A 57,671-nucleotide genomic window follows, 5' to 3' on the forward strand; every position below is an offset into this window, starting at 1 on the left:
TACTCGTTAATCCACCTCAGAACTCCGTTAATGAGTCTTTGATACTCATGAATCCACCTCAGAACTCCGTTGATGAGTCTTTGATACTCGTTAATTAAAGCTAGGACTTACGCAAAAAGTGCTAAAAAGCTTAATTTATCGAACTGCCAAGAACGCCAAGAATCGTAGAATTTGCGTAAGTCCTAAAAGCTATGAACTTCACTGTTTTAACTCCTGCCTCATGCCCCATCCCCAATGCCCAATGCCCAATACTTCGACTAGCGAGCGTACAAGTGCTCTATGCCCCAATTCCATTTGTATCAATATCAAATTTGCTAGCGATCGCTCCTATTATTTCTTGCTCAACTGGTGTAATCTGATTGTCAAGCTGGGCAATTTTGTCACACTGAGCTAGCAACGGTATAGCAAAATCACGATTCAGCTGATTGAGCAGTACATTTAAAGGCTTGGGCGATTTAATATTTCGGGCAATGGCATCTAAGGAGTTAGAAGTCAGGTTTAGAATTCGTAACTCTGGCAAAATTTCTTCCCAAGTCTTCTCTGGATGACTAGCGAGGATCATGTGAACTAAAATTTGATCCATAACTGCTTCTTGAGCGATCGCAGTTTCTAAATACTTTTCACTCTCTGCTTTTAATGTTGCTAGTGTCTGTGGCGATGAGAGCGAAGTTGATTGATCTAGCTTGGCTTCGTAAAATCGACAAGCAGCATACCCCAATGAATAGATCATCGTCGCATTTGAACTAGCTCCAACTACTGCACCCGCCAAGGGTATATTTCGCAGCAAGCCTAATCCCGCAGCTTTTAAAAGACGCTCTCCACCCAAAGCCAAACCAAAAATTGCCAAAACTTCACCTTTACGGGCAGGATCTTTTAAATCCAACCCGTAGACAGATGCAATTTGATAAAGCATTTCTGATTGTAATTTTGTTGTTGCTGTTAAATCAATTGCCAACAATGCAACTGCGATTCCTGGCAAAAAACTAGTTGCTAATCCCACTGTCCCTGCTTGAGTTGCTTTTTCTACCATAATTCTGTGAGCAATCTGGCTGGGTAATTCATTGGGATACTTTTGTTTAAGCTTGTTTACCGCAACTTCTGCTTTTTCCAAATCAACAAGGTTAGTATCACTAATAAGCCAATTTAGATTTAATACTCCAGATAGTTTTCTAATCAGCCAATTTTCGCTCAGGCTATTCACAACCTGGCCGCTACTTTGAGTTGTTTGCTCAATAAACTTATGTGTTTCTTTCGCTGTCGCTTCTCCCACCTCTACTGCTGTATCTAAAACTGCTTTGCCAGTCTCAGCAACAGTTTTAATAAAAAACTCTACTATAGACGGTTCATTTTCTACTGATGATTGAGCCTGAATTTTTACTTCTGAAGTTTCTCTGGGTGAATTAACTAATTTATTCACCTCTATTTCTTGGGATTTGTCTGTCATAGCTTGACACCATCTTGTAAAGCCTCTCTCTTTTGGTTTTAGCGAAATATGAGCGGCTCTACATCCCTCTATAAACGTAAATATCAGTTTAAGATTAACTATTTTCTTGTCTAAACAACTGTCTTAATCCATCAATAATAGGAACATACTGCTCTGGGGTGAGTGTTCCCAAATACGCCAAAACTCGATTTATATCTAATCCGCGCGTTTGATCTAGTAAGACAATGGAAGACAGAGACAAAGCACCAGCATCAGCTAACAAACACGGATATAAGCTAGGATTATTGAACACCCAAGAGCTACTCTGGGTAGTTAAAAGTGCAATCATTAGCATTGGATAGCAGACTTATCCCAAGGTATACCGACTACTACAGCAGGTCGAGTTCCTTGCCGTTCGCGTCCTCTAAAAGTACTAGTAGGCAAACTTACTATAACTACGTCGCCACATTCAAGCAAATCAGGTTGGAGCATTCTTGCCACCAACAACTTTTAGCCCAACTCCAGGGATATATTCTACTGGCTTACCTTTTGGCTGTCCTTGGGAACCCCAATCATAAGAGTCATCTGGAAATAAATTTCCTTTGCTTTGATTAATTTCGTCATTTAATAATAGCTACTATTGATGTTTTTCTTATAAAGGAAGATTGGCAATGGCATCTAGAAGTGATTCAAAAGAAATTTGCAGTTTGATAAATGTTTTGGTTATAGTGGGTTTTGAGTTTGCTGAATTAATTTCTACCCTATCCTCTCCCCTGTAGCCCCCTACCTATATCAGCATTACTTTCTAAAAAGTTGTTAACCTTAAGAATTTCATAGAGATTAATATTTTCCTCTAGCAAGCAAGCATGTCCACAATTGGGCAATACTACAATTTTGCTATTTGGTAAGATATTCGCTATCCGCTTCACTTCAGTTACAGAAGGTAAAAGGCGATCGCTACCACCAGCAATCAGTAAAACTGGTTGAGTTAAGCGACCTAACTGCTTGTTATCAATATCAAATTCTCGCAGCAAAGACAACCGCCAATGAACGGTTTCTAGCGGCACAGTACGCATAGTTTTCAGCAGTTCATGGCGATCGCTCCGAGAAATGCGTGGCAAAGATGCTAGAAATGGCAACAATCCCAGTGCGCCAACATCATACAACTCTGATGGCACTAAATAAGTAAGTTGAGATGCCCAATTCAACCAAGGACGAAGACGAAAGGACGAAGCTGGGTTAATTAAGATAATTCGCTTAAATAAATAGGGTGCTTGGATCGCTACTTTCATTGCCAAGCAACCACCAAAGGACTCACCACACAAGTAAACTGGCCTCTGAGAGCTTTTTTCTAATTCGGCGTCGATCAAGTCCAATACACTCTTAGCTAGCACATCCCAAGTGTTAAGGTCTTTGCGTGGAATCGCCAAACAACGAACATCAAAGCCAGCTTCTAATCCTGCGGTTTGCGATCGTAATAGTTGACCAGTTCCATCCATTCCTGGCAAATATACCAATAGGGGATACTCTGGCTTTACTCGTTTAGGAGTCAGGAAACAAGGGTTTAGCTCAACTTCTCTTATAGTCATTGGTCACTTGTACGCTCGCTAGTCGAAGTATTGGTCATTGGTCATTAGTCAATGGTATAAAACTTTTGGGCTGCTGATTATTGCTATTACGAGCTTCGGTACTTTTGAGCAAAAACAAAAAAGGTTTGGGAACAAGCTACTGAAAGTCGTGCAGACAATCCAAAATTCAAAATCGAATAGCTCTAATAGCAACCTTGACGCAGTAAATTGCTAATTTCGCCCTGACAGTGTTCTGTCAGTTCAGCCACAACAGTTCTGGCTTGCTTGCCGTGATATTTTTTTTGATGTTGGGGTGTAATCCAATAAGGGCGACCGATTAACACTGCAACTCGACGATAAAGTACCAGAGGATGCCAACCAGCTTGGTTAAATAAAGGTTCTGAAGGGTCAAATAGACTCAAAAGCCTTAAGGGGAATCCAGAAGTGTTTACTTCTTCTAAAGAGGCGATCGCGATCGGCAAAATTGCTAAATCCTGCACATCAGCTCGCAATGCTAAATGGGCAAATCCCCGTTGAAACTCACCTACCTGATTTGGCTGAGTAAATTTCACCATTGGTGCAGTGCCTTCTGGAAATACTCCCACCATCTGCTTAGACTGCAATAGCAATTGCGACTGCGAAAAAAAGCTTTGTTGGCGGTTTTGAGTTTCCTGCAAAGGAAAACACCCCAATTGATCGGTGACAATCTCCCGCATTACTGGCACTTGTCCCATGTAGTGATGGCAAGCAAAGCGGATCGGACTCGATAACGCCGCCATTAAAATCAGTGCATCCATAAAGCTGCGGTGATTGCTGACTACCAAAACGCTGGCATCCTGGGGAATGCGATCCTCGTAATAACGAAACATTTGGGTTGAAAGCGCCGCCACCAAAGCGCGAGAAATCTCTAGGGGGCTATTTCGACTCATATTTGATCAATATATTTTTCCGGTAAATATGGTATTTTGCTTAATTTAATTTTTACATTTCTTTACGAGTGCCATGACCGTCTTAAGATAGAAATATCTAATCCACAAAACCAGATAGATTTTTTAGATTATGGATTATGTATTCTCGATCACAATAATTTCTAATATAAGGTATCCAAAAAGATTATGGTTAATTTCGTTCTTGTAAGCAAAAATGAGTTGAATTGATGCATATTATAAAACAATTTTTGAACTGAGAAGTTTGCTACTATATAAGAGATTATTGGAAAAAATATAAATTTTGTTGTATAATAATCGCTTGGTTTTTCCGATAAAAGTAAAACGTTTTATAAGTTAATTTTAATTTTGCATGAATCTAGTGAATAAAACAAAAAAGACATTTGCATTAACAACACCCCTATATTATGTAAACGATGTGCCCCATATAGGCAGTGCTTATACGACGATCGCAGCAGATGTAGTAGCGCGATTTCAAAGGCTGTTGGGGCATCAGGTATTACTAATTACAGGTACAGATGAACATGGGCAAAAAATTCAGCGATCGGCAGAAAGTTTAGGCAAAGCTCCACAAGAGTTTTGCGATGAAATTGTCCCTAGTTTCGTTAATTTGTGGCAATTACTGGATATTCAATATGATCGCTTTAGTCGAACTAGCGCACCTGGTCATGAAGCGATCGTCAAAGAATTCTTTGATCGAGTTTGGAAATCTGGTGATATCTACCAGGGACAACAACAAGGTTGGTACTGCGTATCCTGCGAAGAATTCAAAGAAGAACGGGATCTTCTAGAAGGACACCGTTGCCCAATTCATATTAACAAAGAAGTGGAGTGGCGAGACGAGCAAAACTATTTTTTTCGCTTATCTAAATATCAAATCAAGCTGACAGAATTTTATCAATCTAGACCGGATTTTATTCAACCAGAAAGTCGGCGTAACGAAGTCCTTAGCTTCGTAAATCAAGGGCTGCAAGACTTTTCCATTTCGCGGGTAAATCTAGATTGGGGCTTTCCTGTACCAGTTGATCCCAAACACACCCTTTATGTGTGGTTTGACGCGCTATTAGGTTACGTAACTGCATTACTAGAACCAGATGCAGAACCGACTTTAGCAAATGCCTTAGAAACATGGTGGCCGATTAACCTGCACCTAATTGGTAAGGATATTTTGCGCTTCCATGCAGTTTACTGGCCAGCAATGCTGTTGTCGGCTGGCTTAACTTTGCCAGATCGAGTATTTGGACATGGTTTTTTGACCAAAGATGGTCAAAAGATGGGCAAAAGTCTGGGTAATACCCTTGATCCTGTGGCGTTAGTTCAACGCTATGGTAGTGATGCCGTTCGTTATTACTTCCTTAAGGAAATCGAATTTGGCAGAGATGGAGATTTTAATGAAGTAAGGTTCATTAATGTTCTGAATGCAGATTTGGCAAATGATTTAGGTAATTTGCTTAATCGCACCTTGAACATGGTGAAGAAATACTGCGCCCAGAATAATGTCCCATCAATCGGCAATGAAGGAATTTCTGACGAAAATCCATTGAAAACAATTGGTTTACGCTTAGGGGAGCATGTAAGACGAGCATATCAGGAGCTAGCTTTCAGTGAAGCCTGTGAGGCCATACTTTCACTGGTGCAAGCCAGTAATAAGTTTATTGATGAACAGGCTCCTTGGTCATTATATAAACAGGGACAGCAGGAGTCGGTGGAAAAAGTTCTGTATACAGTTCTAGAATCAGTTAGACTAGCAGCTTATCTGCTTTCCCCAATTATTCCGAAGATCAGTAGTGATATTTATCAGCAACTGGGCTTTGAAATAAACTTTAACGAGCAAATACAAAGTTCAATTACCGCTCCTTTTGCCACCCATGCAACATGGGGGATACTATCTAGTAAACACCAGTTGGGTACACCCCAACCGATTTTTAAGCGAATAGAACCCCCGAAAAACGATTAATCCTTATCAAACTCTGATTTTGTTCAATTTCTTAATTTTCTCAAAACATTTATCGGGGCTGAACTTAAATTAGTCCTGGAAGATTATCATAAGCCTCTGCAAATAGGACCTAAAAGTTAATAATTTGTATCAAAAATAACAGGGATAATAATTGAGGTATCACAATGATGTTGAATAATTTTGAAACCGATTCAATATTTACGCCAGAACAAGTTTTGGAGAATCGGGGTCGAGTCGCTATATTTATTGATGGCTCAAATCTATTTTACGCTGCACTGCAACTAGGGATTGAAATCGATTACACGAAACTGTTGTGTCGATTAACTGGAGGTTCTAGACTACTACGGTCTTTTTTCTACACTGGTGTAGACCGGACAAACGAGAAACAACAAGGATTTCTGCTGTGGATGCGTCGCAATGGCTATCGAGTCATTGCTAAGGATTTAGTCCAGCTACCAGATGGCTCTAAAAAAGCTAACCTGGATGTAGAAATAGCAGTCGATATGATGGCGCTAGTAGATTCTTATGATACCGCAGTTTTAGTTAGCGGTGATGGGGATTTGGCTTATGCGGTAAATTCAGTCAGCTATCGTGGCGTGCGGGTAGAAGTAGTGAGCTTGCGTTCGATGACCAGCGACAGCTTAATTAATGTTAGCGATCGCTACATTGATTTAGAAGCCATCAAAGAAGATATTCAAAAAACCCCTCGCCAAAGCTATCCATACCGACCCTTATCTGGTATCGGTTTTTTGGAAGACCCCAGAACTAGTGATGGACATATAGAAATCCAAGAATAATGGCGTATCAATTTCATCAAAGGGGGAGACAGTGCGAGAGAAAAATTAAAAATTTCTCCTCTACTCCTCCTTTTCTTCTTTTACCTTTAATTTTTTTCTTAATATTTGGTTTAGTAAGCTGTGGGGGTAAATCTCCCATAGCTTCTCAACAAAATACTGCGGCTTCATCTAACCAAGATAGCAATTTAACTTTCTTTGATGTCACCTTAGAGCAGGCAGATGAAGTAGGACGGCCGATTTGGAAAGTTAGGGCTAAACAAGCAAAATACACTAAAGAAAAACAAATTGGTCAAGCTGAAAGTCCTTATGGTGAACTATATCAAGATGGCAAAGTAGTTTATAAAATCAAAGCAGATGTTGCAGATATTGAACAAAATGGGAAGCAGTTATTTCTGAAAGGTAAGATATTTGCAATAGATCCTAATAATGGAATTGTCTTGCAAGGTAATGAATTAGAATGGCGTCCCAAAGAAGATTTGTTGATTGTCCGTAAGCAGATTAACGGTAGTCATAAACAACTACAAGCTGTGGCGCAGGAAGCACGAGTCAAAACCCGCGAACAGCGCATGGAATTTTCTGGAGGGGTAATAGCAAATTCCACTGATCCCCAGTTACAAGTAAGAACCGAGCATTTAATCTGGAATATTAAACAAGAAAAACTGATTGGCGATCGCCCTTTACAAATCGACCGTTACAAAGATAATAAAATTAGCGATCGCGGCAAGGGAAATTCTGCCGAAGTCAACTTAAAAACCAAAATTGCCACTATTCAACAAAATGCTCAATTAGATTTACTAGACCCACCAGTGCAAATACTTAGTAACTCTATGACCTGGAACATGAACGCAGAAACTGTCATTACAAATTCCCCCGTGCGGATGTTTCAGCGTGTCGAAAATCTTACCGTCACCGCCAATCAAGGTGAAATGAAAATATCGCAAAAAACGGTTTATTTAACAGGTAACGTCAACGCCATTGGTCAGCGTCGCCAGTCTTTGAAATCTAATACATTAACTTGGTATTTAGACAATAAGTTAGTTGAAGCTCAGGGAAATGTAGTTTATCGACAAGTTGACCCACAATTAACTTTTACAGGTGAAACAGCTGTTGGTAATCTGCAAACAGAAAATATTGTTGTCAAAGGCGGCACTTCTAGCGGTAGGGTAGTAACAGAAATTATTCCCCAAGAAAGAGCCAATCGTCAGCAGTAGAGTTAAGGAAGTGGGGAGTGGGGAGTAGGGAGACCAGGGGAGATGAGAGAGTGAGCAGGGGAGATGAGAGAGTGAGCAGGGGAGACAAGGGGACAATGGGACAAGAGGTGAGAACTTGCAACAAGCTTTCCCTTTGTCCTCTTTCCAATACCCAATGTCCAATACTTCTCTTCTTGGGCTGCGCCCTAAGCGTAGCTATGCCGCAGGCTTTACGGCTAACAAGAGGACAAGCTCAGTACAAGTGCCCAATGCCCCATTCCCCACTCGCTACAAGCACTAGGCTAGGATCTTAGTACTACAAGTCTTCTGATAACCCATGAATGGATCAAACCAATTAGACAAGGAATCCCTACCAATAGCTCAACAAGCAGAACATTCCCACCATTACGATACAGACCACGAGCATACAAACCATACTCATGAGGCTGGAGAGTCAGCTCATCCTCACGTCCATAGCGAAGAGTCATTACGGCGAATTACCAATCGATTATCGCGGATAGAAGGACATGTTCGTGGTATTAAAACAATGGTGCAGCAAAATAGTCCTTGTCCTGATGTTCTACTGCAAATTGCCGCAGTGCGAGGCGCATTAGATAAGGTAGCGCGAATTGTTTTGGATGAACATTTAACTGAGTGTATTGCTAGAGCTGCACAAGAGGGTAATATTGACGTTGAAATTAAACAGTTAAAAGCTGCTTTAGATCGATTTTTACCTTAATAATTAGAAAAGTAAAAATTAACTAGCACCACAAAACATTTTTTAGAGATGCAAGATTTGGTGTATTGACTCAGGCAAAGGGTTCTTTATGCTAAAATAAATACAGGTGTATTACGTGTATTAGAAAGGAGACGTTTTAGCATTACCTATCTTGCCAAGGATCGAAAAGGCGATACCTACCGCAGCAAGCTATGCGTAGTTATCAAATTTCTATTTTAGCGAAGTTATTGCTTAAGCATAATGTACGAAAAATAAGAATAAAAAAAGCTATCAATCAAATTTTGCTGGGGCTTGCTTTCAAATTTGTTCCATTGATTAGCCTGGGATTATCTAATGAATATTTAAATATTTATAAAAATATAAAAATTTTTCTAAAAATGATGCAATTGTTCCTTATTATGCCAACGATGCTAAAATATTTGAAACTAATTAACTTTCTTTTGTATTATCAATATCTGCGGACATTATGCTTTTTTCCACTGTTGCTGAAAAATTATATTAACTAAGACTTTAGATATCTTCTTTAAAAATGACTTGAAATATAATTTAAACTATTATTTAAATCTTAATATAAACAAACCTCTAATTCTTTTTTTACACGGGTTCATGGGAAATATTAATGAATTCGATGAAGCTATAAAAGTACTAACTGAAGATTTTTCTTATCTTACCCTTGATTTACCTGGACATGGTAAAACCCAAGTTTTAGGAAGTGATGAATACTATAAAATACAACCCACTGCTCAAGCAGTAATCAACTTATTAGATAAATTAAAAATAGGTAAATGCTACTTAATTGGTTATTCAATGGGCGGAAGATTGGCTTTATATCTAACTCTACATTTTCCAGAACGTTTTATTAAAGTTGCATTAGAATCAGCTTCCCCAGGTTTAGCAACAGAAGCAGAACGATTAGAACGACTTAGACGTGATGCTCAAATAGCTAGAAAATTAAGCAGAAATATTATTCAAACTGATTTTGCTGCTTTTCTTTCAAATTGGTACAATCAACCCATTTTTGGTCATATAAAAAATCATCCAGAATACGATCGTATGATAGAAAGTAGGTTGCAGAATAATCCCAATGAATTAGATAAATCATTGCGCTTCATGGGAACTGGATACCAACCTTCTTTGTGGGAAAAGCTACAAGAGAATAAAATTACTCTGCTCTTACTAGTGGGTGAATATGATAAAAAATTTATATCTATTAATACAAAAATGGCTCAAGTTTGTAAATTTATCCAACTAAAAATAATTAGTAATGCTGGACATAATATTCACTTTGAAAATCCCTTGGCATTTGTAGAAAATATTAAAGATTTCTTCTAGGCAACAAGTTAAAAATTAGGATAACCTCACTGCTTCTTTGGCAAGTTCTTTACTGCCTTGCTAGAAGGAGTTGGGGATGGTGTTAAATTCGGGGCTGTTGATTGATTTGCTGCGGTCAATTCTTCTTGCAGCATTTTGTAATAAATTTTAGGCAAAGAGCTACTGACAGAATTAGTTTCTATACCATATCCTAGACTTGTCCAGGTTGGAGAAAGCCGCCGCAAAACATCATTTAACTTTCCCTGACGCAACAGTTGAGAAAGATTAGTTCCCCAAACTTTAGAATCATTTAACCAACGGTAAACGACTATATCTTGATATTCTGCTTCAAAACTATAAGTAGTCCAAAACATCATCTGCATGGGTTTTGGATGATAACGGGAAGCTAAACGATACCAAGTAACGTTAATAATTTGATATCTGCCAGCAGCAGTGGAACAATTACCTGTATTGGGACCTGTGACAATTAGGACGCATATCTCAGGATGTCGGCTAAGGTCGTTGACTTGCTGTCCACCATACAACAGCGAATAGGGACGATTACCACTTGCTTCACTCGCCGAGATGGTTCGCATTAAAGCGCGGATATAGGGGTCGCCCTTTTTCATGACCAAAGGCGGCTGTTGAACTGCAAAGATGGGATCAGAAGGCGATCGCAAGTCTCCAATATACCATTGCAACAAATACACAAAGCCGAGAAGCGCGGCTATTGGCCCAATCAGTTTTTCAACACCTTTGAATTCAAAGCCTTTCAGAATCCGACTCCTTCAAATTTTTTCTCTTTGCAAACAACATTGATTGACGCGCTCATTCTGGTAAAGTTCACTCCAATAGAGGCTGACTGTTTGTAAGGGCACAGCATTGCTGTGCCCAAAACGCGTGTTGTATCCAAGCAAGACACGCCTATAAGAGTTTTAACTCTTAACTCCCTACTGGTTGATTACGCGACGTTAGCAAATAATTCCCCAAAAGTTTTGGAAGTAGCTTCAGGTTTGGCTACAATCTCGACAATTTTATTGCGTGCATCTGCTTCAAACAGCGCCTCAACAGCAACTTGGGCGACTTTTTGCCTGGGTATACTACCGTCGAAAAGTGTATTAGCACTCTGCATCACTATCGCGTCGGAGTTATCTTCATTCTTCAACCCACCAGGCCGCACAATCGTATAGGTAAGACCACTTTTCTGGATATACTCTTCAGCTTGCTTTTTCCACACTAAAATCAGCCAAAACAAGTTCAGTGGATGGAATAACCGTGAAGTACACAAAGAAGAAATAAAGACGAAATGCTCAATTCCCTTTGCCTTAGCAGTTTCTACTAAATTTTTAGTCCCCTCAAAATCTACTTTATAGGGGCCAGTGGGGTCAAAACTAGGTTTTGCACCAGTTGCAACCAACAAAACTGTGCTATCTCCCAACGCAGCAGTTAAACTTTCTGGTTGTAATACGTCGCCTACCACTAATTCGGCTTCAAGAGAGAGAATACCTCTAGCTTTCTCTATATCCCGCACCAAAGCCCGGACGGGAATATTCCGCGCTATCAACTCTTGCACAATCCGGCGACCTGTTTCACCCGTTGCCCCTGCTACAAATGCTTTCATGAGAAATGTTATCCTGGGAAACTATTGTGTGCTTGTTCAGTTCTTTATTTTAGTAATTCTATGGACTTGATGGTAGATTAATGAGGTTTCGGTAAAAATGGGATATTAGTGTGAAATGACCCAGGTATGTGGGGAATTATTAATATAGACGAACGCTAAAATATACATTAATGCATTTATGCTTTCAAGAAAAAGCGAATATAAATCTTGGGAAATAACAGAAGCAGTTTTACCTGTAGCTTCCAGCCCAGAAGCAGTAGAGGACATATTAACAGAAGTAAATGTAGCGACGGTTACAAAATTTTTCGGACGTTACCAAGATTTTATGGAAATGCCTGCCCCAGCAGATAAGGTTGCTGAGTATCTTAATAATCACGCTTCATGGTTTTCGCGTTGCGCTGAACCCATGAAGGTGCAATCACTTGGGAAAAATGGCTATGCTCTAGTAATTGGTCGTTTTGGTGCTTTTGGTTATGATGTAGAACCTAAAATTGGTTTGGAATTGTTGCCTCCAGATGAGGGTATTTACCGCATACGTACAATCCCCATTCCTGATTACCATCCGCCTGGTTATGACGTAGACTATCGGGCATCTCTACAGTTAATAGAAAACAATACTTTCTGTAGCATTGGTGAGATTACCAGAGTTGAATGGGAATTGGATTTAATAGTTGATCTGCACTTTCCCAAGTTTATTCAGCGATTACCCAAGTCTATAATTCAATCTACAGGCGATCGCTTACTTAACCAAATTGTCCGCCAAGTCTCTCGCCGCTTAACTCGCAAAGTTCAGCAAGATTTTCATAAATCTTTGGAAATACCCTTTCCTGCTAATTCTAAGCAAAAGTAGTGATTAAACAGTTATTTGTTGTCATTTGTCACTAATTTTTGACAAATGACAAACTACTACTTAATCTATGCTTGAGTCAGAATTCTTTGGAAAATTTGCACCCCAGTAACAGCCTGCCAAGCAAAAAGTCCTAAAAGGATAAAATTCAACAAAATGTGAGTTGCACGCGCCCAATTTGCCCCTTTCTGCATGTAAGGAGATAAAGCAGCAGAAAATGCAATCAAACTCATCATACCCAGCCCTGCTAGTAGGTGAGATCCGAAAAATAACTTACCATGATTGATGTAAGTGACAATCATAGCACCGATCGCACCTGCCACCATCAAAGCTAAGAGTATAGACCCCATTTGGTAGTGTCTGACGTTATATCTACCTTTAATCAGTTCTTTCTTTTCTTCTCCCTTAGCATTTCTGGTATGCTGTACTTGCAGCCCCAAGTAAGCAGCATAAATTGAGAGCGCTAATAGCGCCCACATGAGTACTGGATGAATAAAGTTCAGCCAATATTTAATTGATGGAGTAAGTTGCAGACTCATTGTGTTCTCCCCTATTTATTAAATCTTCATAAAAATTAGCATAACTCTAGTTTCTGTGCCTAAAGTTGCACAGAGTAAAAGAGAATAAGAAAAATTCTGCTTTCTCATTTCCCTTACTATTTTGCTTCACCCTCTTGCCAAAGTGGATAAACAATCTCAGACTAAATTTTGAGGGTAGACGAACAAAACCCCCTGGTGGGATCTCATCCATGACTGAAAACGACGATACTTTGCTGGTACAAGCAGCTAAAAACGGGGATATTAAGCATCTGAGTGCGCTACTGGCTGCTGGTGCGAGGGTAAACGCGTGCGATCGCCAAGGCACGACGGCATTAATGTTTGCTGCCAATTTAGGCTACACAGAAATTGTCCGATCACTACTAGATGCTGGGGCAAATATCAACTTGCCTAGAAAACTCTATGGTTTGACGGCTTTGATGTTGGCAGCTAGTGCCAAACAGCTTGATATTTTGCAGCTTTTACTATCCAAAGGTGCTGATGTCAATGCCACTAATGAAGATGGTAGCACAGCTTTAATGGCAGCTGTAGTTAAAGGTTATGTCGATGTCGTGCGAGTCTTATTGGCTGCTGGTGCAAAGGTGAATATCGCAGATAAAGATGATGATACTGCGTTGAAACTAGCCGTTAAGCAGGGACAAATACAAGTTTTACAAGCAATTGTGCAAACTGGTGTCGATGTCAATATCCGAGATGAGGAGGGTGAGACACTATTAACATTAGCAGCAGATTTTGGACATCTGGAGGTTGTGGAAGCACTGCTAGCGGCGGGGGCTGATGTGAATGTGAGAAACGCCGATGGTGCAACAGCCCTATCGGCAGCTGCTGCGGCTGGACACAGTGCGATCGCAGCAGCTTTACTAGATCAAGGCGTTGAAATTAATCTTCAAGACCAAGATGGTGAAACAGCCCTACACCTTGCTGTTGTGGAAGGCTACATTGATGTTGTAGAAGTGTTACTTAACGGAGGTGCAAATGTCCAAATTAGGAACCACCTTGGTGATACGCCACTACTTGTAGCAGCATTGCAGGGACACAGCCATATTGTCGAAACATTATTGCATTCTGGGGCAGATATTACTGAGAAAAACCTCGGTGAAGTACCTTTGACGCTGGCTGCATCACAAGGACACACCCAAACAGTGAAAGTTTTGCTAGAGTATGGTGCTGATGCCAACACTCGGGGTGATGATGGCAAAACTGCTTTGATTAAGGCAACCGAACGCAAGCACACAGAGATAATACATTTGTTGCTAGCAAAGGGGGCAGATGTGAATTCTCAAGACTCAGCGAAGGCAACAGCATTGATATGGGCTGCCTCAACAGGTTACAGCGAAATTGTGCAGTTATTACTGCAAGCTGGGGCAGATGTGAATTTAAAAAACCGGGGTGGTTATACTGCTTTAATGATTGCAGAATTTAATGGTTACAAAAATGTGGTGCGGAGTCTGCAAAAAGCTGGGGCGCAAGAATAGCCATGTCAATTCTCTAACTATAGCAGTTCCCATTCAGATGCTGTACAACTTACATTACAAGGTGTTGGGGCACGGCAGCGCCCATTGGTGTCAACTTAATGAGCTAAAGCCCAAATTTGTTAGGTGTAAACGTTAATCTGTCGATGGCGCTTACGCCTGATTTTGACTAATTCAAACAGCTTTTGAAGTTCCACTACTTGCTTAAAAATTTGTGTAAATAATTAAATTGCAATACAGTTCAGTCAACGCTAAAAACCTTAGATAATTTTAGGGTTTAAAGTTGAGGGGAGATAGTAATGAAAATATTTGTTTTTCAATTCCTTCTATTGGCAGCACTGGTACATGTTGTTGTCGCCGACCTGGGTTTTCTTATGAGAGCTGTAATAGTAATTCGTTCTCTTCTTTTAATTATTTTTATTGATGATTTTGATAAATAATTATATTAGCTATTATCAATAGTTTTTCTTAAAGTAAAATTACCAATTTTAAATACGTGTAAAAGATATTACTCATGGAAAAGATTAATGCCATACCAGAAATAGTGGGTGAAACAACAGATGCAGAAATTTGGCTAATTCGAGCAGGGCTAAGATTTTCAGACTTAGGTAACGATGCTGCAAGTATTGCAATTCGTAAGCAATGGCGGGAGTACCAAGCCGCAGTGCAAAGATGCTGTGCAACTTTACACCAACCACCTTCACGTATTCAACTAAGCGGCGAGTATGCCAAGCTGAGAATACCTGGTGCGGCATCAACCAATTGTGCTGTAATATCAAGCCCAGGTGATTACTTGTAATAAAATCTATGAATGTAGGTTGGGTTGTAGCAAGATCCCCATAGGGGTACGGTAGTGAAACCCAATCTACATATATTATAAGTTTTGAAGCGGACATGATATAAAGCTGTCGAGTCGTACCAAATTCTTAGACTGAGCAAAAGATAGAAAATCTTAATAATCCTGTTGGACGCCGCCTACCACTGGCTTAACTTCAGAAAATGGATCAGTGCCGCCACCCCAATTAAAATCACTAATTCGGATGCTGATTCCGCCTAACTCCAACACCGGATTGTAACGCAAAGTGATACCATAAGTGCGACGGCTATATTCCACAATGTAGTCGGTGCTACTTTCTTTACCAGTATCCAAGTTAACAGATGTTTGAAAGCCTAAGCGAAAAGGGCCGTAAATTTGCTGTGATATGCCAGCACTCAACACTTTGTTATCAACGGAGCGATCAAACAAAAAGGGTGATAATCCGCTATTTAAGCCTTGAGAGTAACTAATATTAAAGGCAGTATAGTCTAAAAAAGGTCGAGAAAAATGACCAATTTGCCCTAGTAAACCAATTGTAGCAGTTAGGGTGCTTTGGTTATCGCCATTGGTGTAATAACTGCTAGTGCCTGTAAGTCCAGCGATCGCTTGCAAGTAAGGAACTACTGGGGTAGCAGTGTATCGTAATCCCTCACTGGCAGTGGCTGGTAATGGTTTTCCCTGCCACAGCAACAGCCCAGTACTGAGGGAAGCGCTGCCTTGTAAACGACCTAGTGAGATGCGATCATTTTCCCGCACTGGTTTTAGTAAGTCTTGGCGATCAGTGTTGGCATCGATATACCGAGCGCTTGCCTGATAGGTGAGGTTGATGCCACTCTTTCCTAAAGGAATCACAGGAGAGGTAATAATGCCGCCAAGACTGCTCTGGACGGTTTGAAAGCCAAGGGTACCGTTGTAAAAACGCTCACGGTAGCTATACTCCAGATTCAAAACATGGGGAAGGGAAGTCCCTAATATCTGGCGCAATCCTAACCTCGCCCGCAAACTATCTTCTAGGTTGTTCAAGTTAAAACTAGTTAATTCGCCTGTCCCGTCAATTACGGCTCGTGGACTCAAAACAGAATTTATCTTTGTCTTCACAGCAAACAGTGCGCCTAAATCACCCGTGCCTTCTTGCACAGCTCTCTGTATTAACAACTGGGGCGTGATCGTCCAGCGTGTCTGCTCTGTATCGATCACCGGAAAGCCACGCTCAATATACAAACCACCCCGATCTTTTCCATCATAGCCAGGGGAGACTATTGCAGGTGTAACATCCCGCTCCCGGCGGTCAATAGTCCGCTCATTCACCGGAATCGGCAAAGAGACGGTTTGATCCAATACCAAACGCTGCTTCTGTGTCCTGATGCGGTCTACCAAGGGTGATTCATGCGTTAGAGTTACTGTATTTGCACGCAACTCTAGTTCTGGGGGCGAAAAAGGATCGTTGGTGATGCGAACATCCCTTGCTTGCCAGCCTTGGGGATAAAAATCAATGTGTTCAGCTTCAAACCTGAGCCTATTCACTACACCCCCTCTTTTTGGGGGCGCGATGTTGCTAGCATTTGCCTGACCACCAAATCCCACATCAATTCCTCCAGGGCTGCTCACACCTGAAAGGGGCTGATTGGCTCTAATGCGATCGCTCGGCGGACGTTTTGGAACTCCACCAGCAGTTACACCCGTGGGTGAAAAAGCAAAATCTGTTTGTGCTGAGGGAACATAAATTTCTCCTCTACCATTTAGCAGTTCCCCACTATCTTGAACAAAGTTATACGTAAAGCGTTGTCCGCGCAGTATCTGATCACCCCGTGTTAAAGTTACGTTGCCTTCTCCTGCAGCAATCAAGTTGTCTAAATTGACTTGCAAGCGATCAGCATCTACCACCGCCCCATCAAAGCGCACAACTACATTACCAACAGCTGTAATAATTCGCCGTTGCTCGTCATACTCTTGCCGATCTGAAGTGACTTCTACAATTCTCGGTTTAGCTGGCGCAGTTGTATCAGCTGGTTGACTTTGTGACTGATTAGTGGTTTTGACATCTGGTGTAAGCGTTTGTGCTTGAGCTTGTTGTTGGGCTTGGGACTTGAATCCTACAGTGATGGGCTTTGAGAGTTGGTTTTTCGGGTTACGAGACTGGAATTTTATAAAATTTTGTATTAATTGAGAACTCGGTACAAGATCAGCAGCAGATACAGAGATATTGTCTCTTCCTGAAGACTGTGATGTAGTAATATCACTTTGCTGTTTTTGCTGGGTTAACTTTTCAGCTAAAATTCCCGCTTTGGATTCGACTAACTTGTTGCTGTTAGTAGTACTTGGGACAACTTGAAAAGGACGCAAAGACTGAGCAAGTTGGGGATTTGGGGAAACTCTATAGCTAAAGCTACCATCCAAAAAGGTTTGCTTTTCTCCACTAAAGTTGAAAGTTAGCGTAGACGCAAAGCAGCTTGTCGTCAGACATCGCTCACCAAGTTTTTGAGAAGGTTCACGTTTTACGTTTACAGAGGAAGCCTCCACTCCAACTTTTGTGGACAACGTAGTGGCTTCTCTTTGCCTCTCCTGTTTGCGTAACGCCGCTCTTAGTAGAAGTTCCGAGCGCCCAACGCCGACACTCAGACTTGTCTTTGTGTATTCTTTATCTTGGTAATTAGAGGTTTTAACCTCCTGTGTCGGATAACCAACGTTCGGCGATCGCCCCAAAAGTGCAGCAGTTCCAGAACTGTTGATCGGCGAAATTTCTGGTGGATGGGGTACAGAGGGAGTTTCGGTAACTACCAAGTGATTCTGAGTTGAGTTGATCGAAGTTGCCAATGGCGGATCGCTCTTGGTTTCACCGACAATTGCCAACCTAGCCAAATCCTTGGGCTGCTTGGATTTGTCTGTCTTTTTGTGTTTTCCAGTATCTACATCTAAAAGAAAATTTGTATGACTAGCAGATGAGGCGGGATTTACAGCTTGTAAAGATTCGAGGATAAAAGGCGGATTAGGCGGCAGAACTGGATGAAGCATATTTGAGCATAATCGGGCTAACAAACAGCCAAATGACGGACGGAAGGATTAAACTACATTTTGCCTTCCGACTGTCGCCTTCTGCTACCGGTAGCAAGCCACTTTGAGAAGGAAACTTACTAGGCGAAAGTTTAGTAAGTTTCCGTGGCGTTTAGTATCTTCCGCCTTCTCAGGTCGCGGATGATTTATCGCCCTTTTACTCTAAGTCCCGCCGACCGGGGTTACGGGCTGGATCATTTGACAAAAATCCGAATACGAAGATAGTTACGAAGAAGGCAACAACAATATAAACAGCGATTTTTAAAGTCAGCATAGAAATATCTCCAAGGAGTAAGACAAAGAAAGCTTTTCTTTCAGGATCTGCCATGCAGAAAAGATAACTACTTTATATTACCCAAATCTCGTCCCTTTTGAGAGGACTTTGGGGACTTAGGACTAGCGACTTGGAGATTAAGGGCTAGCAGTGCCTACCCTAAGTTTATTGAGAATGGTGCAAGATGTCAGTTGTCTGACCTTTAAATGCCCTGAAGAAATAGCTCAGAGACTAATTACTCTTGTGACGTTAACAGACGGCAAAAGTTTCTTTAAATAACAGTTATTTTTTCAAAAAGCGCTGACGTAGACGAGATATAAAAGTATTCACCTCTGGTATTTTCATTGATGAAGCGATCGCAGCAAACACCGCAATCCCCACAAAGCCTGATATACACAATTGCAACACCACAATTAGTAAACCCGTTTTATCTAAGAATTGCCGAGAAGCAATTAATGTTCCATAGCTTGCTACCCCAGCTACCAAGCTACCCGCAGTCAAACCCAAAATTGGCAAACTCCACTCACGCCAGGGTAAACCATTGAGCTTGCGATCGAGCAACCATAACAGCATCAATATTGAACTGCAATTTACACCCACTGTTGCTAAAATCAAACCGGGAGCGCCAAAAGGTTTAACGAAAAACCAATCCAATATGATGTTGAGCAAAATGTTAAAAATACTGATGCGAAAAGGTGTCTGTCCATCGCCTAAAGCATAGAACACCCGCACCAAAACATCACGTCCCAAATAGGCAAACATCCCAATTCCATAAGCGATTAGCAAGGATGAAACTAGCTGTGTGGCTTCTGGTTTGAAAGCACCACGCTCATATACCACCTGCACAATGGGTACAGATAGCGCCACCATCAGCGCCCCTAGCGGTAGCATAGTGAAGGCAGTAAGTAGCAGTCCTTGGCGAATGCGTAATTTTAAATCTGGCCAATTTTCGGGGCCGGCAAGTTTGGCAAATATCGGTAACAGGGGCAGTAAAATGATATTAGAAATAATCCCTAACGGAGTTTGGACTAATAAATTTGCATAGTTAAATCCTGCCGCAGCACCAGGAATAGGACTGGCAAAATAAAGGTCAGTGGCAACATTAATTGGCATCATTCCAGAGGAAATCGTTGCCGGAGTCATAATTTTAATCACTTCTTGAACGCCAGGAGATTTAAAACCAAATCGCAGACGTAATGTGCCTAATCCTAACCGCCACTGAACAATTAGCTGCACTAACCACTGGAGAACTGCTCCTGCCAAGGTTCCCCAAGCTAAAACCATTCCACCGATTAAAGCGTACTCCGGCTTAATAATGTCTTTGCCCAGTTGCATAGCCAAGATGCCAAGACCGGCAACAACGGTAATACTAGATAATAAGGGACTAATGGAGAGTAACCAATATTGATTGGCTGTATTGAGAGTACCAAAGCCAATGCCAATTAATCCGGCAAATAAAGCCATTGGTGCCATAATGCGGAGTTGTTGAATTGCGATGGCTCTGGTTGTCTCTTCCAAACCATGACCAACTAAATCAACAATGGCATCCGCAAATAAAACTTGAGCAGCTGTCACCAGCAACAGCGATCCAGCTACCAGCGTTGTCACGGTTTCTACTAAAGGAGCCGCTTCTTCTCGCCGCCGCTTGGCTAAAACGCTGACAACTGCACTATGTAATGGCCCATTGACACCACCGAGTAATATCAATAGAAAGCCAGGAATAATATAGGCATAACTATAGGCGGTGGCAGCAGCACCAACACCAAAAGCGGCAGCGATCGCTTGCTGCCGCACTAAACCGAAGACTTTACTAATTAATGTGGCTGCGGCAACAATGCCAGCAATTCCAGCGAAAGAACGAGAGGGTTTTTGGTCTTGTTGTGTCACGAATATTACCCGACAACTCTTGCAGAGTGCATACTTTAAAACATTTAACCTGAAATTACGCAGTCTGTCAGGTAAATTTTGACAAATTAGTTATTTTATATGCTTTGGCCCTATAGCCCTTTGGGCATCCTACCGCAGGTATTAGCACGATCAGACTTACGCAAAATATCTCTCAAACTCTGATTTATCCGTGTTGCGCCAGTTGCTACCCTTCTTTTGAGAAAGACGCTGTGCGAACAGGAACGCTAAGAGCGAACTAGTCTCTTAACCGCAAGGGCGCACTGGCTTCTGTGCGCCTCTGCGGTAGCCTGCGGCAAGCCGATGCAGCGTCTACGTTATTCCGTAACTCGTGCGTAAGTCCTAACTAACTTAATCATGTCCTCTGTTGGATACAAGCCAAAATTATTTTTAACCCGTTATTGCTAAGACATCTTAACTATCGACAACCTAAACTATCTCGCGTTGACATACCCGTAATCGGATTTACCCCATCAGCTCTTTCACACATTAGCGACACTTGATAACGGTCAATCAAAGCATCGGTAAAATCAGCGCCTGTAATTTCAGCATCGTAAAAACGGCTGCGAGTCAAAGTGGCTTCTGTAAAAATAGCATTTTTCAGATTAGCACTATCCATAGTGACGCGATCAACCAAAGCGCCTGTCAGATTTGCACCTTCCAAATTTGCTTTTAACAAAACTCCTTTAGTCAGAATTGCGTTAGTTAAATTTGCTCCTTGAAAATTTGTCCCCCGCATTTCTGCTGCTACAAAAGTCACACCTGCCAAATTAGCTTTAGAAAAATCACGATTTTCTAAATTTATATTATTGTAATTGATTGTGTTTATTTGAGCAAAAGCGGGTTTAGGATTAAGTATTAACCACAAAAATGCTAGTATTAAAATCGCAATCAAACCAAAAAAGCGCAGTAAAATCTTTTTCATAACTTTATTATTTGTTCTTTGTCATTAGTCCTCTCTTACAAAGTTCTGAGCGCCGGCTTCCGGTGCTCAGACTCTGCACTTTGTCATTTACCCTCTATTAGTTAACAATGACTAATAAGCAATGACTAATGACTCTTAGCTATTTCCAATCTTTACCAATCCGAATTGTGAGATCAGATTCTAAATCACCAATCGCCGCTACCTCAATTTGACCCAAGCCTAAGACTTTTTGCAAATCAACTCCAACTTGTCGGTTGCCTTTTTGGACAACAATCTGAGTTTGACGTTGGGTATCTGGCCAATCAGGCACTTTGTAAATATTAGTAAAGCCTTTCTGTTTTAGATAAGAAATAACTTTTTCAGTTAACTGAGGTTGATTGGAAGCATTTTGAATAGCAATTTTGAGGTTAGGAACCTGGCGCATATCTAGTTTGAGACCAGGGACATTTACCCCAACATAATCATTCAATAGGCTCTGTTGTCCAGTCATATTTAGCCAATAGCTATCAGGGTCTTTGCTAAAACGGCTAAACGTACCAGGCAGAACGGTCATTTGAAAATTATCCCGATCTAAGTTGAGGCCGAAGTTCACCAACGCCATCATTTCTTCCATCTTTAGGTTGGTATCAAAGTATTTTCGCATCAAGCGAGTTAATTGAGGCAACCTGGGTAAGACGGTAGGACTATTTAAGCGTTGGAGCAATGCTGCTACAAGTGCTTGCTGACGCTGCACTCTTGGCAAATCTCCCAAACCTGGTTCGCGGAACCGGACAAATTGTTCTGCTTGTTCGCCGTTAAGGGTTTGCCAGCCACTGACTAAATTAATCGACAGGCGACTGCTGGAGTCTTTATATTCCATTGATTGGGGAACAAAGACCTCTACTCCGCCTAACTGATCGACTAACTGCCGTAATCCACTGGTAGAAATACGAATGTAACGATCAATTGGAGCATTGTTTAGGGTACGGCTAACTACCCGTGCTGCCAAGACTGGGCCGCCTTTGGCATTGGCATCAGATACCTTAGTTAATCCCTTTTCTCCCTTTTCTGGGATGGCGATCATTGTATCTCTAGGAATGGAAAGCACCCGTACAGATTTGTCACTAGGATTAAGCCTTACCAGCAGCATGGTGTCGCTTTTGCCAGCAAAGCTTTCTGGTGAACCGTCAACAGTACCGCTAATTGGTTCAATCCCCATAATTAAAATATTCATGGGTCTTGATAGCTGATACTGGGAGAGTTTGCTCCATAACTCCCCTGGTAGTGGTATTTTTACCTCGTCTTTAGTAGAAGTTCCTAAATCTTCATCTGTTCGATCTAGATTGCTCCATAAGGGAGTCCACAAAGCTAATGTTGATACCAGTAAACCAGATAAGATGATGCCGATGACAACTGTCATGATCCACAACAGCCATCGAGGCATGGTTAAGCCCAGTCTCTCATAAAGCTGATTGGGAATTGCACCCACTGATTCGACAACGCTACGGTTGGGATTCGCTGGCGGGTTTAGTTCTACCTTCTCCTCTAAATCCTCTACTGGTGCTGGTGTTACTTGATTTTCTGTTCGTTGAAGTTGCTGCGATCGCACCTCAGTTTCAAATTCTGCAACTTGCTGAGATCCAAGCGGATTTTCCGACCATTCGACTTGTTTTATCACAATTATCTCCCCACTCAACCACTCCCTAAAAGTATGTTAATGCAAGCTATAAATATTGCCACTGCAAAAGCTCACTGTAAACTTGTAATGTTCTTCGGTAGGCGTGTATGACAACATGAATACTTTATTGTTCCCCGTAATCCTTGCTGGTGGTAAAGGTGAACGTTTTTGGCCCCTAAGTCGCAAAGACCGACCCAAGCAATTTTTAAGTCTTGATGGTAGCTCTAGAAGTTTATTACAAGCAACCGCCGATCGATTGATAGAACTCGGTGGCGGGTGGGATTCCTTGTGGGTGATTACTTCTAGTCAGATAGCTGAAGGAGTACGTCAACAATTACCTGATCTACCATCTGAGAATTTATTGATTGAGTCAGAAGGCAGAGACACTGCTGCAGCCGTTGCTTGGACAAGTTTAGAAATCAAACAGCGCTATGGAGAAGACGCTGTTATTGGCTTTTTCCCTGCTGACCACTGGATCGCTGATCAAGAGGCGTTTGCACACACATTAAGCGCGGCTACGCAACTGGCAGCAAGCACAGCAGCGATCATTACACTGGGGATCAAGCCTACTTTTCCATCAACTGGTTACGGCTACATTGAACAAGGTGAAAAAATAGGTAGCTTTAATGAGTTGCCAGCTTATCACGTCAACCGTTTTACTGAAAAGCCCAACCGTGAAACAGCAGAAACTTTTTTATCTACGGGGCGTTTTAGCTGGAATAGTGGTATGTTCCTTTTTCGGGCAGGGGTTGTTCTCAAGGAACTACATACCCATGCACCAGAAATTATCGAACCTTTAGAACAACATGGCCCTGACATCTATCCCCAGTTGCTTAAAAAGAGTATAGACTATGCACTAATGGAAAAGACCACTCTAGCATACGTTTTGCCAGTTGATTTTGGTTGGGATGATTTAGGAGATTGGAATGCGATCGAACGCTTACTGAAAAAACAAGAGACTCCCAATGTGGAACTTGCTACGCACGTAGGGCTAGATACGCAGGGGGCAATTATTTACGCCTCAAATCCAGAGGATATAGTTGTTACAATTGGTTTAGAGGACGTGGTGATTGTGCGCGATCGCAATATCACCCTCGTTGTCAAAAAAGAACGTACCCAGGAAATCAAGCAGATCCTTAAAATTCTCCAAAGTGATTCCCAATTTACCGACCTGCTATAAAAGTTAGAACCCTTGGCAGAGGCGAAAAAGTCTGTTTTCCCATTATAACTTGACAGTCTGTTATTTTATCTGACAGTTATGGACATTATTAGCTTTGAGCCTCTGGCCAAGACAATGGCAATCGATTCTATTACTGCTTATCAAAAATATATTTCTCCGTCCAAAGGATTTTCTTGTTCCCATCGCTTATAACACGGCGGGGATTCCTGCTCAAACTATGTCAAACGGATGCTGAACGAACACAAGCTCCACCAAACCGTACAATCATCCTTAAAAAGATTTCAAGATTGTGCGGCAGCTAGCAAAACTTGTGACTTGCATCAAAACTAGAGCCGATTTTCGTTGTATTGTCATACCCTGCTGCCTACCTCTTTAACTCCTCTGTATCTTTGCAGTTATTTTACAAAAATGTTCCTCACTCAAACTGTTCCCCGTCAACGAGAAATCCTTGAAGTCTTCCTTCGTAATGGCTGGGACTATATGCGAAGGTTACTTACTGGTGGCAAAACTGATGAACCTCAACTTCCGACACCTGCGGTTTTAAAAAATATTCTGGTAGACTTGGGCCCAGTTTACGTCAAACTTGGTCAGTTAATGTCTACCCGCCCTGACTTACTGAGCGCCTCCTACATTGAGGAATTATCAACTCTACAAGATGAAGTACCACCAGTTTCTTGGTCAGAAATAGAAATAATCCTTCGTAAAGAATTAAAACTTCCACTAGCAGAAACCTTCAGTACAGTTAACCCGATCCCAGTCGCAGCCGGATCAATTGCCCAGACACATCGAGCTACATTAGCAGACGGTCGAGAAGTCGCTCTGAAAGTGCAACGTCCGGGAATTGATCTGACTATTGCCCAAGATATTGCTTTAATTCAAGGTATTGCCGATTTAGTGGCGCGAACTGATTTTGGACAAACCTACGAAATCAAATCCATCGCCGAAGAATTTACCAAAGCCTTAGAAGCCGAGTTAGATTTTACCCGGGAAGCGGGTTTTACAGACCAACTGCGGCGCAACTTATCCCAGAGTCGCTGGTACGATCCTACACAAATAGTGGTTGCGGAAATTAACTGGGAATTGACCACACCAAAATTACTGGTAATGGAATGGCTGGATGGGGTACCGTTCTTGGAGGCAGATTTGAATAGTGACCCCAATGTTAAAGATCCTGCCGAAAAGCGTAAAGAAATAACTACTTTGTTATTTCGGGTATTTTTCCAGCAACTATATATTGATGGCTTTTTTCACGCCGATCCCCATCCAGGAAACTTGTTTTATCTCAAAGATGGTCGTGTTGCCCTCTTAGACTGTGGCATGGTGGGAAGACTCGATCCCCGCACACAGCAGATATTAACAGAGATGTTGTTAGCGATCGTTGATTTAGATGCTCAAAGGTGTGCTCAGTTAACTTTACAGCTATCAGATTCTGGTCAGCCAGTAATTTTGTCGCGGTTAGAAAATGATTATGATCGCATGTTACGTAAATATCATAATGTCAGCCTCACGGAAATAAACTTCAGTCAGATAATTTATGAAGTTTTACAAGTTGCCCGTAACAATAAAATTAGGTTGCCTAGTAATATGGGTCTGTATGCCAAAACCCTAGCAAATTTAGAAGGGCTAGCGCGGACATTCAACCCAGAGCTTAATTTTTTTGATGAAATCAAACCATTAATTACAGACTTGTTTCGTCGGCAGTTGCTGGGCGATAATCCACTGCGATCGCTATTACGAACAGCCTTAGATATTAAAAGTCTGTCTCTCCAATCTCCTCGCCAAATTGAACTGTTATTAGACCGAGTTACATCAGAAACATTACAGTGGAATTTATCGCTGCGGGGATTAGATGGCGTGCGGCGCACTATGGACGATGCAGCTAACCGACTATCTTTTAGTATTTTAGTGGGTTCGCTGATTATGGGTGCAGCAATAATTTCTACCAGAGCGCAGACAACTCAGCTATCTTTTTTAAGCACCACCCTGTTTGCAGTCGCTAGTTTATTGGGTTTGTGGTTAATTATTAGTACATTGCGATCAGGACGTTTACGGTAAAGTGCATGTGTTGTGCTTGAGTAATGCCCACTATAAGAAATCATGAAATGTCATTGGCGAAAATCCTTGCTTTAGTATTTGGAACCAGAGATAAATAGCGATAAACACCAATCATTATATGTGTGTTTACCTGTGTAATTTGTGGTTCTAGTATAAAAAATATGTCAATCATCATTGCTGAAAACCTAAGTAAATCTTATCCAGTGGCAGTTAAAAGTTCGGGTATTAAAGGTACAATCACCCACTTTTTTCGCCGTACCTACCGCACAATTAAAGCAGTTCAGGATGTTTCCTTTGAAATTGCCCCCGGTGAAGTAGTGGGTTTTTTAGGGCCAAATGGTGCTGGTAAAACTACTACACTCAAAATGCTTACGGGGCTGATTCATCCCTCTAGCGGTACAGTCAAAGTTGCTGGGCAAATTCCGTTTCATCGCCAAGAAGCTTTTTTGCAAAAAATTACCTTGATAATGGGACAAAAGCAGCAGTTACTTTGGGACTTACCAGCGCTAGATTCTTTGAGAATTAATGCTGCTGTATACAACATCTCTGATAAAGAATTTCAAAGGCGGGTGGGGGAACTAACAGAGATGCTTTCCCTAGAAGGTAAGCTTACCCAAGCAGTACGGAAGCTGTCTTTGGGTGAACGAATGAAGGCGGAATTGCTAGCAGCACTTTTGCACCGTCCCCACGTATTATTCCTAGATGAACCAACGCTCGGACTAGATGTAAATGCTCAGGTGGCAGTGCGAGATTTTTTGCGCGACTACAATCAGCGTTATCAAGCTACAGTGCTGTTGACAAGTCATTATATGGCTGATATCACAGCTTTATGTCCACGAGTGCTGTTGATTCATCAGGGAAGGCTGATGTATGACGGTAGTTTAGATGGACTACTAGAACGTTTTGCCCCATATCGGGAAGTCCATATAGAGTTAGCCCAACCTCTATCGATAGAAAAACTTATGGTCTATGGTGATGTGCAACTCTTAGAAGGGCGATCGGTGCATTTTATGGTATCTAGAGAGGCGCTCACCCGCACCGTATCTAAGATTTTGACAGATTTAGAGGTAATTGATTTAACAGTTACCGAACCGCCTGTAGAGGAAGTAATTGGACGAGTTTTTCAGGCAGGTGTTGTGTAGTACAGACGCGATTAATCGCGTCTGTACAAGAGTGGATAATTTTTGTAGCGGGAAGTGAATAAATGAAGCGGATAATCAGAAAAGCCTTAACTTTACTGTCAGTATACTACGCCTACATGCTTGAATATCGAGCAGAACTAATCTTATGGGTTTTGGCTGGCTCTTTGCCGATTATCCTTATGGGTATCTGGATACAGGCAGCACAAGGTGGGCAGTTTGGGCTATCACCTGTAGATTTTGCTCGTTACTTCATTACAGTTTTCGTCATTAGGCAATTAACAGTTGTATGGGTAATTTGGGACTTTGAAACAGAGGTAGTAGAAGGCAAGCTTTCGCCCAAGTTGCTACAACCACTCGACCCAGTATGGCATCATGTTGCGGGTCATGTTTCTGAAAGATTTGTTCGGCTAACGTTTGCTTTACTATTAGTGGGATTATTTTTTATTCTTTATCCCCAAGCTTTTTGGTTGCCAAGTTTGAGTAGATTTTTGCTGTTTACATTAGCGATAGTGCTAGCTTTTGCTTTACGGTTTACGATTCAGTACACCTTTGCCATGTTCGCCTTTTGGACAGAACGAGCTAGTGCTTTAGAAAATTTTTGGTTGTTGTTTTATCTATTTTTATCTGGTTTGATAGCACCTTTAGAGGTCTTCCCAGAACCTGTGCAGAAAATAGTATTATTTATGCCTTTTCCCTATTTGATTAATTTTCCTGCGAGTCTTTTGGTAGGGCTACCCGTGGATATAGGGCGAGGATTTGGGTCAATGGTGGGATGGATATTAGTGTTTTTGGGTGCGAATCGCTTTCTTTGGCGTGCAGGTTTAAAGCGGTACTCTGGGATGGGAGCATGAGCAATTTATAATTTATAATTAGGAAGTTTTTCACCCCAGAGTTTGGCTAAGTTGAGTAAATTTAAAAGCTGCGGATGAGTTCATCCATTTCATGTAAAGTATTGATCTTTAATACGTCTCGGTAAATTGTATTTAATTGTTCTAAAATTACCTACTATAATATACCAAATTATAAATTACTTGGTATTGTCTTAAAATTTTCTGGCGTACCCAAAGAATAATCTTCTAACTTAAAATCAGCAAAAGGCCTCTTTTCTAACCTATTCCGTAATGCTTCATCGAGAATTATACCTGGTGATTGTTTTTTAACACCAATGATTATAATACTTCTCTGATATTTAGTTAAATCCTGATTTTCCTGACAATTGCTCCGTTGAAATTGTCCTAGATTTAATATACGATAACCTTTAACGCTTGGTGTATTCATAAATAATTTTTTTCCTAAAAACTGTATTTGTTTGGAACGTTCTAAAGCCATTCGCTGTTGAACTTCTATATTACCTTTACAAGAAACTGTGCCTACAGAAATAATCTCACTAGGATCTTGCATTATATTCTGTATCCCTTCTTGTTCTAAGTTCAACTTTAAAAGGTCTAGACTAATAATTTCATCATTATATCTAATTTGAAAATTACTACCTAAAAGCCATTTATATTCTACTGATAAAACAGCTATATTAAATTCAGCTACTCTCCCTTGACTATCCCTACCTTCTTGATAAGGAAAATAATCAATATTACCTTTTTTTTCAGGAAATTGCCCGTATTTTTGCTTCACAGTAAATTTTGATGTCCGCGTTGCTAAGGCTACTATACTGAGTAATCCTAATATCACTAGCAGCGTTGCAAAAAATTTCAGTAATGGTACTTCTTCTGGTTGTTTGTGTGGAGCAAATGAAGTTTTAGTAATTGGTGGGAATTGTTCAATGTTATTATTCTCTAATAAATTAATATTTTTAGCCGTAGTTTCTGTTAGTTGAGTTTCAATTTCTTCTAAGCGTTGTAAAATTTCCTGAGTATTAACAGGACGCTTTTCTATATCCGCTGCTGTTAGCCAATCAATTAAATTCAATAGTAAGGGTGAGATATGGATAGCATGATGTTGCCAGTGCAATAAATTTTGCTGCACATTATACATATCTAAAGGATGGTATCCCGTGAGTAAAAAGACAAATGTGCGCCCCAAGGCAAAGAAATCTGATTGGGGTACTGCTTGAGCATTCATTTGTTCTGGAGCGCTGTAGCTAGATGACATCAGTACTGTGATCCCGTCGCTGTTGTTGAGTTTGTCTGGGTAGGTTCTATCAATTTCAGTGGCAGTGCCAAAATCAATTAGTACCAAATCCCCCCAGCCTTTACCAAGGGGAGAACGAATCATGATATTAGATGGCTTAATATCTCGATGCAGGTAGTGTTTACCATGCACTAAATTCAAAATTTCTAGCAATTGTTTTAACCAGGCTACAGCTTGTTCCTGCGAAATAGGGTAATTCTGTTGCAGCTTTAGCCATTGTTGTAAGTTGTAACCATCGATTTTTTCCATTGCAATGCAATGCAACACTAAACCATTTCGGGTTTGATATTGGAAGTAACTATCTTCTTTGGGAATGCCGGGATGCTTGAGTTGTCCTAATACGGTTACTTCTTGCTGAAATAGCTCTACTGCTTTGGCATCGCCTGATAAATCCTCTTTGAGTATCTTGAGGATTTTAGGGGTATCTTGTTCGTATGCTTCATAAACTTTACTAAACCCTGTTTTTTCACTCAACAGGCTCATCACCCGATAACGCCCTAGCAATTCTAAATGGGAACCACAACTTTGACAAAAGCGGTTTTGATGATTATTTGGGTGATTTGGTTTAGGACAAATGGGATTGATACAAAGGCTCATGAGTGGGGAGTGGGGAGTAGGGAGTGGGGAATGGGGAGATGAGGGAGATGGGGGGATGGGGGAATAACCAATGCCCAATACTTCGGCTCCTTTCGACTTCGCTCAAGGTAAGTCGCTTAGTACAAGTACCTAATACTTTGACTTACCTTGGCTTACTTCGACTACGCCCAACTCTACCAGAGGCTGCGCCCTAAGCGTAGCTATGCCGTAGGCTTTACGACTACGCCCCTCGGCTTTGCCCTTCTCTTCTTAGGCTGCGCCCTAAGCGTAGCTATGCCGCAGGCTTTACAACTACGCCCTTCGACAAGCTCAGGACAAGCTCAGGCTGAACTCAGGACAAGCTCAGTACAAGTCGCTGGGCACAAGTCGCTCAGTACAAGTGCTCAATACCCAATACTTCAGACTACGCTCAGTACAAGTGCCCAATGCCCCATGCCCAATCTCGCTAGACATCGCTCCTATTAATTCTTCTGTTGCTGTATGATAATCCCGTCTAATTATGAGATTTTCTATCTGTGTTCTGTTAAGAAAGCTGCTACAGTTTGGTTAAATGCCTGTGGTTGTGTCAAAAACGGCCAATGGTTGCCAGGAACTTGGCAGATGCGTAAGTTTTTAAGATAGGTTTTGTATGGTTGAATTTGCCAATCTTGGCGGTTCAATCCTTGTTCTGGCTGGACGAAGATGGCAGGGGTGTCAAGGGGAATTGTAAAACCAGGTACTTGCATTACTGCTTCAAAAATACCGTCACGGGCGGCTATGGTAAATTTGCTGCCCCAACTACCATCGAGTTTTTGTTCTATTCCTGCTTGGAAAACTTGTTGTTGCAAGGAACTCCATCCTTGATATTGCTTTAACTGCTGTGCTTGTTGTTTGGCTTCTTCATAACTGGCAAAGGGGCCCATGCTTTTGAGAAAAGGCAAGAAGCGATACAACATTGGAAAAGTTACCCTGAAAAGGCTGGGCATTTTCCAGATAAAAATTGGATCGACTAAAATTATACTCCGCAAACGCTTCGGGTTTTGCCTTGCCCAGATGGCGGCTAGTTTGCCTGTCCATGAATGACTTACAATATGGATAGATGTCCATCCGAGATGATCCATTAGTGCTTCGAGGTCTGCGATCGCACTTTCAAAGCTATAATCTTTCTCAGGCTTACTACTTTGCCCATGTCCTCGCATATCTGGTGCAACTATGTGGTAGTCTGCCGCTAGGTAATCTCCTAAACTAGACCACACTAGAGCATGGTCGCCTAAACCGTGTAACAGTAGTAAAGGTTCTTGACCTTGGTTCCACTCTAAATAAGAAAGTTGGATATCAGGCTTTGATAAAGTTTGACGTACAGGCATCATTGCACATCCACCAATGAAGAGATAGTTTCGCGTTTATATATTACTGCGAAAGAAGATAGACGTGGCCAGATGAGACTTGACAGCTATAACCAAGCCTTGTAAGTTATTGCCAATCTTAACTTTTCTCATAAGTCAAATTACCTGGATGCGATCGTGCATTTGGAGTCAGAGTAATTAAATCGTCAATATTACGTTTCATTGTCTCACAAATCGCATCTAGAGGTAAGTCGTTAGGGTCGTAACCAAAGGGGTTTTCTATCTCCAAGCCGATGGCTTCAATACCAAATACTGTAAAACCAACTAAAGCAGCAATTAAACCTGTCCACCAACCCAGAGTCTGCACTATTTGAAAGGGTAGCAGTAAACAATATAGTAATAATAATTGCTTAAGATGAATAGCGTAAGCCAATGGCATAGGTGTTTTTAAAATCCGTTCGCAAGCACCTAAATTATCCACAAGATTATTCAATAACTCTTGCATAGATGTTAACTGGTAGCTATTAAGGCAATTGCGATGATACTGCTCCTGTAAATAATCTCCTATCCAAAAAGCAACCTCTATGGGGGGATTATTCATAATCTTCAGTTTTATATACTTACTAGATGGCATTAAATCTTCTAACTCGTTATTGACTGCTTCTCCCCGCAAATGTAATTTAGTTGTCACAGCAAAAGCTACCAATAAATTTAATGCTGTAATTTTATTTTCTTTATCTTGTGGAGAAATTTCGTCAATTGATACCCAAATTTGCCGGGCCAGATTTCGGATGTTATTTACTAGAGAACCCCAGCATTTTCTCCCTTCCCAAAATCGCTCATAAGCAGTATTGGTACGAAATACAAGTAACAAACCTAAAACGATACTAGGAATAACACTTCCTAAAATAGGTTGGGATACAGGCAAATCAAAATGATCAAGTATAGAAATAAAAAATCCGAAAGCTCCGCACCATAAAATATGTTTATAAATTGCTCTGAGAACCGAACCTTTAAGTTGCAATTTTGTGCGTAGCCATGTGAATTTATCGGCTGTCATGCAGTCACCCTAAGAGAATATTTAGTGAACCGATAGATATAATATCTATACTTTAAAAATAATAACTATAGTAATAGCACAATTGGCAAAGGTATACTGAAAGAAATACTGTTGCAAAGTTACCAATATATGCCGACGGTAATGACTGTATATTACCTTCTGTTATAATCCTCTGAGGTAGCTAGGGGAAGCTGATCCTAAGTGTATTGTCTTCTATTATGTAAAACTCAAAAGCGATGCCTACGGTGGTCACTGACTTGTACTGAGCGCAGTCGAAGTAGCTTTGTCATACCCCTACGGGGAAGCAAGCTAGCAAGAGCGTCTCGTAGAGAAGTGCTGGCTACGCCTATGCGGCTAATTGTAAAAAAATGTAAAGATTTCTTGATACTGCATAAATCCTGCGCCTCACGCAGATAAATCGATAGAAAAAAAGGTACATGCTTATCAATGATTCTCAGTCGGTATCATGTACCCCAATAAATTAAAAAGTTCTAACCTGTACAATCCTGTGCTGTAAATTAAACTTTTAAACATAACTTATTTAGTTATGTTTTTTTTGTTAGTAGTCTCAAAACGTTGAATTTCAATTAAATAACCACTGGGATCGCGTAAAAAACAGTGGTAAATGTTGTACTTTTCATTTAGTGTAGGTGGTTTTTCAAATTCAACGCCACGTTCTTTAAGATATTCAAACCACTCATCTACCTGCTGTGTTACCAAGGTAAAAATGACACTTGATTGCTTTTCGGCTGGAGGAGTCGATATTTCGCTTGTTTGACACAAACCTAAGTATCCAGTCTTGTTAATGGTATAAATTATACAAGTTCCTTGATCGAGCCATAACTCCAAACCGAGTTTTTGTTCGTAGAATTCTCTAGATGGATTGAGATTATGGGTATAAAAGAAGGTAATTTGCTCGTCGATTTGCGGATGAACAGACATAAATACATTTGAGTATATACCCTAACGACATCGGGCGATCGCATCGGTCAAAATTGATTGATGTTAGAAACCTGTTACTACTCCAGATGCTTTTAAGGCATCTGGAGTTTCTTTTTGTAAATAAGTGAGCGCAATTTTCCAAATCATCCGGATATGCCAAAACACGGCTGAATAGGAATTGCATACTGAATTATCTATATCTAAACATGGGGCATTAGTTATTGATGTACCCCTCCAGCCAAACAACTCTCGCAAAACAGCCTCAGATTAACTGGGGCTTTTTTGCGTTACTTACAATAGAGAAGTTGTTAAAACTAGCCCTTTCAAGGTGACTGATAAAATCTTTTTTCTCTCTGCACTATAGGAAAAAATATTCTTATTTAATGCTAAGATTCCAATCAAATATGGCATTTGCACAGCTATGACACCCACGCTGCACAAATTAATTTCCTTAGCAGAGTTCCTCAAACTGCCAGAAACAGAACCTGCTAGTGAATTTATCGATGGTCGTATCTACCAGAAACCAATGCCACAAGGCAAACATTCCCGGCTACAACTAAAACTTTGTAACGCAATTAGCCAAATTGCTGAAGAACAAAAAATTGCCTTGGCTTTTCCAGAATTACGCTGTACTTTTGGCGGACGTTCAATTGTACCAGACGTGAGTGTATTTGCTTGGGAACGAATTCCTTTTAATGCTAATGGAGAAATTGAAAATACCTTTGGAATTTACCCTGATTGGACAATTGAAATTCTTTCACCAGAACAGAATACAACTAAGGTAATTATAAATATTCTTCACTGTCTAAAACATGGTACTCGATTAGGGTGGTTAATCGATCCAGATGAACGCTTAGTATTAGTATTTTTACCAGGACAGCAACCTATAGAAATGACTGGAGATGAAGTATTGCCTGTACCTGAATTTTTACAACTTAATTTAACAGTTAAGCAGGTTTTTGCATGGCTAAAACCAACGGAAGTTTATAAATATGATTAATATTCCGCTAAAAATGTAAAAGTAATATTCCTGAGCTTTTGAATTTAAAAGAAATTAATCGAGGAGTTTTAGGTGATAGAAAACAAAATAAGAAAGACTGTTACTCAAGCTATTTTCACTGCCGTTGCTCTGGGGTGGCTAATAATGCAAATGGAATCAGCACAAGCTGCTACCTTGACGGTTAACAATCTCAATGACAATGGCGTTGGCTCGTTGCGAGACACCATTAACATTGCAAATAACAATGACGTAGTAGAGTTATTATTGGGGAGTCATCCCAGTACAATTAGTCTAACAAGTGGGGCACTTGCGATTGCAAAAAATCTCACTATTAATGGCCCAGGTGCTAACTTACTTACCATCAGTAGCAATAATCAATTCCCTGTGTTTAACATTAACGCTGCCGATGTTAGATTTTTTGGACTAGCGATCGCAGGTAATATCAACGCTTACAATTCTAGTAACTTAACGTTTACTAATAGCACCATCAACAGCGACAATGTAAATATAGATGGTAACCTAACACTTATCAATAGCACTATCAACAGCCAGGATTTGGAGATTAATGATGGACTAACAGGAATCGATGATAGTAATGTAAAGGCTCTCGATAGGATCACCATCGGCGGCAATTTAACTAATCCTAGCGGCAATTTAACTATCTCTACTGGTAGCCTCTATATTAACGGTGGTAACATTATTAATTCAGAAGCAGGAGGCAACATAACTGTTACAGCCAGTGACGCTATAACTATTACAGGCAGTGAGGTTTTATCGACAAGAGTACCCGAACCAAGTGCGATCGCTGCTAGTAGCAATCATTCAGGAGCAGGAGGTAACATAACTCTTACAATCCCTGACCTTCTTATATTGAAACCAGTACGCAAACCAAGTCCGATCGCTAATGATAGTAATAATTCAGGACCAGGAGGCAACATAACTATCAACTCTGGCCCTTTGATATTGAGACCCGGTGCTATTATATCCAAACCAGTACCCGAACCAAGCGCGATCGCTGGTAGTATCCTTGGTGGTAGTCTGGCTTGGCTGGCGAAGAGAAAGCAAGCAGCATTTTGCAAGGGAAAGGTATAATTACGTATTAAAATAAATCCGCAAATCGTTTAAATACGAAGCCCGCTCAGACTTATTTCTGCGCGGGCTAATTATTTTATAGGCAATTAGTCGGACATAATATCAATTCCCTGAAATTAAAATACTTCCAGGAACCTTTATTAAGCTTCAACTTTTACACCTTTCCAAAATGCCACATAACCCTCAATATTTTTAGCTTTCTCCTTGGCGCTGGGATAATACCAAGCGGCATCTTTGTTGATTTGTCCATCAACTTCAATACTGTAGTAGCTAGCGACACCTTTCCAAGGACAAGTACTGTGGGTATTACTGTCTGTGAAATACTCTTTGTTAATGGTGTCAGCTGGGAAATAATGGTTGTTTTCGACAACTACGGTATTATCACTCTCGGCTAAAACTGCGCCATTCCAAATTGCTTTCGGCATAAGTGTGTTTGAAAATAAACTATACACTTAACATTTTGACACTATCAGCTTACCTTAAGCTGTTAATAGTGAAATAGGCGATCGCCTGACCCTCTCAACATAAAAACAGCATAGGCACAGGCCAACTTAGGCATCGCCTCACTTAACTATATGTAAAATTTTGCATTTGAGCCGGAGATAAGGCAATACAGTTCCGATAAGATAATTTGTCCATCGATAACACTTGTAGAGACGTAGCATTGCAACGTCTCTACACACTATAACAATCTGATTGGGCAAAATCACTGGATCGGCAATTTTGGGTGTGTAGTCGAGTACTTTGCCACTATGCCGGAAATCTCAGGGTTGTAAAGCCTCAAATAATTCCAATAGTTGCCAAATACTTGCCGCACGTAATTTTTGGTTTCATCAAAGGGAATTTGTTCAACAAATTCATCTGGATCTTGTGTAGTTTGAGTTTGCAGCCATTTGGAGACATTACCAGGGCCAGCATTGTAACTGGCGATCGCTAACAGCGAGTTATTGTTATATTGATCGTGGGTATGACCCAAATACCATGTACCCAGCATGATATTATCGTTGGGATCTTCTAGATTTATAGTTTTGATATCCACCTTGATTTGTGGGGCGATCCATTTAGCTGTACTCGGCAACACCTGCATTAAGCCAATAGCATTAACGATGGATTTGATTTTTGGTTCAAACCGTGACTCTTGACGTATCAGAGCAGTTACTAGCAGAGGATTAAGTTTACGCTCAATAGACCATTTTTCAATTTCTCGCAGATAGGGAAATGGATAACGCGCTTGCCAGTAGCTGATTTGTTTGCTCAGAGCCTGATATTGGGCAATTTCTGCTGGTATTTCCCGGTCTTCCAATTTAGAAATTTTATCAATTCCGATGAGATTATCTCCCTTTGCCAGTCGCATCAACCCTTCAGTAAATTGCTCTGCTACAGTTGGCTGAAGTTTATTTTGAAATTCTGTCTGCCATTGTAACCAGGCATCACGGTCTTGACCGAGCAGATACAATTCTTTGAAAGTCTCAGAACCAGCAGGCGGTAGTTGACGCTGGGCTGTGATTACTTCTGGGTTCATGACGCGCACGTTGTCAAAGTTGCCAACATCCAGCCCCAGCATCGTTGCGGCTCGCCATGCATAGTATGAGTAGGGAAACTGGCTAATCACATACCTATAAGCAGTTTGAGATTCTTGCTGTTTTCCTAGTGAAGCTGCCCATTTCCCTACCCAAAAGCCTGCTCTTGGAGCTAAAATACTATTAGGATTGTTGTTGACAATTGGTTCTGCCCATTGCCAAGCACCAACGTAATCTTTAGCATTGGCTTTACCTTGGGCGATTTTCCAGCGATACTCTGCTGCCTCGTCAGAATTACCATATTTGCCTATAAGTAATTGCCACGTCTGGCTAGCTGACTTTTGATTATTGAGAGCTTGGAGAGTTTTAGCTTTTTGTACCAGTGCAGTACTAGCTTGTTTGGGAAATTTACTAATTACCTGCTCAAGATAAGGTAAGCCGTCTTTAGGTATTTTTGCAGTTTCTGCTAACCGTAATAGTGCAGTCCCAGTTTCCTCAGCATTTGGAAATTGCTGCACTAGTTGTTTATAGGTGGCGATCGCTTTTTCTTTATCTTTGCCCCCTACCTGTAATCCCCGTGCAGTCCGATAGAGGTTGCGCGATGTTTTGGGTGCTTTGACATAAGCATTCGCGGCTTTAAGAAATTGACTATTTTCCCAATAGCTTGTACCAATAAGTTCCCAGTTTTCGGGTTTGAGGTTAGGCTGTTTTACTAGCTGATCTAAAACGCCTACTATGCCAGGTTGGTCATAAGCATATTTAGCCAAAATCAATTGTAGTTGTGGCTGATTGGGGTTTTCTTGCAAGCGTTTACGAATAATTTCCCAAGTCAGAGGGTTGGAAGGAAATTGAGCGATCGCTATTTCTTGTTGCTTCGGTTGAGCAATCAGATATAGTGCTTTGACTGTGGCCGCTTCTTTGGGATACAGTTTTACCACACTTCGTCTGAGATCCGAGGCTTTGCCGTTCTCGCCCAGCATGTCCTGAGCCTGTGCCTGTTTCAGTAAAATATAGGGCGCGAGGAGCGGATAGTCTTTATTTAGCCCGTCTAGTAAAACCAGCGCTTTTTTCCCTTGAGTTCTTTCAATGTAATCACTCGCCAAAAGATAACGAGCGCGATTTCGGTCTGGCGATCGCGACTCTTGGGCTATCTCTGCTAGTTTTACCGCCCGTTCTGGCAGCGATTGTGATATCAGTGGAAAGACGGCTGATTGAGCAACGCTACCCTCTGATGTTTGCTCTGCTTGATTTTGACTCAGTTTGAGCCATTTTCCCAAAGACTTGCCAATCTGAGGTGCTGATACCATTGCCCCAGCTAAAAAGGCAAACAGTGCCGCACCCGCAATTATCGAAATTTGCTTTTTCTGTAGTTTCTTCAGCATGAATACCCGCTGAAAAGTTCCGGTGAATTTCTTGAAACTGTAGCACTCCTAACCATCAGTATTACCAATTTTTAATTTTAGATTTTTAATTTTATGTAGAAAAATATTAATTTTCAATCTTATCGTTGGCAGTAATGAGTAATTACCACATTTTAGATGCTATTACATCTATCTTTAGTAGATGATGACGTTTCACAGCATTGAGGTAAGAGTCTGAAAATGTCTTTAATGCGTGAATTTTGAATTGTTTAAGACTCCACTGCATGTTTAGCTTTCTGCGCTTGGAGTTTTTTCTATAGCTTCTTAACCAAGCTTATGCGGGATCACGACAATCTGAGCAAGGCAATCTGGATTCGTTCTTCCCAATACTCTCGGATTTCTTCTGCTGTTTTAAAGCTACTTGGTACTCAGCTTCAATCTCAGTACGATTCGTCTCAATGTAGGATCAAGCTGACTCAAGTTGCTTTTTTGTGAGTTGAAGCCAATTTACAGCAGTTTTCATGTATTTGAACCACATCTGTCGTAAGGGCAAAGCAATGTTCCCTACCGCCTGGTCTATTTACCTAAAAATACTTGTAAGACTAACATAGGACTTACGCAAAAGTCACGGAATTACGTCATTATGAGCGAAGCGACGTAATCGCCTAAAATTCTGGGATTGCTTCCATACACTACGTTCCAGTCGCAATGACAGATTTTGCTTGCGTTCGCCAAAGTAACAAATGCGGTCGCCGATGTAACAATTGCGTTCGCCGAAATAACAATTGCGTTCGCCGAAATAACAATTGCGTTCGCCGAAATAACAATTGCGTTCGCCAAAGTAACAAATGCGAGCGCCGATGTAACAATTGCGTTCGCCGAAATAACAAATGCGAGCGCCGATGTAACAATTGCGTTCGCCGAAATAACAAATGCGGTCGCCGAAATAGCAAATGCGGTGGCTGATGTAACAAATGCGTTCGCCAAAGTAACAATTGCGTTCGCTGATGTAACAAATGTGAGCTTCCTAACTTGAATCTGACGCCAAACCAGATTTTTCAAGCTGCTGTAGTGTAGTGTTTATGTTTTGCCAATTCTGGAGTCCGCCCCTTCAAGCCAATCATCAACTTCAGCATAAACACTTTTAATACAGGGACTCGCTGCAAAAGCCATAAACCCAGGCGACGCACCACTACCACAGGTAAGAAGTTATTAGAAAACATCCGATCTAATAAATCGGTGAAACCTAAAATAGTCAGGTTTTCTAGCTTGCGCCAGCGTTCATAACCTTTGAGAATATGAATGTCGCCAATATCTTTACCCGCTCGGTGCGCTGTTTGGATTACTTGCGCCAAAGCTGCTGCATCCCGAATCCCCAGATTTAAACCTTGTCCACCCACAGGATGGCAATTGTGCGCCGCATCACCAATTAATGCCAGTCGGGGGAGAACATAGCGATCGCTTTGCATGAGTTGTACCTGGAATACAAAGCGATCGCCTAGTAATTCCAATTTCCCCATCTGATCGCCATAGCGACGGGTAAGTTCAGCTAAGAATTGCTCATCATTTAAAGCACATAAAGCTTTTGCTTCTTCATGAGGGGCTGTCCACACAATGCGGCAACGGTTCCCCGGTAAAGGTAAAATCGCAAAAGGCCCGCTAGACCAAAATCTTTCGTAAGCGGTGTTGTTGTGGGGTTTTTCTGGTTTGACAAATGCCACGATGCAAGACTGCCAATATTTCCAGCCAGATGTTTTGATACCAGCAGCTTGACGAATTGGCGATCGCGCCCCATCTGCTGCTATGAGTAATTTACTGCGAACTGAGTATAACTGATCGCCAACTTTAATATCTATCGCTACTATATCTTTCTGGTATTGTGTATTTACCACTTCAGCTGGACAGAAATAAGTCACATTTGCACAATTTTGGACAAACTCTTGCAAAGGCTGCAATAGGGCTTGGTGTTCTGCTACATAACCCAACTCTGCTGTATCTATATCATTTGTGGTAAATTCCACCACATTGGGATAATTGGCATCAGAAAGACGAACCCGGCAATATTTGGCTATTTGAGGCAATATTTTCTCCCAAACTCCAATTCCTTGGTAAATTAGCGCCGAAAGCTGATGAACTGCATAAGCTTGCCCTTTCGCTACAGCTGCTGATGCCACTTTTGCTTCAATCAGCAAGACACTCAAGCCAGAATCTTTTAAAGCAGAGGCTAGAGTTAACCCAGTAATCCCACCGCCGACAATTACCAAATCATATTCATACCCCTGCAAGTCTGGCGGTGTAGGTTGAGGGTAAATTTGCTCAAGCTGCGTTATGGTCATTGTTAAGTTAGGTTACAGCGTCTTAACTCTTATTTTGACGTGATCGCGCCCTCATGAGCAAGTTAATAAAAAAAACCTGCTGATTGATAGGGATTTCAGCAGGGTTAATAATACAATTAATTTTTCAGGGAAACCAACATTAAACATTATTACAAAGCTAGAAACTTTTTCAACTAATAGTAACTATTTATTAGTTTTAGGAGCTACGTTTTTAGGATGACCCTTGTGATGTCTCTTGTGATGTGTTTTATGATGAACTTTAGCACCTTTTACACTAGTAGTATGGACAACTGCTTGAGCTTGAGATGCAAAAACGGTCAAAGGTGCAGCAAATATTACAGCCAAAAGTAAAGCTTTAGTGAACTTATTCACTTGAAAATCCTTATCAGGTTACGAACAATCCAACTATCCACTAGACGTATGTCATAAGTTTGTAATTAATATGAACCTTTCATGTCTATTTTACATCCGTAAATTATAAGACTTAGGTGGGAGAATTGCTAGCATTTCCAATTACAATGTAAGATTTTGCACATAATTTAAAGAAGTGTCATTTAGCGATGATAGCTATGTGAGTTTTAATTAAGAAATGCTCAGAGCCATCAATTCTTCTGCTATATCAAAGTTAGCTGTGACATTTTGCACGTCATCCAAGCCTTCTAGAGTATCAATTAACTTGAAAAGCGATCGCGCCTGATCTGGATCTGTAACTTCTACACTATTACTGGGAATCCAGCGCAATTCAGCATCAGTTACCTTAAAGCCTTGATTTTTGAGTGTCTGGCTAAGGGTTTCTAAATTGCCAATGTCAGTACATACCTCAGCCATCTCATCTTCAGTCATCTCATAAGACTCAGCACCGCCTTCGAGGGATGCTTCTAAAAGCTGTTCTTCGTCAACTACACCCTGCACTACACAAACGCCTTTTTGGTCAAACATCCAGCTAACGCAACCTGTTTCACCAAGATTGCCACCATTTTTACTAAAAGCTACACGCAAGTCAGCAGCAGTGCGATTACGATTATCTGTAAGGGCTTCGATTAAAATTGCTACACCATTAGGGCCATAACCTTCGTAGCGAATCGCTTCAAAGGTAGCATTATCGCCACCAAAAGTACCTGCACCTTTAGCGATCGCTCGTTCAATATTATCATTAGGAATACTTGCTGCCTTTGCCTTGTCAATTGCCGTGCGAAGTTGAAAATTCAGCGCCGGATCTGGTACACCGCTTCTAGCTGCAACGATAATCGCCCGCGATAACTGAGTGAAGGTTTTTCCCCTTTTTGCATCTACTACAGCTTTTTGGCGCTTAATATTTGCCCATTTACTATGTCCTGCCATAATCTGAAATTATCAAAACTCTATTTAAGATTAAGATATAAACGCTTGCAATAACCATAACTTCAGATAATTGTGCAAGGCTAGATCGGACGTGTCTCTAAAATTTGGTAATTGAATTAAGCGATCGCATCTTATTTAAATCACAAAAGGTTCAAGTTCGCGGTTATACCATTCATCTTCAATTCGTTCAGCGATCAGTGGTCTGATGATAAACTTAGGTGGGCTACCATCCAGAACATCAATCCGCACACATGAGTAAGGCAAGCGGTTCTGGAAATTGTAATCATGACGACCTACAAAAAGCGTTGAATCGGCAACTTTCCGAGTGGATTTACCTGCAATTTCGGTAAAAGTCTCCATTAATTCAGTCCCCTCTTGCCGTTGATAACGGGGACGATGACCACTACCACCAGAGATAATACAGTTAATGTGAGAGTCAGCGAATCCGGTATCAGTTGTGCAAAGATGCTCCAAACAGTGAGCATGACCATTTAAAATCAAATCCACTATGGGACGTTCTTTAATTAAAGAACCAAGAGTTTCTGCCACTTGTTCAAACACCCAGCGTAAGCGGTGGCGAACCGCCAAAGTTTGGGCTTGATGCCACTTTGTCGCTTCTGTGACATAGGGTGGATGGTGGAAAAAGATAATCCGTCCGCGCACTTGGGAGTTGTTCCAAGATTCGATTAGTCTGGTACGCAACCATTCAAGTTGTTCAAAGTCGATCGCAGGTATTTTTTGAGATGCTAATTGTTTCTCAATGTCGATTTTGATCTCGTTTATTTGGTCTAATTTGGCGCTAAGTTCATCAAGTTGTTCTGCATCGGTCGGTTTATTAGGATTGAGATGATCGCATATTTCCAAAATCTGCAATTCTTCTCGATCTATTTCCTGGCGGCGCTTTTGCAATTGGCGGCGGTAAATTTCTGCCTCTTGAGTTGCAGGTAAGGGCGATGGTGTATTAAAGGTATTAGAATCCAGTGCGAAAAAATCAATGCCGCCGTAACAAAAGGTGTAATAACGATTGGGTAAGCGGGTAAACTGTCCAGGTTCGTAACGCAAACATCGCCCTGTGTTGGTTTTAGCAGTGTAATGTTGATCTAAATGACGTTGTAATTCTGGGTCAGACATCGCCCCTGTATAGTCCATAAATGCCCGTGCATAAGCATTACCTTGATACGAGCCATGCCAGCCAATCTCGATATCTTTGTAGCGCAAAAGGCGACGTAGTGAAGATGTTGTTCCAGTAAATAAACGGTACATCAACGGTACATCGTAGTAATCATGATTACCAAGTACTGGCAAGAATGGCAGATTAAACACCATGCGATCATAAGGAATGTCTTTCGGGTTTTTGCCACCTATAAGAAATTCCCGGTAAGGCTCAATAAAGTTTGTTGAATAATACTCTTGGGAACCAACCACATAAATTACATCGCCTGTGTGCAACACAAAACTGCAATCATCGCGGTGAGTCAGCATGAGTTCAGCAACTTTTCGTTGGGGGTGGTATCGAGAATGGGATTTGGTACCGGAATCACCGATAACCATAAAGGAAAATTCTGGACTATGTTCTCTGCGATCATCTATAACCATGCAAGTTTGGTCAATTCCCCGTTGCACAAAACTTGGATGCATCCATCGCACCCGTTCCTTCATCTTTTGAATTTTTACAGGAATAGGTGGATCGAAAATCAATTTCATGGCTGATAACTCTTGAATGCCTAACGCATATACCGATTGTAACGAAAGATTTAATTGTCATTAGTCATTTGTGAATAACCAATACCAATGCTCAATTCTCAATCTTTAAGGCAAATTTTCTCGTAGTAATGCTCGAAAGCCTGCTTGTTGAAAATGCTCATCAGCAGTCAGGGCTTCCGTGATTCCACTATATTGCATCACTATAAAAGATACGCAATCACCAAATCCCCATTCTTTCTCTGTTTGTTCCCGATATAGTTCGAAAGCACGTTCGTAGAGTTCTTGGGAAAGGGGAACAATTTCTACTTTGGAGTCTGCTACTAAAGAATTTAATAATATGATTGCCGCTTGACGATAAGGTTGTTGGGATAAGGCATTGCCAATTTCCAACATCACTGCCTGTGTTGTCACCAAACGAGTTTCTGCCGCTTGTAACATTTTAGCTAGATGTAAGGCTCGGTCATGCAAGCGATCGCTCGGTGCAGATAAGGCAATGGCAAATGATGTATCAAGAAAGACTTCAGAATGCATGGAAAGTTTACTTACCGTATAAATATTTATCTATATTGCTAGACCAATCAGATGGGCCATCTAAGTTGAGCGATCGCGCCGTTTGCAGAAATGATCCCGTACCATGTTCACTTGGCGGTAAAATTTCAATACTAATTCGCACGCGGGTATTGATTGGCAGTGCGATCGGTTCAGCCGGATAGAACACTTTGCCATTAAAGACAGCTGTAATTTTTTCTACCATTGTTTCCAAAAAATGCTTCTAGTCTATCCTAAGCTGGTTGTAGCAATACGGATAGAGTAAATGACGCAATAACTAGTGAAGATACTTATACCTGTCTTACGAATTATATCGGTTTTTCCAAATTGCGTAAGTTCTAAAAATGAGTGATAATTTTTATACAATAATATGTATAGACTGTAAATAAGTCAGCTTTTTATCGCTCTTTCATCACTCTGGTCAAACAAACATTTCAGCCAACTTCTAAACAAGGCATAGAAACTGGGTTTGTCGCTTTATTTTCTAACATTATGGCTACAATCATATCTTTTGTCTGAAAGTCTTGTGTAGTAAGGATTATTGTTTTATTCTCTTGTGAGAGTGATGAAAGAGCATTATCTCAAGTCCGGTTAATCACTTATGATTACCGCATCTGTGTAAAAATCGGAAAAACCTCTTTGGCGTTGCTGAATTGAACTATGAATCTGGATGTAGAGACGTAGCACTGCTACGTCTCTACAAGGATTTTGGTATTATGCAAAATCATTTTCATAGGTGGAATCAGCAACGCCACCTCTTTCCCCCTGCTTTCAGCAAGAACTGCGGTCTAAATGATAAGTCTTTAGCCGGACACGATATTAGAGGTGGCAGAGCTTAGACCCTACTTTGATGAGAAACTCCTGACTTAGTAAAAATAATTGAAGCCAAATGAGAACTTTTGTTCTATATATCCTATAATTTTTCATATTACGGTATTCAGCTAATAATACCGTAGATTTAGGGGTAAATTCTGATGAGTAAGTCGCAACAGCTGACACAATTAAGTAAATTTCTAAGTGAGAGTATCCGAGCTGATGTCATCAAAGCTTTGCAGACTATACAACTCTTGTATAAACACATAATTAAAAGTTGGTTCAATAGACACACTGTGCAAAGCTTTGTGACTCTGTTTCTCATAGGTGCTTTTTTGAGTATAGCAGTTGCCTCCTGCTCTGGAAGCAGTTCAGCTAGCAAAAATGATGTTAAGTTAAAACTCGTTTCTTTCTCTGTCACCAAAGCAGCTCACGATCAGATAATCCCCAAATTTGTCGAAAAGTGGAAGCAAGAACATAACCAAAATGTCACATTTGAGCAAAGTTATGGAGGTTCTGGTGCTCAAACTGCTGCTGTTATTGCTGGTTCGCAAAAAGCAGATATAGTACATTTGGCACTTCCTCTGGATGTCAGCAAAATTGCTCTTGCAGGTTTGATTAAATCAGGTTGGGAAACCAAAGCTCCCAGAAGTGGTATTGTTAGTAAATCGGTTGCTGCGATCGTCACCCGCGAAGGCAATCCCAAAGGCATCAATACTTGGGCAGACTTAGCAAAAGATGGCGTGAAAGTGATTGCCGCTAACCCAAAAACTTCTGGTATTGCTATCTGGGAATTCTTGGCTTTTTGGGGTTCCGTGAGTCTAACCGGAGGTGACGAAGCGACAGCATTAGATTACGTCACCAAAGTTTATAAAAACACTCCTATTCTGACGAAAGATGCTCGTGAAGCTAGCAATTTATTTTTCCAACAAAATCAGGGTGATGTCTTAATCAACTACGAGAATGAAGTAATTTTAGCAGGAAAAAATGGGACTAAACTACCTTATGTTGTACCCCAAGTCAATATTTCCATTGATAATCCTGTAGCCGTAGTTGATAAAAACGTTGATCAACACGGTACAAGGGAAGTTGCACAAGCATTTGTTGATTTTCTTTACTCAACAGAAGCTCAACGAGAATTTGCTAAATTACAATATCGTCCTGTTAACCCCACTGTTACCCAAGAAGTTGCATTACAATATCAGCCAATTAAAACTTTATTCACATCTCAAGATTTAGGTGGCTGGGATATTATCCAGAAAAAGTTTTTTGCAGATGGGGCTATTTTTGACAAAGTTAAGGCTGCTAGCAAAGCATAATATCTATACTTTTCGTGCAGGATTATCTACTAGCAGATAGCCATGCATAAAAATTTTAAATCACTTTACTCAATTGAGAATTTATGAACTTTCGGAGCAGATTTAAGGATAGCTTTTTCCTTATATTTTTAATGATTATTGCCAGCACTATCGCTGCTTGTAGCAGCAAGGAAGAAAAGAAAAGTCAGGTGAGTATTGATGGTGCAGCTGTAGGTTTTCCTATTTCTTTAGCAGTTGCAGAAGAATACGGTAAAGTCAAACCTGAAGCTAAAGTAAGCGTTGCCTCAAGTGGTACTGGTGGTGGTTTTAGTAAATTTTGTAATGGCGATATTGATATAGCTGGTGCTTCTCGCACTATTAGAGATGAAGAAATTAAAAAATGTAAAAGTAAGAACATTGAATTTGTCGAGTTGCCTATAGCTTTAGATGGCATTGCTGTGATTGCCAACCGCCAAAATAACTTTGCCAAATGTTTAACTATTAAGGAACTGGGTAAGATTTGGGGTGGCAAATCAGACGGAAAAGTATTGACATGGAATCAAGTTAATCCCAAGTTCCCTAACCAAAAGCTGAAGCTATATGCTCCATCTTCGGATACGGGAACATTCGATTATATGACTCAAGCTGTGACTGGTAAAGCCAAGAATGGCCGTACAGATTACACTGCTACTCAAAATCAAAACCTTCTTGTACAAGGAGTCTCAGGTGATGTAACAGCTTTGGGTTATGTAGGGATATCTTACTATATTCAAAATCAAGAAAAACTGAATCTAGTTGCTGTAGAAAGTCCTACAGGAAAGTGTGAAAAACCAGTTCCAGTGGATAATGTAATTAAAAATATCTATACACCTTTGTCTCGTCCTCTCTTCATCTATGTCAGTAAAAAATCCTTAGATACTAAGCCAGCAGTCAAAGAATTTGTAGATTTTTATCTAGAAAATTCTTGGAAGTGGGTAGATAGTGTTGGTTATGTGGCACTACCGGATGAAGCTTATCTCAAGGTAAAACAAAAATTTGCTACTGGTGAAAGTGGGACAAAATTCAAAAAAGCAAAACCAGGTGAACCAATCACAAAGTTTATTTAAATAAAGTCTCAGTCATTGTAGTTCAATTGTAGTGATAACTTAATTGTTTATGCAGAGTACCAATTCTCAAGATGATGCTTATTTACTATCCAGACAGTCACTGGAGAAAAATGCATCTGAAGATATTTCAGAAAAGATTATTGCAGCGATTTTATTTGCTTGTGCTTTAGTTTCGGTTTTGACTACCTTTGGTATTGTCGTAATTATTTTTCAGGAGACATTCAGTTTTTTTCAAGAAGTCTCATTTGCGAGTTTTTTTCTTGATACTAAATGGACACCTCTATTTGCAGATAAACATTTTGGTGTTTGGCCATTGATTAATGGCACTTTATTGACTACAGCTATTGCGATGGCAGTTGCTATTCCTTTAGGTTTATCTTCTGCTATTTATTTGAGTGAATATGCTGAACCTAAAGTGGCAGCAATTTTACGTCCGGCAGTGGAACTTTTGGCAGGAATTCCAACGGTAGTATATGGTTACTTTGCGCTTTTATTCCTTACACCATTGCTGCGGAATTTTATCCCTCTGGAAATATTTAATGCTTTGAGTGCAGGGTTAATGATGGGGGTAATGATTACTCCTACTGTTGGTTCTATCAGCTTAGATGCTATCCGAGCAGTTCCCCGTTCTTTGCGAGAAGGAGCTTATGCTTTAGGTATCACTAAACTGGAAACCATTTTTAAAGTAGTTCTACCAGCCGCACTTTCTGGAATCATAGCCTCAATTATTTTGGGTATTTCTCGCGCTGTAGGTGAAACAATGACTGTGCTCATCGCCGCCGGACAACAACCAAGATTAACTGTTAATTTTATGGAATCAGTAGAAACCATGACAGCTTACATGGCACAAATTTCTGGTGGAGATAGTCCGCGTGGTAGTCTTAATTTCAAGACGTTATATGCTGTAGGCGCTGTTTTGTTTCTACTTACTCTTGCTTTGAATATTGTTAGTTACTGGATTGCTAATCGCTTTAAAGAAAAATACGACTAAATAAATATGGCTATAAGTTATCAACAAGATGATTCTTTAGAATCTGCGGCAGAATTTACCGATAATGTTGAGAGTAGGGATAAATTAGGAAAAGTATTTGAAGTACTTTTTTTGTTAGGATTGCTGATTGGTTTATTTATCCTAGCATTGCTACTTTTTGATATTTTGAAAGACGGATTAGGCAGATTTTTATCACCCGGCTTTCTCACAGAAACTCCTTCTCGTTTTCCTGAGCAAGGTGGTATTCGTCCTGCGATTATCAGCAGTATGCTTTTAGGAACTGTTGTGATTTTAGTAACTGTCCCAATTGGTGTCGGAGCAGCTTTATATCTAGAAGAATATGCACCTAAAGCTTGGTGGACAGCAATTATTGAGATTAATATCAGTAATTTGGCGGGTGTACCTTCTATCGTCTATGGATTGCTGGGTTTAGGGGTTTTCAATTATTTGCTTGGGTTTGGCCCCGCTTTGATTTCCGGTGCATTGACTTTATCCTTGTTGTCTTTACCAGTAATTATTGTGACAGCTAGAGAAGCAATTCGCGCTGTCCCAGATTCTCTGAGAAATGCTTCTTACGGATTAGGTGTCACAAAATGGCGAACTATCAGCAATCATGTCATACCTTATGCTGTTCCTGGTATTTTGACGGGGGTGATTATCTCTGTATCCCGCGCTATTGGTGATGCAGCTTCTCTGATAGTTGTAGGTGCTGTAGGTTTTCTTACCTTTAATCCTGGTTTGTTTCAGAGATTTATGGCATTACCCATTCAAATTTATAGTTACATAACTCGTCCGGAACCAGGTTTTTCTAGTGCAGCAGCAGCGACAATTATTGCGTTGTTAATCTTAATTTTAGTTTTAAATGGTGTAGCAATTTATATTCGACAACGCTTCTCAATAAATTAGATAATTAAATATCTAATTGGATACATTCACGGATATTAGGAGAACAGCCAAATGACTTATAGCAATAGTAGGAGTCAATTAGATAGTGCCACAATCGACCAAAACAAGGGTGTATTCAATGTTGAAGGTGTGAAGGTCTACTATGGAGGATTTTTGGCACTTTTAGATGTTTATCTAAAGATTCCTGAAAAACAAATTATTGCTTTTATTGGGCCTTCAGGATGTGGTAAAAGTACCTTACTGCGTTGCTTCAACCGGATGAATGATTTAATCCCTGGAGCTAGAGTAGAGGGTAGACTGAATTATCGCGATCACAATATTTACGATCCCAAGATAAATTCTGTCAAATTAAGACGACAAGTCGGCATGGTTTTTCAAAGACCGAATCCTTTCCCCAAGTCAATATACGAAAATATTTCCTTTGGGCCGCGTGCTAACGGTTATAAAGGTAACATTGATGAATTGGTGGAGGATTCCCTCAGACGCGCTGCTATTTGGGATGAAGTCAAAGATAAACTCAAAGAAAAGGGAACTGCATTATCTGGCGGACAACAGCAACGACTTTGCATTGCAAGAGCGATCGCGATGAAGCCAGATGTATTATTGATGGATGAACCATGTTCTGCTTTAGACCCAATTTCTAGCCGTCAAGTAGAAGAACTCTGCTTAGAACTCAAGCAGCAATACACCATCATTATGGTGACTCACAATATGCAGCAAGCTTCTAGAGTGGCAGATTTCACCGCTTTCTTTAATACAGAAATTGACGAACATGGTAAACGTCGCGGAAAATTAGTTGAATTTAATCCTACAATCCAAATGTTCAGTTCTCCTCAAACCAAAGAAGCTGAAGATTATATTAGTGGACGCTTTGGTTAAAGAGACATTACACTTTTAATGTTACGCATAAAAGATTGCATATTTACTTGTGTACTCTTTTGGGGAAGCAAGGCTGGGCGTAGCGTCTTTGATGAGGTTGCATTTCTTATAAAAACAAAGAAAAGCGTTTCGCCTACGACGGGAACCGCCTTTCCTTCTCTACCTTGGGCTGCGCCAACGGAACGCTTTGCGTTCGCAAAGCGTCTCGTAGAGAAGACTGCGATTTTTTCACCGCTTTGCGTCTACGTTTTTTCAAGTAATGTGTTTACGTTGACGCAGCCCAAGGTAGAGAAGTGACTTACAAAGAGTATCGTCTAAAATGACTGATAGCTGTGTATGTCAAAACTCCCAAGAAATTGTGCCTTGCACCGTAAATGGTTCACCGGGATAAACGCGCAATGTGGATTGGGCACTCTCAAAATAGTCCACGTTAAAGAGATTCCTGAAATTAAGCGCAGCACGGAAGTTATTTCGCTTGTAAAATATCGCAGCATCAGTGCGGAAGTAACTTGGTACTTCAAAAGTGTTGGCTAAATCGCCCTGGCGATCGCCCACAAAAAAGAAACCTACACCACCTCCGAAGCCTTGCAACGAACCTCGTTGAATTTTGTAGGTTGTCCACAGGTTGAAGCTGTGCTTGGGGACATTGTTTAAGAAGTTGCCTTCCAGATTAGGATCATTGTCTTTGGTAATTTCCGCATCAGTGTAGGCATAGCCTGCGATGATGTTCCATTCAGGTAAAATTTGACCTGCGATGTTCAATTCAATCCCCCGGCTACGTTGTTCACCTGTTTGGAGAGAAAAGCCTGGTGGTACACCCGGTCTAGTGTCAGTAGTCAAGACGTTCGAGCGAGTTAGGTTGTAAAAAGCAAGCGTTGCAGAGAGTTGATCGCTCAAATCAGCTTTGACACCTACTTCATACTGAGTACCGCGTTCTGGTTGGAATGAACCGCCACCAAATGGGGTTCCAGTGTTGGGAGTAAACGAACGACTGTAGCTGGCATAGAGGGAAATTGGCACAATGGGTTGATAGACAATTCCTACACGAGGACTAAATGCATCATCAGATTGACTGGTTTTTGTATTGGCTACAAAATCTTCGTCTGTCTGCTTGAAGATATCAAATCGCCCGCCCAATAGCAGCTTTAGATTCTCTGCTAGCGCCACTTGATCTTGAACATAAACACCCAATGTATCTGCTAAAGTGGAAGTATCGCCACTGAAGATAGCCGGCCCAGCTGGCTGACTAGGGTACACAGGATTAAACAAATCAAGCTGTGCAGAAGATCCCACAGAATAGCGGAACCTAAAAAAGTCATATCTATCTAGATCGAGTCCGAACACTAACTGATGTTTCAGCGAACCGGTTGAGAACTTACCATCAATGTACGTTGTCAAATCGTAGGTGTTGATATATATTTGCGAACCGCTTAAAGTGGAGCCAAGATTTAGGGTTCGATTGTCGTCTGCAAGACTGGTAGTATAAAAACCTCCGTTTCCATCATCACGATAGGACGACACTCGAAAAGCATTGCGTAACGACCAGTTATCACTAAACTTGTGTGACAGTGTGTATCCAACTCTACTCACTGTTTGATCGATCCTGGCGGACGGATTACTAATATTGCGGTTACGCGGTATCTTTCCATTCGGGTTCGGTAGCACTGTACCAATGGCTGGCAGACCCGTCGGCGAGCCGTCATATTCCGCGTCTATGTACTCCCCTTCCAGAGTCAGGTTTGTTCGAGGGCTAATTGCCCAACTGAGGACAGGTGCAATGAGTAGATTTTTGTAGTCGGTAAAATCGACGAAACTGCCAGAATCCCGGTAAGATGTATTCAACCGATACAACACTGTTTTGGAGTCATTCAAGGGTTCAGACAGATCCACCGCACCTCGGTAGAAGTCATAACTCCCAATCGTTGCCTCAACAGAGTAAAACGGGTCGCGCAGTGGTTGTTTTGTAATTAGATTGATTGTGCCGCCGGGAGTGCCTTGACCAAACAGAACCGAACCGGGACCTTTTAAGACCTCGATTCTTTCTATGTTGGAGAGTTCAAGCGAGGTCATTCCCAGAGGATCTCTAAGACCATTCCTGAGAACATTACCCGTACCATTATTGGTGTAAAAGCCGCGAATGGTAAAAGAATTATCTATTCGATAAGAAGCATCTGCTGAAGTCACTCCGCTAACGTTTCTCAAAGCATCGTCTAAGCGAGTTATTTGTTGATCCTTCAACACCTGTTGGGGAACTACCTGAATCGATTGGGGAATATCGCGTAGAGGAGTATCAGTTTTAGTTGCAGTTGAGGCATCTGGCACACTGTATCCATCTTGCTCCCCTGTCACCACCAACTCAATCGGCTCATCACCAGTTGATGGTTGAGTTGGCTGTGTCTGATTTTCTGGCTGATTTGGTTGAGGTGTTGGTGGCGTTTGTGGTTGGCTAGCAGCAGCCGCACTTGCAACACTAAAAATCAATCCCTCGTTCGCACTATCAAATAATTCAACAGTTGGTATAGCACCCTCACCTATCACCGTCACCCGAATAGTGTTGGCATCAAAGTTTGTAACATCTATCTCAGTAATCCCCGCAATTGGCTTGTCTGAGCGGAATGTAAATGCCTCGCCATTAGGTAAGCGCAGTTGAGCATTAGGAATATCAGCAATAAAATTGTTACCAGTACTGCGATTGATAATTTGTAATTGTTCTCCAACAGATGTCTGTAAAATTACCTCCACACCTTTGTTGGTATGATTAGCTTTAACTCCTGTCACTTGCACAACTTCTAATGCTGCCAACTGCACAAGCATTTCGGCGCTAGTAAGCGGAAGTTTTACCTGACGAATGCTAGGGATATTTTTCTTAACAGTTTCTGCCCGAACAGTCCCAACACCTAATACTAGCAGCGCACTTAACATCAACACCACTTGTTGCAACTGATTTCTCATCACACCCTATTAAAATTGATAAGTCTTTTCAAGAAGATTACTGGATAGACTAGTATGAGTGAAAGAAATTTTGTGCGCTAGACGGACTTTTTTTGTGCTTTATACGGACTTTTTCTGCTGCATCTGATATTCTTTAGGGCTAAGACCAAACTTTTTCTTAAATGCGGCTGTAAAGTAACTGCGGCTGGCAAAGCCGATACTATCCGCCACCTCAATTACTTTCATCTGACTGGTATTGAGGAGTTGGCGTGCTTTCTCTAGGCGATAGTCGTGTAGGTAGCCAAAGGCAGTTGTACCAAACACTCGGCGAAATCCTTGTTTGAGACTGCGATCGTTTAATCCTACTTGCTTTGCTAACTCAATCAAAGATGGTGGATTGTCAAGATTTTCTAGCAAAATATTTCTCGCATGGTGAATGCGATCAATATCATTTAACTTCAGTGCAGTGGGATTGTGCCTACCCTCTTTTGCTTCCAACTCCTCTTCTAGCAGCAGTGTCATTAATTCCAGCGTCTTGCTTTCAAGATACATCCGCTTGGTCAAACCTTGGTACGGACAGCACAGAATTTGCTGCACAAGTCCTTGCATTACTGGTGTAGTTGTTCCTAGACGCTGATACAGTTCTTGAGTAGGTTGCCGGAGATGCTGTAAGGACGAGGAAACTTCTTTTTGGGCATTGCCTGCAAATGAGCGAAATAGTTCCTGTGTCATCCAAACAGATATAGCAAGATGAGGTTGCGCTGTTGAACTGGTTCCAATTTGGCTTGGTACTGTGCCACCGCTAGAGAAAAGGTACTGTCCTGCTCCGCCTGCTAAATATTTTCCCGTATGAACGTCCCTGCCTTCGCCGCTTCCTGAAACCCAAAAGTCGTATGCTACAAAATCACCTCCACGTTCTGGAACTTTGATTGTTAAGCGATCGCGCAGTTGATAATTACTAATTAGTAACCCTAATCCCTCTCGCAATTGAATATCTCGGCAATATCCTTTACCAAACTGAGATGGATACTGCCAAAGAATGTCAAATTCGTCTGAAGGTTCGTAGAGTTGCTTGCTTGGTTCATCTTCAAAAAAGATTTCCCAAAAGTAATTCCGCGATATGGAGATGGTCATTTTGAGACTGAACGTACTATTTGTAATAGTTTCTCATGAAAGTGAGGTATGAGGTGTAAAGAGTTACGCTTCTTGTCATCAGACATCACTATTTGACACCACAACAAAAGGCATAAAAGTTAACGCGGTATTTGCAAACGCTCGGCATTGACCAGATAATTTATACCAATTTGTAATACTTCTCTTCTTAGGCTACGCCCTTCGACTACCAAGAGGACAAGCTCAGTACAAGTTCGCAATTAAAAGATAAATTTAGATGCAGCAAGGCAATCCCTGCTTATATCTATTGCCTTATTTTAGAGAATTGGTATTACCTAGTGAGTAATGTTAAGTGATACCTGCGGTGCTGACTGGGCTTCGTTGTACCACTTAATAGCGAGACGCTACGCGAACGTTCCACTCGCAATGACATATCGTAAATGATTGAGCGGACTTGATATGATCTCTTTTGTCACTCTCGGAAAACAATAATCGAAGCAAGATTCTGAAACTTTGATTTAGTCGAGCTTTGAGCCAATATTATCTAACAGTAACTAAAGTTGGTAGCCAAAACTGGAAAACTAAAGCTCCCAAAGGCTTTGAGCGATTGGCTTCTCCCAAAGTGACAAAAGAGGGCTAGAGATATCAGCCTTGGAAGTTCTCCCTTTTGAGTAGAGTTAGGGGAGTTGCTGTGCGTAAATTGTAGATTTCTATTTCAAGCTTAATTCGGGAAAATATGCTGAGGCTTGACAGTACTTACCTTAAGTAAAATTTTAATTAAGTACTTATACTGTGTATTATGTTTATATCTCTGTCGTTTGCCTTAATTGCAGTTACCGTTCTCATCGCATCCATTAATAATCCCAGTGCTACCCTGGCTGGAACATGTGCTTCTAAGTGTGGCCCGCACCCAATTCAGTTTACCCCTGGACAACGCATCCAGGTTGAGGTTCTAAATAGCACACCCAACTTGATTAAAATCCAAAAACCCTCTGGGACTGATGTAATATCCTTAAGTCCAGGACAGAAATTAAGTTTAGAACAAATAGAAGGTACGGAGCCAAATACATCTCTGATATTTTGGAGCGAAACGGGTTTGTCACTACAAGCAATTATCTCCAAACCTAACTTTGGCACATTGCGGCTGGAACTTCGTCCGACTTCGCGTTCTTTTGGCGATCGCTCGTTATATATTATGGATTATGGTAGGATTAACGTGTTTTAGATAGCAAATAGTGTTATTAGTTATGAGTTAAGAAACAACTTTTGATTCAACACTCATAACTGAAAACTCCTAACTTTTATTGTGCTAAACGGAGCTGTATCTCAACTATCAAAACCTAACAGGCGCTTACCTAATCAGCGTTGGCAAATTTATCCACAAAAACCAGAATTTGCCCAAAAGCTGGCGGTTTTGACAAATATTTTCCCCATTATCAGTCAACTGCTGATTAATCGGGGTATGGAAACACCAGAACAGGTACAAGCATTTTTAGAGCCAGAGTCTTTAGTCTTACCTTTGCCGTTGGAAGAATTCCCAGATTTAACGATTAGTTTAGAGTTGTTGCAAAATGCGATCGCCTCTCAAACAAAAATTGCTATTTGCGGTGACTATGATGCTGATGGAATGACTAGCACTGCTCTACTTTTACGTAGTCTCCGCACTTTAGGCGCACAAGTAGATTATGCTATTCCGAGTCGGATGCAGGAAGGTTACGGTATCAATAAACGCATAGTTGAAGAATTCCACAGTGAAGGTGTAGGATTAATTCTCACTGTAGATAATGGCATCTCTGCGTTTGAGCCAGTTGCTAGAGCTAGAGAACTTGGTCTTGCAGTGATTATAACCGATCACCACGACATTCCCCAAAAATTACCCCCAGCGAACGCTATTCTTAATCCCAAACTAATAGCTGAATCCTCACCTTATCGGGGTGTTGCTGGTGTTGGTGTCGCCTACATTTTGGCAGTGTCTCTAGCACAACAACTAGGGGAGACTAAAGGCTTGATCCAGCCGATGCTAGCACTATTCACACTGGGAACGATCGCAGATTTAGCTCCCTTAACTGGCGTGAATCGCCGCTGGGTAAAACGTGGTTTACAGCATTTACCCAAATCCAACTTGGCTGGGGTGAAGGCGTTAATTCAAGTAGGTGGCGTTCAGGCGAGAGAGGGGGAGCAGGGGAGCAGGGGAGCAGAGGAGAAAATCCTCAATTCAAAATCTAAAATCCAAAATCCAAAATCCCTAAAGCCTGAAGATATCGGGTTTCGCTTGGGGCCACGAATTAATGCTATTGGTAGGATTGGTAATCCCCAGACTGTTATTGAATTGCTGACTACGGATGATATGGGAGTGGCGCTAGAAAGAGCAATGCAGTGCGAACAAATCAACGCCTCTCGCCAGCTAATGTGTGAGCAAATTGAACAAGAAGCGATCGCCTATGTAGAGACACAATATATCACGTCTCTACAACAAGACCGTGTATTAGTTGTTGTTCAACCCAATTGGCATCACGGTGTTATTGGTATCGTCGCCTCTCGCTTGGTGGAACGCTACGGTGTTCCCGTGTTTATCGGTACTTATGAGGATAAGGAACATATACGCGGTTCAGCACGCTCAATTCCAGAGTTTCATGTATTTGAAGCTTTGGAATATTGTCACGATTTACTAGGGAAATTTGGCGGACACAAAGCAGCCGGGGGATTCTCTCTACCAGCAGCGAATTTACAGGTGTTGCGATCGCGTTTGATTGAGTTTGCTAACCAGTGTCTTGAACCCCAGCATCTCAAGCCTCTGCTCAAAATTGATGCCGAAGTCAACCTCAATCAAATCAATGAGCAGCTTTATCAACAGCTTAATGCTCTACACCCCTGCGGTATGGACAACCCCGATCCAATTTTTTGGACACCTAATGTTCAAGTGGTTGAGCAAAAAATCGTTGGTAAGGGTCACATTAAACTGACAATTGCTCAAACTATTGATAATCAGGAGTACAAAATTAAAGCGATCGCTTGGCGTTGGGGCGACTATTTCCGCTTACCGCCGCGAGTAGATGTCGCTTACAAGCTACGAGAAAATTACTTTAATGGTAACACCACCATCGAGCTAGAGTTAATAGGTGTTAGATTGCCAACTCAGCTTCAACAATTTTTTACTTCGCCACGTACCCCATCAATTACCACCTTTGAGTACAATCAGCGACAGTATACTTGTGGTTTCTATAAAA

At 41.1% G+C, this 57,671-nt stretch carries 49 protein-coding genes (1 of these 49 running past the window's edge); 22 read left to right on the forward strand and 27 right to left on the reverse strand.

The annotated features are described in order from the left end of the window. Positions 1–277: 277 nt before the first annotated feature. The 5 genes from V7L20_RS18590 to V7L20_RS18610 all read right to left on the reverse strand — a co-directional run bounded on the left by V7L20_RS18590 (position 278) and on the right by V7L20_RS18610 (position 3,920). Positions 278–1,444 carry a YcjF family protein gene (locus V7L20_RS18590; protein ID WP_334745503.1) on the reverse strand — a complete coding sequence of 389 codons (1,167 nt, stop codon included), beginning with the start codon at positions 1,442–1,444 and terminating at the stop codon, positions 278–280. A 94-nt stretch (positions 1,445–1,538) separates the two neighbouring features. Beyond that, entirely contained in the window at positions 1,539–1,778 is a 240-nt protein-coding gene (locus V7L20_RS18595) for a hypothetical protein (protein ID WP_334745504.1), read from the reverse strand. Further along, a complete protein-coding gene (locus V7L20_RS18600) occupies positions 1,772–1,915 on the reverse strand; it encodes a hypothetical protein (RefSeq protein ID WP_334745505.1) in 144 nt (47 codons plus the stop codon). Before V7L20_RS18600 ends, V7L20_RS18595 begins: the two co-directional genes overlap by 7 nt. 269 nt (positions 1,916–2,184) lie before the next feature. Then, positions 2,185–3,012, reverse strand: a complete 828-nt coding sequence (locus V7L20_RS18605; RefSeq protein WP_334745506.1) for an alpha/beta fold hydrolase — start codon at positions 3,010–3,012, stop codon at positions 2,185–2,187. A 182-nt stretch (positions 3,013–3,194) separates the two neighbouring features. Beyond that, positions 3,195–3,920, reverse strand: a complete 726-nt coding sequence (locus V7L20_RS18610; RefSeq protein ID WP_334745507.1) for a lysophospholipid acyltransferase family protein — start codon at positions 3,918–3,920, stop codon at positions 3,195–3,197. A 370-nt stretch (positions 3,921–4,290) separates the two neighbouring features. Here V7L20_RS18610 and metG point away from each other — a divergent pair, with 370 nt between their 5' ends. From metG to menH, 5 genes are all read left to right on the forward strand, one after another. After that, positions 4,291–5,895, forward strand: a complete 1,605-nt coding sequence (metG, locus tag V7L20_RS18615; RefSeq protein WP_334745508.1) for a methionine--tRNA ligase — start codon at positions 4,291–4,293, stop codon at positions 5,893–5,895. Between the two features lie 167 nt (positions 5,896–6,062). Continuing rightward, a complete protein-coding gene (locus tag V7L20_RS18620) occupies positions 6,063–6,692 on the forward strand; it encodes a LabA-like NYN domain-containing protein (RefSeq protein ID WP_334745556.1) in 630 nt (209 codons plus the stop codon). Beyond that, on the forward strand, positions 6,692–7,903 hold the full coding sequence (gene lptC, locus V7L20_RS18625; RefSeq protein WP_334745509.1) for an LPS export ABC transporter periplasmic protein LptC: 1,212 nt from the start codon (positions 6,692–6,694) through the stop codon (positions 7,901–7,903). Before V7L20_RS18620 ends, lptC begins: the two co-directional genes overlap by 1 nt. A gap of 316 nt (positions 7,904–8,219) precedes the next feature. After that, positions 8,220–8,621: a metal-sensing transcriptional repressor gene (locus V7L20_RS18630; RefSeq protein WP_334745510.1), complete on the forward strand. Its 402-nt coding sequence runs from the start codon at positions 8,220–8,222 to the stop codon at positions 8,619–8,621. A gap of 534 nt (positions 8,622–9,155) precedes the next feature. Continuing rightward, positions 9,156–9,953, forward strand: a complete 798-nt coding sequence (gene menH / locus V7L20_RS18635) for a 2-succinyl-6-hydroxy-2,4-cyclohexadiene-1-carboxylate synthase (RefSeq protein ID WP_334745511.1) — start codon at positions 9,156–9,158, stop codon at positions 9,951–9,953. 26 nt (positions 9,954–9,979) lie between these two features. Here the strand turns inward: menH and V7L20_RS18640 are convergent, their stop codons facing one another. Together V7L20_RS18640 and V7L20_RS18645 are read right to left on the reverse strand one after the other, a co-directional pair. Further along, a complete protein-coding gene (locus V7L20_RS18640; RefSeq protein WP_334745512.1) occupies positions 9,980–10,642 on the reverse strand; it encodes a glycoside hydrolase family 24 protein in 663 nt (220 codons plus the stop codon). A 251-nt stretch (positions 10,643–10,893) separates the two neighbouring features. After that, complete coding sequence (locus tag V7L20_RS18645) at positions 10,894–11,553, reverse strand: NAD(P)H-binding protein (protein ID WP_334745513.1); 660 nt, start codon at positions 11,551–11,553, stop codon at positions 10,894–10,896. A 178-nt stretch (positions 11,554–11,731) separates the two neighbouring features. On the opposite strand from V7L20_RS18645, the gene V7L20_RS18650 reads away from it, so the two are divergent. Further along, positions 11,732–12,403, forward strand: a complete 672-nt coding sequence (locus tag V7L20_RS18650) for a DUF1997 domain-containing protein (RefSeq protein ID WP_334745514.1) — start codon at positions 11,732–11,734, stop codon at positions 12,401–12,403. A 65-nt stretch (positions 12,404–12,468) separates the two neighbouring features. On the opposite strand, the gene V7L20_RS18655 is transcribed toward V7L20_RS18650, so the two are convergent. Further along, positions 12,469–12,939, reverse strand: coding sequence for a DUF4079 domain-containing protein (locus V7L20_RS18655; protein WP_334745515.1), 471 nt, complete (start codon positions 12,937–12,939; stop codon positions 12,469–12,471). Positions 12,940–13,148: 209 nt separating this feature from the next. Between V7L20_RS18655 and V7L20_RS18660 the strand changes: the two genes are divergently transcribed. Next, positions 13,149–14,432 (forward strand): ankyrin repeat domain-containing protein, encoded by a 1,284-nt coding sequence (locus V7L20_RS18660; RefSeq protein ID WP_334745516.1) that lies wholly within the window; start codon positions 13,149–13,151, stop codon positions 14,430–14,432. 511 nt (positions 14,433–14,943) lie between these two features. Next, positions 14,944–15,228, forward strand: coding sequence for a hypothetical protein (locus V7L20_RS18665; protein ID WP_334745517.1), 285 nt, complete (start codon positions 14,944–14,946; stop codon positions 15,226–15,228). 153 nt (positions 15,229–15,381) lie between these two features. Here the strand turns inward: V7L20_RS18665 and V7L20_RS18670 are convergent, their stop codons facing one another. From V7L20_RS18670 to V7L20_RS18690, 5 genes are all read right to left on the reverse strand, one after another. Continuing rightward, positions 15,382–18,258 (reverse strand): DUF3769 domain-containing protein, encoded by a 2,877-nt coding sequence (locus V7L20_RS18670; protein WP_334745518.1) that lies wholly within the window; start codon positions 18,256–18,258, stop codon positions 15,382–15,384. A gap of 196 nt (positions 18,259–18,454) precedes the next feature. Beyond that, positions 18,455–18,571, reverse strand: coding sequence for a photosystem II reaction center protein I (locus tag V7L20_RS18675; RefSeq protein WP_015114068.1), 117 nt, complete (start codon positions 18,569–18,571; stop codon positions 18,455–18,457). 282 nt (positions 18,572–18,853) lie between these two features. Continuing rightward, entirely contained in the window at positions 18,854–20,458 is a 1,605-nt protein-coding gene (gene murJ, locus V7L20_RS18680) for a murein biosynthesis integral membrane protein MurJ (RefSeq protein ID WP_334745519.1), read from the reverse strand. Between the two features lie 436 nt (positions 20,459–20,894). Continuing rightward, entirely contained in the window at positions 20,895–21,401 is a 507-nt protein-coding gene (locus V7L20_RS18685; RefSeq protein WP_334745520.1) for a pentapeptide repeat-containing protein, read from the reverse strand. Positions 21,402–21,540: 139 nt separating this feature from the next. Next, positions 21,541–23,058: an LCP family protein gene (locus tag V7L20_RS18690; RefSeq protein WP_334745521.1), complete on the reverse strand. Its 1,518-nt coding sequence runs from the start codon at positions 23,056–23,058 to the stop codon at positions 21,541–21,543. A gap of 115 nt (positions 23,059–23,173) precedes the next feature. On the opposite strand from V7L20_RS18690, the gene V7L20_RS18695 reads away from it, so the two are divergent. The 4 genes from V7L20_RS18695 to V7L20_RS18710 all read left to right on the forward strand — a co-directional run bounded on the left by V7L20_RS18695 (position 23,174) and on the right by V7L20_RS18710 (position 28,286). Then, on the forward strand, positions 23,174–24,238 hold the full coding sequence (locus V7L20_RS18695) for a mannose-1-phosphate guanylyltransferase (protein WP_334745522.1): 1,065 nt from the start codon (positions 23,174–23,176) through the stop codon (positions 24,236–24,238). A gap of 408 nt (positions 24,239–24,646) precedes the next feature. Continuing rightward, positions 24,647–26,293 carry an ABC1 kinase family protein gene (locus tag V7L20_RS18700; protein ID WP_334745523.1) on the forward strand — a complete coding sequence of 549 codons (1,647 nt, stop codon included), beginning with the start codon at positions 24,647–24,649 and terminating at the stop codon, positions 26,291–26,293. Positions 26,294–26,454: 161 nt separating this feature from the next. Further along, entirely contained in the window at positions 26,455–27,435 is a 981-nt protein-coding gene (locus V7L20_RS18705) for an ABC transporter ATP-binding protein (RefSeq protein WP_334745524.1), read from the forward strand. A 62-nt stretch (positions 27,436–27,497) separates the two neighbouring features. Beyond that, positions 27,498–28,286 (forward strand): ABC transporter permease, encoded by a 789-nt coding sequence (locus tag V7L20_RS18710; RefSeq protein WP_334745525.1) that lies wholly within the window; start codon positions 27,498–27,500, stop codon positions 28,284–28,286. Between the two features lie 169 nt (positions 28,287–28,455). On the opposite strand, the gene V7L20_RS18715 is transcribed toward V7L20_RS18710, so the two are convergent. The 4 genes from V7L20_RS18715 to V7L20_RS18730 all read right to left on the reverse strand — a co-directional run bounded on the left by V7L20_RS18715 (position 28,456) and on the right by V7L20_RS18730 (position 33,504). Beyond that, positions 28,456–30,177 (reverse strand): serine/threonine-protein kinase, encoded by a 1,722-nt coding sequence (locus V7L20_RS18715; RefSeq protein ID WP_334745526.1) that lies wholly within the window; start codon positions 30,175–30,177, stop codon positions 28,456–28,458. Between the two features lie 509 nt (positions 30,178–30,686). Then, entirely contained in the window at positions 30,687–31,523 is an 837-nt protein-coding gene (locus V7L20_RS18720) for an alpha/beta fold hydrolase (protein WP_334745557.1), read from the reverse strand. Positions 31,524–31,641: 118 nt separating this feature from the next. After that, complete coding sequence (locus V7L20_RS18725; RefSeq protein ID WP_334745527.1) at positions 31,642–32,562, reverse strand: bestrophin family protein; 921 nt, start codon at positions 32,560–32,562, stop codon at positions 31,642–31,644. A gap of 537 nt (positions 32,563–33,099) precedes the next feature. Beyond that, positions 33,100–33,504: a VOC family protein gene (locus V7L20_RS18730; RefSeq protein WP_334745528.1), complete on the reverse strand. Its 405-nt coding sequence runs from the start codon at positions 33,502–33,504 to the stop codon at positions 33,100–33,102. Between the two features lie 421 nt (positions 33,505–33,925). Between V7L20_RS18730 and V7L20_RS18735 the strand changes: the two genes are divergently transcribed. Both V7L20_RS18735 and V7L20_RS18740 read left to right on the forward strand, forming a co-directional pair. Then, positions 33,926–34,504: a Uma2 family endonuclease gene (locus V7L20_RS18735; RefSeq protein WP_334745529.1), complete on the forward strand. Its 579-nt coding sequence runs from the start codon at positions 33,926–33,928 to the stop codon at positions 34,502–34,504. Between the two features lie 150 nt (positions 34,505–34,654). Continuing rightward, complete coding sequence (locus tag V7L20_RS18740) at positions 34,655–35,596, forward strand: PEP-CTERM sorting domain-containing protein (RefSeq protein ID WP_334745530.1); 942 nt, start codon at positions 34,655–34,657, stop codon at positions 35,594–35,596. A 140-nt stretch (positions 35,597–35,736) separates the two neighbouring features. Here V7L20_RS18740 and V7L20_RS18745 read toward each other — a convergent pair whose 3' ends face one another. Continuing rightward, complete coding sequence (locus V7L20_RS18745) at positions 35,737–36,021, reverse strand: DUF427 domain-containing protein (RefSeq protein WP_334745531.1); 285 nt, start codon at positions 36,019–36,021, stop codon at positions 35,737–35,739. A gap of 281 nt (positions 36,022–36,302) precedes the next feature. Then, complete coding sequence (locus tag V7L20_RS18750) at positions 36,303–38,498, reverse strand: lytic transglycosylase domain-containing protein (RefSeq protein ID WP_334745532.1); 2,196 nt, start codon at positions 38,496–38,498, stop codon at positions 36,303–36,305. A gap of 697 nt (positions 38,499–39,195) precedes the next feature. Here V7L20_RS18750 and V7L20_RS18755 point away from each other — a divergent pair. Next, the gene (locus V7L20_RS18755; protein ID WP_334745533.1) at positions 39,196–39,513 is read left to right on the forward strand and encodes a hypothetical protein; all 318 of its coding nucleotides are present in this window, start codon (positions 39,196–39,198) and stop codon (positions 39,511–39,513) included. 22 nt (positions 39,514–39,535) lie between these two features. Here the strand turns inward: V7L20_RS18755 and V7L20_RS18760 are convergent, their stop codons facing one another. From V7L20_RS18760 to V7L20_RS18785, 6 genes are all read right to left on the reverse strand, one after another. Continuing rightward, entirely contained in the window at positions 39,536–40,813 is a 1,278-nt protein-coding gene (locus V7L20_RS18760; protein ID WP_334745534.1) for an FAD-dependent hydroxylase, read from the reverse strand. A gap of 183 nt (positions 40,814–40,996) precedes the next feature. Next, entirely contained in the window at positions 40,997–41,185 is a 189-nt protein-coding gene (locus V7L20_RS18765; RefSeq protein WP_334745535.1) for a hypothetical protein, read from the reverse strand. A gap of 210 nt (positions 41,186–41,395) precedes the next feature. Further along, positions 41,396–42,154, reverse strand: coding sequence for a YebC/PmpR family DNA-binding transcriptional regulator (locus V7L20_RS18770; protein ID WP_334745536.1), 759 nt, complete (start codon positions 42,152–42,154; stop codon positions 41,396–41,398). A gap of 135 nt (positions 42,155–42,289) precedes the next feature. After that, the gene (locus V7L20_RS18775; protein WP_334745537.1) at positions 42,290–43,858 is read right to left on the reverse strand and encodes a metallophosphoesterase family protein; all 1,569 of its coding nucleotides are present in this window, start codon (positions 43,856–43,858) and stop codon (positions 42,290–42,292) included. Between the two features lie 105 nt (positions 43,859–43,963). Next, positions 43,964–44,389, reverse strand: coding sequence for a type II toxin-antitoxin system VapC family toxin (locus V7L20_RS18780; protein WP_334745538.1), 426 nt, complete (start codon positions 44,387–44,389; stop codon positions 43,964–43,966). A 7-nt stretch (positions 44,390–44,396) separates the two neighbouring features. Next, complete coding sequence (locus tag V7L20_RS18785) at positions 44,397–44,612, reverse strand: hypothetical protein (protein WP_334745539.1); 216 nt, start codon at positions 44,610–44,612, stop codon at positions 44,397–44,399. Between the two features lie 769 nt (positions 44,613–45,381). Here V7L20_RS18785 and V7L20_RS18790 point away from each other — a divergent pair. The 5 genes from V7L20_RS18790 (at position 45,382) to pstB (ending at position 50,400) form a co-directional block, all read left to right on the forward strand. Next, positions 45,382–46,539 (forward strand): sulfate ABC transporter substrate-binding protein, encoded by a 1,158-nt coding sequence (locus tag V7L20_RS18790; protein WP_334745540.1) that lies wholly within the window; start codon positions 45,382–45,384, stop codon positions 46,537–46,539. 83 nt (positions 46,540–46,622) lie between these two features. Continuing rightward, on the forward strand, positions 46,623–47,624 hold the full coding sequence (locus V7L20_RS18795) for a PstS family phosphate ABC transporter substrate-binding protein (RefSeq protein ID WP_334745541.1): 1,002 nt from the start codon (positions 46,623–46,625) through the stop codon (positions 47,622–47,624). A 49-nt stretch (positions 47,625–47,673) separates the two neighbouring features. Then, a complete protein-coding gene (gene pstC, locus V7L20_RS18800; RefSeq protein WP_334745542.1) occupies positions 47,674–48,615 on the forward strand; it encodes a phosphate ABC transporter permease subunit PstC in 942 nt (313 codons plus the stop codon). A gap of 6 nt (positions 48,616–48,621) precedes the next feature. After that, positions 48,622–49,521 carry a phosphate ABC transporter permease PstA gene (gene pstA, locus V7L20_RS18805; RefSeq protein ID WP_334745543.1) on the forward strand — a complete coding sequence of 300 codons (900 nt, stop codon included), beginning with the start codon at positions 48,622–48,624 and terminating at the stop codon, positions 49,519–49,521. Positions 49,522–49,572: 51 nt separating this feature from the next. Then, complete coding sequence (pstB, locus tag V7L20_RS18810; RefSeq protein ID WP_334745544.1) at positions 49,573–50,400, forward strand: phosphate ABC transporter ATP-binding protein PstB; 828 nt, start codon at positions 49,573–49,575, stop codon at positions 50,398–50,400. 339 nt (positions 50,401–50,739) lie between these two features. Here the strand turns inward: pstB and V7L20_RS18815 are convergent, their stop codons facing one another. Together V7L20_RS18815 and V7L20_RS18820 are read right to left on the reverse strand one after the other, a co-directional pair. Next, entirely contained in the window at positions 50,740–53,352 is a 2,613-nt protein-coding gene (locus V7L20_RS18815; RefSeq protein WP_334745545.1) for a TonB-dependent siderophore receptor, read from the reverse strand. Between the two features lie 99 nt (positions 53,353–53,451). Further along, positions 53,452–54,465, reverse strand: coding sequence for a helix-turn-helix transcriptional regulator (locus V7L20_RS18820; protein WP_334745546.1), 1,014 nt, complete (start codon positions 54,463–54,465; stop codon positions 53,452–53,454). Positions 54,466–55,243: 778 nt separating this feature from the next. Between V7L20_RS18820 and V7L20_RS18825 the strand changes: the two genes are divergently transcribed. Together V7L20_RS18825 and V7L20_RS18830 are read left to right on the forward strand one after the other, a co-directional pair. Next, positions 55,244–55,669: a hypothetical protein gene (locus V7L20_RS18825; protein ID WP_334745547.1), complete on the forward strand. Its 426-nt coding sequence runs from the start codon at positions 55,244–55,246 to the stop codon at positions 55,667–55,669. Positions 55,670–55,750: 81 nt separating this feature from the next. Next, positions 55,751–57,671, forward strand: the 5' portion of a protein-coding gene (locus V7L20_RS18830) for a single-stranded-DNA-specific exonuclease RecJ (RefSeq protein WP_334745548.1). Its footprint extends 191 nt past the window's final position; the window shows 1,921 of its 2,112 coding nt (coding positions 1–1,921); its start codon is at positions 55,751–55,753; its stop codon lies beyond the right edge, outside the window.

The organism is Nostoc sp., assembly GCF_036916735.1.
Classification (GTDB): Bacteria; Cyanobacteriota; Cyanobacteriia; order Cyanobacteriales; family Nostocaceae; genus Nostoc.

Excerpts from the sequence above, each read along its gene's own strand:
- V7L20_RS18645 (WP_334745513.1), bottom strand. The coding sequence starts at position 11,553 with ATGAAAGCATTTGTAGCAGGGGCAACGGGTGAAACAGGTCGCCGGATT.
- pstA (WP_334745543.1), top strand. The coding sequence starts at position 48,622 with ATGGCTATAAGTTATCAACAAGATGATTCTTTAGAATCTGCGGCAGAA.
- V7L20_RS18710 (WP_334745525.1), top strand. The coding sequence starts at position 27,498 with ATGAAGCGGATAATCAGAAAAGCCTTAACTTTACTGTCAGTATACTAC.
- V7L20_RS18790 (WP_334745540.1), top strand. The coding sequence starts at position 45,382 with ATGAGTAAGTCGCAACAGCTGACACAATTAAGTAAATTTCTAAGTGAG.
- V7L20_RS18735 (WP_334745529.1), top strand. The coding sequence starts at position 33,926 with ATGACACCCACGCTGCACAAATTAATTTCCTTAGCAGAGTTCCTCAAA.
- V7L20_RS18795 (WP_334745541.1), top strand. The coding sequence starts at position 46,623 with ATGAACTTTCGGAGCAGATTTAAGGATAGCTTTTTCCTTATATTTTTA.
- V7L20_RS18720 (WP_334745557.1), bottom strand. The coding sequence starts at position 31,523 with ATGCCTGTACGTCAAACTTTATCAAAGCCTGATATCCAACTTTCTTAT.
- V7L20_RS18705 (WP_334745524.1), top strand. The coding sequence starts at position 26,455 with ATGTCAATCATCATTGCTGAAAACCTAAGTAAATCTTATCCAGTGGCA.
- V7L20_RS18715 (WP_334745526.1), bottom strand. The coding sequence starts at position 30,177 with ATGAGCCTTTGTATCAATCCCATTTGTCCTAAACCAAATCACCCAAAT.
- V7L20_RS18730 (WP_334745528.1), bottom strand. The coding sequence starts at position 33,504 with ATGTCTGTTCATCCGCAAATCGACGAGCAAATTACCTTCTTTTATACC.
- V7L20_RS18785 (WP_334745539.1), bottom strand. The coding sequence starts at position 44,612 with ATGGTAGAAAAAATTACAGCTGTCTTTAATGGCAAAGTGTTCTATCCG.
- V7L20_RS18595 (WP_334745504.1), bottom strand. The coding sequence starts at position 1,778 with ATGCTAATGATTGCACTTTTAACTACCCAGAGTAGCTCTTGGGTGTTC.
- V7L20_RS18630 (WP_334745510.1), top strand. The coding sequence starts at position 8,220 with ATGAATGGATCAAACCAATTAGACAAGGAATCCCTACCAATAGCTCAA.
- V7L20_RS18620 (WP_334745556.1), top strand. The coding sequence starts at position 6,063 with ATGTTGAATAATTTTGAAACCGATTCAATATTTACGCCAGAACAAGTT.
- V7L20_RS18600 (WP_334745505.1), bottom strand. The coding sequence starts at position 1,915 with ATGCTCCAACCTGATTTGCTTGAATGTGGCGACGTAGTTATAGTAAGT.
- V7L20_RS18590 (WP_334745503.1), bottom strand. The coding sequence starts at position 1,444 with ATGACAGACAAATCCCAAGAAATAGAGGTGAATAAATTAGTTAATTCA.
- V7L20_RS18750 (WP_334745532.1), bottom strand. The coding sequence starts at position 38,498 with ATGCTGAAGAAACTACAGAAAAAGCAAATTTCGATAATTGCGGGTGCG.
- V7L20_RS18745 (WP_334745531.1), bottom strand. The coding sequence starts at position 36,021 with ATGCCGAAAGCAATTTGGAATGGCGCAGTTTTAGCCGAGAGTGATAAT.
- V7L20_RS18675 (WP_015114068.1), bottom strand. The coding sequence starts at position 18,571 with ATGCTGACTTTAAAAATCGCTGTTTATATTGTTGTTGCCTTCTTCGTA.
- V7L20_RS18655 (WP_334745515.1), bottom strand. The coding sequence starts at position 12,939 with ATGAGTCTGCAACTTACTCCATCAATTAAATATTGGCTGAACTTTATT.
- V7L20_RS18770 (WP_334745536.1), bottom strand. The coding sequence starts at position 42,154 with ATGGCAGGACATAGTAAATGGGCAAATATTAAGCGCCAAAAAGCTGTA.
- V7L20_RS18700 (WP_334745523.1), top strand. The coding sequence starts at position 24,647 with ATGTTCCTCACTCAAACTGTTCCCCGTCAACGAGAAATCCTTGAAGTC.
- V7L20_RS18815 (WP_334745545.1), bottom strand. The coding sequence starts at position 53,352 with ATGAGAAATCAGTTGCAACAAGTGGTGTTGATGTTAAGTGCGCTGCTA.
- V7L20_RS18660 (WP_334745516.1), top strand. The coding sequence starts at position 13,149 with ATGACTGAAAACGACGATACTTTGCTGGTACAAGCAGCTAAAAACGGG.
- pstB (WP_334745544.1), top strand. The coding sequence starts at position 49,573 with ATGACTTATAGCAATAGTAGGAGTCAATTAGATAGTGCCACAATCGAC.
- V7L20_RS18780 (WP_334745538.1), bottom strand. The coding sequence starts at position 44,389 with ATGCATTCTGAAGTCTTTCTTGATACATCATTTGCCATTGCCTTATCT.
- V7L20_RS18605 (WP_334745506.1), bottom strand. The coding sequence starts at position 3,012 with ATGACTATAAGAGAAGTTGAGCTAAACCCTTGTTTCCTGACTCCTAAA.
- V7L20_RS18650 (WP_334745514.1), top strand. The coding sequence starts at position 11,732 with ATGCTTTCAAGAAAAAGCGAATATAAATCTTGGGAAATAACAGAAGCA.
- V7L20_RS18760 (WP_334745534.1), bottom strand. The coding sequence starts at position 40,813 with ATGACCATAACGCAGCTTGAGCAAATTTACCCTCAACCTACACCGCCA.
- V7L20_RS18670 (WP_334745518.1), bottom strand. The coding sequence starts at position 18,258 with ATGCTTCATCCAGTTCTGCCGCCTAATCCGCCTTTTATCCTCGAATCT.
- V7L20_RS18775 (WP_334745537.1), bottom strand. The coding sequence starts at position 43,858 with ATGAAATTGATTTTCGATCCACCTATTCCTGTAAAAATTCAAAAGATG.
- pstC (WP_334745542.1), top strand. The coding sequence starts at position 47,674 with ATGCAGAGTACCAATTCTCAAGATGATGCTTATTTACTATCCAGACAG.
- metG (WP_334745508.1), top strand. The coding sequence starts at position 4,291 with ATGAATCTAGTGAATAAAACAAAAAAGACATTTGCATTAACAACACCC.
- V7L20_RS18685 (WP_334745520.1), bottom strand. The coding sequence starts at position 21,401 with ATGAAAAAGATTTTACTGCGCTTTTTTGGTTTGATTGCGATTTTAATA.
- V7L20_RS18740 (WP_334745530.1), top strand. The coding sequence starts at position 34,655 with ATGGAATCAGCACAAGCTGCTACCTTGACGGTTAACAATCTCAATGAC.
- V7L20_RS18665 (WP_334745517.1), top strand. The coding sequence starts at position 14,944 with ATGGAAAAGATTAATGCCATACCAGAAATAGTGGGTGAAACAACAGAT.
- V7L20_RS18820 (WP_334745546.1), bottom strand. The coding sequence starts at position 54,465 with ATGACCATCTCCATATCGCGGAATTACTTTTGGGAAATCTTTTTTGAA.
- V7L20_RS18825 (WP_334745547.1), top strand. The coding sequence starts at position 55,244 with ATGTTTATATCTCTGTCGTTTGCCTTAATTGCAGTTACCGTTCTCATC.
- V7L20_RS18725 (WP_334745527.1), bottom strand. The coding sequence starts at position 32,562 with ATGACAGCCGATAAATTCACATGGCTACGCACAAAATTGCAACTTAAA.
- V7L20_RS18610 (WP_334745507.1), bottom strand. The coding sequence starts at position 3,920 with ATGAGTCGAAATAGCCCCCTAGAGATTTCTCGCGCTTTGGTGGCGGCG.
- lptC (WP_334745509.1), top strand. The coding sequence starts at position 6,692 with ATGGCGTATCAATTTCATCAAAGGGGGAGACAGTGCGAGAGAAAAATT.
- V7L20_RS18695 (WP_334745522.1), top strand. The coding sequence starts at position 23,174 with ATGAATACTTTATTGTTCCCCGTAATCCTTGCTGGTGGTAAAGGTGAA.